53 protein-coding genes and 1 pseudogene are annotated in these 56721 nt (G+C 65.7%); 33 read left to right on the forward strand and 21 right to left on the reverse strand.

Going from position 1 to position 56721, the window contains the following annotated elements; all coding sequences use genetic code 11:
* Both NN4_RS45265 and NN4_RS31565 read left to right on the forward strand, forming a co-directional pair.
* Nucleotides 1–412 (forward strand): annotated as a pseudogene (locus NN4_RS45265) (hypothetical protein); the annotation flags it as partial.
* Between the two features lie 74 nt (nt 413–486).
* Nucleotides 487–2286 (forward strand): dynamin family protein, encoded by a 1800-nt coding sequence (locus NN4_RS31565; RefSeq protein ID WP_147139085.1) that lies wholly within the window; start codon nt 487–489, stop codon nt 2284–2286.
* A 26-nt stretch (nt 2287–2312) separates the two neighbouring features.
* Here NN4_RS31565 and NN4_RS31570 read toward each other — a convergent pair whose 3' ends face one another.
* From NN4_RS31570 to NN4_RS31585, 4 genes are all read right to left on the reverse strand, one after another.
* Complete coding sequence (locus NN4_RS31570) at nt 2313–2996, reverse strand: ABC transporter ATP-binding protein (RefSeq protein ID WP_147139087.1); 684 nt, start codon at nt 2994–2996, stop codon at nt 2313–2315.
* A 2-nt stretch (nt 2997–2998) separates the two neighbouring features.
* Nucleotides 2999–5029, reverse strand: a complete 2031-nt coding sequence (locus NN4_RS31575; protein ID WP_147139089.1) for a DUF1430 domain-containing protein — start codon at nt 5027–5029, stop codon at nt 2999–3001.
* A gap of 176 nt (nt 5030–5205) precedes the next feature.
* The gene (locus NN4_RS31580) at nt 5206–5538 is read right to left on the reverse strand and encodes a lactococcin 972 family bacteriocin (RefSeq protein WP_147139091.1); all 333 of its coding nucleotides are present in this window, start codon (nt 5536–5538) and stop codon (nt 5206–5208) included.
* Nucleotides 5539–6058: 520 nt separating this feature from the next.
* Nucleotides 6059–8047 carry a glycoside hydrolase family 15 protein gene (locus NN4_RS31585; RefSeq protein ID WP_147139093.1) on the reverse strand — a complete coding sequence of 663 codons (1989 nt, stop codon included), beginning with the start codon at nt 8045–8047 and terminating at the stop codon, nt 6059–6061.
* A gap of 124 nt (nt 8048–8171) precedes the next feature.
* On the opposite strand from NN4_RS31585, the gene NN4_RS31590 reads away from it, so the two are divergent.
* Nucleotides 8172–8435, forward strand: a complete 264-nt coding sequence (locus NN4_RS31590) for a hypothetical protein (RefSeq protein WP_186818725.1) — start codon at nt 8172–8174, stop codon at nt 8433–8435.
* A 227-nt stretch (nt 8436–8662) separates the two neighbouring features.
* Here NN4_RS31590 and NN4_RS31595 read toward each other — a convergent pair whose 3' ends face one another.
* Complete coding sequence (locus NN4_RS31595; RefSeq protein WP_147139095.1) at nt 8663–9724, reverse strand: M48 family metallopeptidase; 1062 nt, start codon at nt 9722–9724, stop codon at nt 8663–8665.
* A gap of 71 nt (nt 9725–9795) precedes the next feature.
* Here NN4_RS31595 and NN4_RS46985 point away from each other — a divergent pair, with 71 nt between their 5' ends.
* From NN4_RS46985 to NN4_RS31635, 9 genes are all read left to right on the forward strand, one after another.
* Nucleotides 9796–9885, forward strand: coding sequence for an Ms4533A family Cys-rich leader peptide (locus NN4_RS46985; protein ID WP_324188356.1), 90 nt, complete (start codon nt 9796–9798; stop codon nt 9883–9885).
* A 203-nt stretch (nt 9886–10088) separates the two neighbouring features.
* Nucleotides 10089–11135, forward strand: coding sequence for a sulfate ABC transporter substrate-binding protein (locus NN4_RS31600; RefSeq protein WP_147139097.1), 1047 nt, complete (start codon nt 10089–10091; stop codon nt 11133–11135).
* Between the two features lie 55 nt (nt 11136–11190).
* Nucleotides 11191–12051: a sulfate ABC transporter permease subunit CysT gene (cysT, locus tag NN4_RS31605; RefSeq protein ID WP_371865778.1), complete on the forward strand. Its 861-nt coding sequence runs from the start codon at nt 11191–11193 to the stop codon at nt 12049–12051.
* On the forward strand, nt 12048–12854 hold the full coding sequence (cysW, locus tag NN4_RS31610) for a sulfate ABC transporter permease subunit CysW (RefSeq protein WP_147139099.1): 807 nt from the start codon (nt 12048–12050) through the stop codon (nt 12852–12854). Before cysT ends, cysW begins: the two co-directional genes overlap by 4 nt.
* Complete coding sequence (locus NN4_RS31615; protein WP_135235559.1) at nt 12851–13846, forward strand: sulfate/molybdate ABC transporter ATP-binding protein; 996 nt, start codon at nt 12851–12853, stop codon at nt 13844–13846. The genes cysW and NN4_RS31615 overlap by 4 nt, the downstream gene beginning before the upstream one ends.
* A gap of 567 nt (nt 13847–14413) precedes the next feature.
* A complete protein-coding gene (locus NN4_RS31620) occupies nt 14414–15583 on the forward strand; it encodes an Hsp70 family protein (RefSeq protein WP_147139101.1) in 1170 nt (389 codons plus the stop codon).
* Nucleotides 15584–15822: 239 nt separating this feature from the next.
* A complete protein-coding gene (locus tag NN4_RS31625; protein WP_147139103.1) occupies nt 15823–16827 on the forward strand; it encodes an AurF N-oxygenase family protein in 1005 nt (334 codons plus the stop codon).
* Between the two features lies 1 nt (nt 16828).
* The gene (locus NN4_RS31630) at nt 16829–18412 is read left to right on the forward strand and encodes an FAD-dependent oxidoreductase (RefSeq protein WP_147139105.1); all 1584 of its coding nucleotides are present in this window, start codon (nt 16829–16831) and stop codon (nt 18410–18412) included.
* 757 nt (nt 18413–19169) lie between these two features.
* The gene (locus NN4_RS31635) at nt 19170–19547 is read left to right on the forward strand and encodes a hypothetical protein (protein ID WP_147139107.1); all 378 of its coding nucleotides are present in this window, start codon (nt 19170–19172) and stop codon (nt 19545–19547) included.
* A gap of 77 nt (nt 19548–19624) precedes the next feature.
* Here NN4_RS31635 and NN4_RS31640 read toward each other — a convergent pair whose 3' ends face one another.
* On the reverse strand, nt 19625–20395 hold the full coding sequence (locus tag NN4_RS31640; protein ID WP_246181186.1) for an SDR family NAD(P)-dependent oxidoreductase: 771 nt from the start codon (nt 20393–20395) through the stop codon (nt 19625–19627).
* A gap of 520 nt (nt 20396–20915) precedes the next feature.
* Between NN4_RS31640 and NN4_RS31645 the strand changes: the two genes are divergently transcribed.
* Nucleotides 20916–22853 carry an Hsp70 family protein gene (locus NN4_RS31645; RefSeq protein WP_147139109.1) on the forward strand — a complete coding sequence of 646 codons (1938 nt, stop codon included), beginning with the start codon at nt 20916–20918 and terminating at the stop codon, nt 22851–22853.
* A gap of 160 nt (nt 22854–23013) precedes the next feature.
* Nucleotides 23014–23808, forward strand: a complete 795-nt coding sequence (locus NN4_RS31650) for an HAD family hydrolase (protein ID WP_246181187.1) — start codon at nt 23014–23016, stop codon at nt 23806–23808.
* A 647-nt stretch (nt 23809–24455) separates the two neighbouring features.
* On the opposite strand, the gene NN4_RS31655 is transcribed toward NN4_RS31650, so the two are convergent.
* A complete protein-coding gene (locus NN4_RS31655; protein WP_147139111.1) occupies nt 24456–24863 on the reverse strand; it encodes a VOC family protein in 408 nt (135 codons plus the stop codon).
* A gap of 97 nt (nt 24864–24960) precedes the next feature.
* On the opposite strand from NN4_RS31655, the gene NN4_RS31660 reads away from it, so the two are divergent.
* A complete protein-coding gene (locus NN4_RS31660) occupies nt 24961–25905 on the forward strand; it encodes a helix-turn-helix transcriptional regulator (RefSeq protein ID WP_147139113.1) in 945 nt (314 codons plus the stop codon).
* 262 nt (nt 25906–26167) lie between these two features.
* On the forward strand, nt 26168–26791 hold the full coding sequence (locus NN4_RS31665) for a TetR/AcrR family transcriptional regulator (RefSeq protein ID WP_147139115.1): 624 nt from the start codon (nt 26168–26170) through the stop codon (nt 26789–26791).
* A gap of 6 nt (nt 26792–26797) precedes the next feature.
* Here NN4_RS31665 and NN4_RS31670 read toward each other — a convergent pair whose 3' ends face one another.
* The 6 genes from NN4_RS31670 to NN4_RS46990 form a co-directional block, all read right to left on the reverse strand.
* Nucleotides 26798–27532 carry a sirohydrochlorin chelatase gene (locus tag NN4_RS31670; RefSeq protein WP_281289435.1) on the reverse strand — a complete coding sequence of 245 codons (735 nt, stop codon included), beginning with the start codon at nt 27530–27532 and terminating at the stop codon, nt 26798–26800.
* Nucleotides 27533–27941: 409 nt separating this feature from the next.
* Complete coding sequence (locus NN4_RS31675; protein WP_147139117.1) at nt 27942–29237, reverse strand: sulfate adenylyltransferase subunit 1; 1296 nt, start codon at nt 29235–29237, stop codon at nt 27942–27944.
* Between the two features lie 90 nt (nt 29238–29327).
* Nucleotides 29328–30287: a sulfate adenylyltransferase subunit CysD gene (gene cysD, locus NN4_RS31680; RefSeq protein ID WP_228542176.1), complete on the reverse strand. Its 960-nt coding sequence runs from the start codon at nt 30285–30287 to the stop codon at nt 29328–29330.
* 70 nt (nt 30288–30357) lie between these two features.
* On the reverse strand, nt 30358–31104 hold the full coding sequence (locus NN4_RS31685; RefSeq protein ID WP_147139118.1) for a phosphoadenylyl-sulfate reductase: 747 nt from the start codon (nt 31102–31104) through the stop codon (nt 30358–30360).
* 46 nt (nt 31105–31150) lie between these two features.
* Nucleotides 31151–32962, reverse strand: coding sequence for a nitrite/sulfite reductase (locus NN4_RS31690; RefSeq protein WP_246181188.1), 1812 nt, complete (start codon nt 32960–32962; stop codon nt 31151–31153).
* 134 nt (nt 32963–33096) lie between these two features.
* Nucleotides 33097–33189 carry an Ms4527A family Cys-rich leader peptide gene (locus NN4_RS46990; protein ID WP_370465231.1) on the reverse strand — a complete coding sequence of 31 codons (93 nt, stop codon included), beginning with the start codon at nt 33187–33189 and terminating at the stop codon, nt 33097–33099.
* A 325-nt stretch (nt 33190–33514) separates the two neighbouring features.
* On the opposite strand from NN4_RS46990, the gene NN4_RS31695 reads away from it, so the two are divergent.
* From NN4_RS31695 to NN4_RS31710, 4 genes are all read left to right on the forward strand, one after another.
* Entirely contained in the window at nt 33515–33916 is a 402-nt protein-coding gene (locus NN4_RS31695; RefSeq protein ID WP_147139120.1) for an SgcJ/EcaC family oxidoreductase, read from the forward strand.
* A 186-nt stretch (nt 33917–34102) separates the two neighbouring features.
* Nucleotides 34103–35266 (forward strand): radical SAM family heme chaperone HemW, encoded by a 1164-nt coding sequence (gene hemW, locus NN4_RS31700; protein WP_147139166.1) that lies wholly within the window; start codon nt 34103–34105, stop codon nt 35264–35266.
* A 409-nt stretch (nt 35267–35675) separates the two neighbouring features.
* The gene (locus NN4_RS31705) at nt 35676–35885 is read left to right on the forward strand and encodes a hypothetical protein (RefSeq protein ID WP_107654883.1); all 210 of its coding nucleotides are present in this window, start codon (nt 35676–35678) and stop codon (nt 35883–35885) included.
* A gap of 727 nt (nt 35886–36612) precedes the next feature.
* Nucleotides 36613–37314 (forward strand): histidine phosphatase family protein, encoded by a 702-nt coding sequence (locus NN4_RS31710; RefSeq protein ID WP_147139122.1) that lies wholly within the window; start codon nt 36613–36615, stop codon nt 37312–37314.
* 37 nt (nt 37315–37351) lie between these two features.
* Here the strand turns inward: NN4_RS31710 and NN4_RS31715 are convergent, their stop codons facing one another.
* Nucleotides 37352–38629, reverse strand: a complete 1278-nt coding sequence (locus tag NN4_RS31715) for a helix-turn-helix domain-containing protein (RefSeq protein ID WP_147139124.1) — start codon at nt 38627–38629, stop codon at nt 37352–37354.
* Nucleotides 38630–38811: 182 nt separating this feature from the next.
* On the opposite strand from NN4_RS31715, the gene NN4_RS31720 reads away from it, so the two are divergent.
* Entirely contained in the window at nt 38812–39105 is a 294-nt protein-coding gene (locus NN4_RS31720) for a hypothetical protein (protein WP_147139126.1), read from the forward strand.
* 139 nt (nt 39106–39244) lie between these two features.
* Nucleotides 39245–40396, forward strand: a complete 1152-nt coding sequence (locus tag NN4_RS31725) for a DMT family transporter (RefSeq protein WP_147139128.1) — start codon at nt 39245–39247, stop codon at nt 40394–40396.
* A gap of 290 nt (nt 40397–40686) precedes the next feature.
* Here the strand turns inward: NN4_RS31725 and NN4_RS31730 are convergent, their stop codons facing one another.
* From NN4_RS31730 to NN4_RS31755, 6 genes are all read right to left on the reverse strand, one after another.
* Nucleotides 40687–41454, reverse strand: coding sequence for an ESX secretion-associated protein EspG (locus tag NN4_RS31730; RefSeq protein ID WP_147139131.1), 768 nt, complete (start codon nt 41452–41454; stop codon nt 40687–40689).
* A gap of 165 nt (nt 41455–41619) precedes the next feature.
* A complete protein-coding gene (locus NN4_RS31735; RefSeq protein WP_147139133.1) occupies nt 41620–42822 on the reverse strand; it encodes a WXG100 family type VII secretion target in 1203 nt (400 codons plus the stop codon).
* Nucleotides 42819–43298 carry a hypothetical protein gene (locus tag NN4_RS31740; RefSeq protein ID WP_246181190.1) on the reverse strand — a complete coding sequence of 160 codons (480 nt, stop codon included), beginning with the start codon at nt 43296–43298 and terminating at the stop codon, nt 42819–42821. The genes NN4_RS31735 and NN4_RS31740 overlap by 4 nt, the downstream gene beginning before the upstream one ends.
* A gap of 42 nt (nt 43299–43340) precedes the next feature.
* Nucleotides 43341–43922, reverse strand: a complete 582-nt coding sequence (locus NN4_RS31745) for a DUF3558 domain-containing protein (protein WP_147139135.1) — start codon at nt 43920–43922, stop codon at nt 43341–43343.
* Between the two features lie 228 nt (nt 43923–44150).
* Nucleotides 44151–44357 (reverse strand): DUF397 domain-containing protein, encoded by a 207-nt coding sequence (locus NN4_RS31750; protein WP_147139138.1) that lies wholly within the window; start codon nt 44355–44357, stop codon nt 44151–44153.
* Nucleotides 44354–45235 carry a helix-turn-helix domain-containing protein gene (locus NN4_RS31755; protein WP_147139140.1) on the reverse strand — a complete coding sequence of 294 codons (882 nt, stop codon included), beginning with the start codon at nt 45233–45235 and terminating at the stop codon, nt 44354–44356. The genes NN4_RS31750 and NN4_RS31755 overlap by 4 nt, the downstream gene beginning before the upstream one ends.
* Before the next feature lie 255 nt (nt 45236–45490).
* Here NN4_RS31755 and NN4_RS31760 point away from each other — a divergent pair, with 255 nt between their 5' ends.
* The 6 genes from NN4_RS31760 to NN4_RS31785 all read left to right on the forward strand — a co-directional run bounded on the left by NN4_RS31760 (nt 45491) and on the right by NN4_RS31785 (nt 51114).
* Nucleotides 45491–45949, forward strand: coding sequence for a DNA-directed RNA polymerase subunit beta (locus NN4_RS31760; protein ID WP_147139142.1), 459 nt, complete (start codon nt 45491–45493; stop codon nt 45947–45949).
* Between the two features lie 166 nt (nt 45950–46115).
* On the forward strand, nt 46116–46541 hold the full coding sequence (locus NN4_RS31765) for a DUF4254 domain-containing protein (RefSeq protein ID WP_186818727.1): 426 nt from the start codon (nt 46116–46118) through the stop codon (nt 46539–46541).
* A gap of 170 nt (nt 46542–46711) precedes the next feature.
* Nucleotides 46712–47851, forward strand: coding sequence for a DUF3558 family protein (locus tag NN4_RS31770; protein ID WP_186818728.1), 1140 nt, complete (start codon nt 46712–46714; stop codon nt 47849–47851).
* 197 nt (nt 47852–48048) lie between these two features.
* Nucleotides 48049–49080, forward strand: coding sequence for a heat-inducible transcriptional repressor HrcA (gene hrcA / locus NN4_RS31775; protein WP_107660156.1), 1032 nt, complete (start codon nt 48049–48051; stop codon nt 49078–49080).
* 141 nt (nt 49081–49221) lie between these two features.
* Nucleotides 49222–50373: a molecular chaperone DnaJ gene (dnaJ, locus tag NN4_RS31780; RefSeq protein WP_107654897.1), complete on the forward strand. Its 1152-nt coding sequence runs from the start codon at nt 49222–49224 to the stop codon at nt 50371–50373.
* Nucleotides 50374–51114, forward strand: a complete 741-nt coding sequence (locus tag NN4_RS31785; protein ID WP_147139148.1) for a 16S rRNA (uracil(1498)-N(3))-methyltransferase — start codon at nt 50374–50376, stop codon at nt 51112–51114.
* A gap of 9 nt (nt 51115–51123) precedes the next feature.
* Here the strand turns inward: NN4_RS31785 and NN4_RS31790 are convergent, their stop codons facing one another.
* The gene (locus NN4_RS31790; protein WP_147139150.1) at nt 51124–52341 is read right to left on the reverse strand and encodes an MFS transporter; all 1218 of its coding nucleotides are present in this window, start codon (nt 52339–52341) and stop codon (nt 51124–51126) included.
* A gap of 140 nt (nt 52342–52481) precedes the next feature.
* Between NN4_RS31790 and NN4_RS31795 the strand changes: the two genes are divergently transcribed.
* The 5 genes from NN4_RS31795 to NN4_RS46350 form a co-directional block, all read left to right on the forward strand.
* Complete coding sequence (locus NN4_RS31795) at nt 52482–53417, forward strand: LysR family transcriptional regulator (protein ID WP_147139152.1); 936 nt, start codon at nt 52482–52484, stop codon at nt 53415–53417.
* Nucleotides 53418–53576: 159 nt separating this feature from the next.
* Nucleotides 53577–54638, forward strand: a complete 1062-nt coding sequence (locus NN4_RS31800) for a PhoH family protein (protein WP_147139171.1) — start codon at nt 53577–53579, stop codon at nt 54636–54638.
* Between the two features lie 85 nt (nt 54639–54723).
* Nucleotides 54724–55278, forward strand: a complete 555-nt coding sequence (gene ybeY / locus NN4_RS31805; protein ID WP_014982750.1) for an rRNA maturation RNase YbeY — start codon at nt 54724–54726, stop codon at nt 55276–55278.
* Complete coding sequence (locus NN4_RS31810) at nt 55275–56633, forward strand: hemolysin family protein (protein WP_147139155.1); 1359 nt, start codon at nt 55275–55277, stop codon at nt 56631–56633. The genes ybeY and NN4_RS31810 overlap by 4 nt, the downstream gene beginning before the upstream one ends.
* Nucleotides 56630–56721: cytidine deaminase-like protein (locus NN4_RS46350; protein ID WP_503826345.1), on the forward strand; the 92-nt coding region annotated here is incomplete at its 3' end. The genes NN4_RS31810 and NN4_RS46350, both read left to right, overlap by 4 nt.

Here is a 56721-nt window from a genome sequence, read left to right on the forward strand (position 1 = left end):
CCCCGGCGGCGCGACCGGCGGGGTCACCACCCAGCCGACCGTGCCGACCCGCGAGGTGCCGACGGTGACCCAGCCGGACCCGACCGTGCCGACCCGCGACGTGCCGACGGCGGTCCCGACGCACAACGCACCCGTGCCGACCCACGACCTGCCGCCGACCTTCCACGCGCCGACGCCGTCGCAGGCGCCGGTACCGACCTACAAGCCGCCGATCGTCGATCCCAAGCCGCACGCCATCGCGGACAACACGCACATGGTCGGCGCGAACACGACGCCGATCCAGGACTACCCGACCTACACCGATCACTCGATCCTCGCGAGCGGCGGCCTGTCCGGCGGTCTGCTGCCGGAATCTACGATGGCCGAGACCCACCACATGGGCCCTGGCGGCTTGGACTCAGCGTTGATATAGCGCGAGACCTTGGTGATCAAGGGGTGAAGGGGGCGTCCATGTCGATCGAGAGCACAACTATGTAAGGAGGCAGGTTGTCTGCCGCAGCCGGGCTGAAGGCCGCGACGGTGAAACATCCGGACGCGATGGCGCCGCTGATCCGGATTCTGGACGAACTGCGGGAGATGACCAGATTCGCGGGCCGCGACGATCTGGGCAGCCGGTTGAGCATGGTCCGGGCGAGAGTGAGCGACCCCCGGGTCCGCCTCGTCGTCGTCGGCGAGCCGAAGAACGGCATGAGCACGCTGGTCAACAGCCTGGTCGGCGCGTCGGTCAGCGCGACCAACAGCGACCTGAGCGTGCCCGTCATCGTCGAGTACGGACCGGAACCGACTGCGACACTGGTGCGTTCGGTCGACGGCCGCACCGAACGGCAGTCGGTCGACCCGCTCGATCCCGGCCCCGCCATCTCCGGCTTCGGCGTGATCCGGGCCGAGTTCACCCAGCCGAGTCCGCTGCTGGCCGACGGCGTCGTGGTGATGGACGCACCCGGCGCGCGTGGCGCCGACAACACCACCTGGTCGATGATCGCCGCCGCCGACGCCGTGCTCTACGTCGGTGACGCCGCCACCGAACTCACCGTGGACCAGATCGCCTACCTGCAACGCATCCAGCAGATCTGCCCGACCGTCATCTGCGTGCTCAACAAGATCGACCAGTTCTCCCACTGGTCACACACCCAGCAACGCAATCGGGAACTGCTCGACGCGGCCGGGCTCGGCTTCGCGGTGGCGCCCGTCTCGGCGGAGCTGCACCGGCAGGCCGGGCTGTCCGGCAACTACCAGCGCGACATCGAATCCGGTGTGCCGCAACTGATCGACCACCTGCGTGATTATGTGGTCGCTCGCGCGGACAGTGTCGCGCTCGATGCCGCGGTGCAGGATATTCGGCTGGTCAGTGACCATCTCGCGTTGACGTTGCGCAATGAAGTCGAGTCGCTGCGGGATCCGCGGATGCGGGCCGAGATCACCGACAAGCTGGTCCGAGCCAGGGACGAGGCCGAGCAGCTGCGCCAGCGGACAGCGAACTGGCAGGTGACCCTGGTCGACGGCAGCACCGAGTTGATGGCCGACATCGAACACGACCTGCGCCACCGCCTGCGTAGCCTCGTGCGTGACGCCGAGGCCGAAATCATGCAAACAGATCCGGCGCGGCGCTGGAAGGAGTTCGGCACCGATCTCGACGCCAGGATCTGCGAGGCGGTAGAAGAGAACTTCGTGATGGCGCACTACCGCTCGGTCGAACTGTCCGAGCAGGTGGCCTCGAAGTTCCTCGCCGACAACCGAGCCGCACCGCTGCCCAACATGCGGTTGGAGAACCCCGGCGAGGTGCTCGAACCGGTGCAGCCACTCGAGCCGCTGGAGAGCGCGAAAGCGCGTGTGGGCCAACAGATCCTGTCGGCGCTGCGCGGCTCCTACGGCGGCATCCTGATGGTGGGCCTCGTCACCAGCATCCTCAAGATGTCGCTGGTGAACTGGTACTCGATCGGCGCGGGCGTGCTGCTCGGCATCAACGCCCTCTGGGACGAGCGCAAAAACCTCAAACAGCGCCGCCGCGCCGAAGCAAAGCTCGCAGTGGCTCGCTTGATGGACGACGTCATCTTCCAGGTGAGCAAGGAATCACGAAATCGGTTGCGCGCCATGCAGCGCGTACTGCGTGACCACTTCACCGATATCGCCGCAGAAGTCGCCAAGCAGGCCGACGAGGCACTGCGCCTGGCCGAGGCCGCCTACCAGAAATACGGCGACCACAGCGGCGACCGCATCGCCGACGTCGACGGCCAACTCGGCAAACTGCGCGGCCTGCGCGAACAGGCCGACAGCTTGACCGTCTGATCGAAGTCATTGCGTTGGATGTGAGCTCACAGTGCGACGTGTACGTCACACTGTGCGGCCACCGATGGATCGTGCGTGACTATCAAGACTGTGGTGCCGCAATCTCGTAGTCTTCCGAGGTGCCGCATGATTGCGTCGCGATTTTCGCTGTCCAGCGCACCGGTGGGCTCATCGGCCAGTATGACGCTGGGGCGCCTGATCAGTAGTCGGGCAACGGCTACGCGCTGTTGTTCTCCGCCGCTCAGCTCGAAAACCCTTGCGTCGAGCTTATCCCGCAATCCCACCTGTTCGAGCGCTTCCAGTTTCCACTCGCGCTTGTTGCCAGTGCTGCGCTTGGTGTATGTGCAGGCAATGGAGAGGTTCTCATCGACGGTGTCGTCGTCGATCAGTGCGTAGTTCTGGAATAGATACCCAACCTCATGGCGGAAGTATGTCACGCGGTCTCGTCGACCAACTTTTGCCAAGTCCCTGCCATTGACGACGATCTTCCCTCCGTCGTAATCATCAAGTAGGCCGATGCAGTTGAGAAGCGTCGTCTTGCCGCTGCCACTGGCACCCGTAATGGCGAGCATGCTGCCTTGATCAATTGTGAACGACAGGTTGTCGAAAAGTAGTCGTTCGCCAAAAGTCTTTCGCAGTTTGCTGACCTCAATGGCCTTCGCTACCGACAGTGTCACATCGTTCCTTCCCTGGACGTGCTCGAGTGTCATTCTCATTCCCGCTTGATCCAGGTGGCGTGCGATCGTGTTTCGTAGACTGAGATAAAACCCAGTGTGATCAGGATATCCACTGCGACCGTGCCGATCGCCACCGAGCCCAAAATTCCGCGTGAGAGCGAAGAGGTAGTCAGAGCAAGACCTGCCAGCGTTATCGCAGAGCCGAGCGCCAACCCGATCGCCAGGCTGCTGTGTCGACGCCAGAATGAATACCCATGAAGTTCTTTGAGATAGAGCCTTTTGCGGTTTCGCGAGCAATACAGTGCCGCAAGATAGCTTGCTATTACAACACTTGCAATACAGGTGACGAGTAGCCCATATAATTGGTTATAGCTTGCTCTTTCTGCATCGGCGATATCCTGCATGGAGAGATCTCTGATCGAATAGTAGTACTGCAGATACGCGCTGATTCCAACCGAGGTAAGGTTATCGCTGAGTTGCGCATGGTCCAGGAAAAGAGCCTCGGCCGAGCTGGATTTAGCAGAGTAGAAATCGTCGGACAACAACCTAGCTTTCGCATCGGTCACTAAAATGACCGGGTCGCGTACGAAGCTCTTCGTCAGTGAATCGGTGACTCGATAAGAGAATACATCCTGGCCAGCAGCAACGTTTTTCACGACGACCTTTACTTCTGCTGGGTCGATCGGCGTGCCTTGAATGCGCTGCTGAAACACGACAAATCCGACGTATTGTTCCACTATCTTCGTTTGTTGATGTCGTTTACTCTCCGGTATGAGGAGGGTCATGCCGAGATCGGTAACAACCACGTCCTCAGTGCAAGACCCGAATGTGTCCAAAATGCAATTCTCGCGGAGGAAGTTGTTATCAACTATGAGATCGGGGAACTGCTCTCCATTTTGTACTTCCGCTGCGGGTCGGACGTCATGGCTGGCCACCAGGAGGGCTTTTTCCTGGCGCTCGAAGCTTTCAAATACGCCTCTGATACTTGCGTCCAGATCTCGTTTTTCTTGGCCACCGATCCTTCCAGTCGCCACCGAATGACTTAGAGCTAAATAATCGGGCATAGCTTTGAATTTCTCGGAAACCTGATCCATCGCTCCAAGAAGCAATAGTGATCGGATGCCACCGACTATCAGGGTGAGCGCTGTCGCCATGATTGCAAATTTAGCGAGGTATGCGAAATGCAATAACCCCCGATCGGGTTTTGTGCCCTTCAAGTGTTGACTCATCTGGTGCGTCAACGCGAATCCAATCGCAACAAATTCGACGATCACCAGAAGCAAAAACACGAGCCCGAATGCCATAAGCAGAGTTGTCATAAGCGCCGTGAATCGGGCGAACTCATTATATTGCCAGAGATAGATGCTAGTCACGGCGACGATGGCCACGACGAGCAACGCGCTCGTTTTGGCAAGCGTGCCGAGTCTCTCGGCTATTATCCGCCAAGATGGGTAACCGTGCAGGGACTTTACCGCGTAGGTTTTGGCAGAGGCCAGCGCCGAGTACGCGACGACAAGGGCGCAGCCCAGGGTTACCACGAACAGTATGGTCAATAAATTGGACTGCGATAGAACATCCCAGAGTGCGGTTGTATAATTTTGATTCCAAATTGAAACCTGAAACCCGTGCTTCTGTAGCTCGGTAATCGATCTTCCAACATCCGAAGGGGTTCCATCAACAAGATATCGGCCGCGAACATCCTCTGTGGTTATTCGACTAGACGGTTGGAAAGAGGTGATGAGATCCGGATCAAAGTTGACATACTTGCCCCCGGGCGCGATGGCCTCCTTGCGGCTGGGGCTACCTATAAACTCGAAGAAGACGCGATCCGTGCTGGTATTCCGAGAGAAACTGAGTTTGTATATATTAGTATTGCATTCTATGGCAACAGCTGAGAAACTATTATATAGTAGGTCTTTCGAGAGGGACTTGTCGAAGTTATCTATAACTATTTCTGTTGTGCCACGCAGGGGCTGCGCTTCGTCTTTGAGCTCGAAGTAAACAACAGAAATTATTGCTGTCAGCAAAAAGCTGGCGGCTATGACAACTCGCGAAACGAGTTGCACGATACCTCATCTCTTCGAGTGGCTTCTCGCCTGTCCCGATGGTGTTACCAGTGCGGAACAGGCGAGAAACCGGCGGTGCGTTTACGCCCCGTTGACGATCTGGAACGACTCTGTCGGAATCATGAGTGAATGGCGCGGCGAATCAATTTTGCCAGGATATCAACCGCGCCCGCTCATCAGATATTCGCTTTGCCGCTACTGCCACCTTGAACATCATAGAATGCCTCATTGCCAGTCAGGCATCTATTCTGTCGGGCCTCTGCACGAGTGCCGGCGGGCCGCCAGCCGGATGAGCTTGTTCCATTGCAATTACGCACAGCAGAAGAATGAGTGCGATCGTTGTGATCGTACATTGAATAGTTGTCGGTTCCCCCGGAGACGGTTGAGCTTCCGTACTGCCACAGCCCGCCTTCGGGATGTTCGACCCCGGCATTTCCTACGCCCATCCCCAGGCCGAGTCCAACGATGCCGATGAATCCGGCGACAACAGTTTTCTTCGCAGAGATCACTTGTGTTCCTCCCCATTGAAATTGATGCACTTAGTTGGCATCAGAACTGAATGCTAACAAGCAGTTTAGGCAAGGTCAACTGCTGAATAGTTTTCTGCACAAACGATTTTGGCGTATGTCCACGTCAAAACTCCCCGAAAGCATCGCGCTGTCGGGCGTTTGCAGGCAGGGTCCGACCCTTCATGCCGCACCGCCGTCTTTGCTGGTGAGATGCCTATGCCTGCATTTCGATGCGAGAGTCGTTCAGCAGACACCCTCTTCTGGCCTGAATCACCCACCCCAATCCCGAGTTGTGTTCCGTCACTTAGGTTTGACGCACTGATGCCGCGATCGGTTCCATCGAACTTCGAAAACTTTGAAGTGGCTTGCTCCGCTGCTCATGTAGGGCGGCCTGGCTCGGTGCGCTGTGAAGACGACCGGACAGGAAGCGATGAACGGAGCGCCGACCTCGGGCGGGAGCCTGTGCGAACACTGGCCTTCGCAGATAGATTGACGGCTTGGATGGTGCTCGAAACCCCTGTCACCCAGGGTTGTTCGCGGGGGAGTGGGCGGGTTGAAAACCGCCTGCGGTTCGGTTGTCCTCGGCTCTGATCACGTGGGTGACCGCGTTGATCAGGGCTAGGTGGGTGAAGGCCTGGGGGAAGTTGCCGAGGTGGCGACCGGTACGCGGGTCGATTTCCTCGGCGTAGAGGCGGAGTGGACTGGCGAAGCCGAGGAGTCGTTCGCACAGGTGCCGGGCGCGTTGCACCTCGCCGATCTCCACCAGTGCGGAGACCAGCCAGAACGAGCAGATGGTGAAAGCTCCTTCGGCGCCGGACAATCCGTCGTCGGTGGTTTCGGTGCGGTAGCGCAGCACCAGGCCGTTCTCGGTGAGCCGGTCGGCGATGGACAGCACGGTGGCCCGGATGCGGTGGTCCTCCGGCGGCAGGAAGCGGGTCAGTACCGCCAGAAGCAGTGAGGCGTCCAGGGTGTCGCCGCCGTAGGTCTGGGTGAAGACGCCGTTGGCGTTCACTCCGTGCTCGAGAATGTCGGCCTTGATCTCGTCGGCGATGGTGTACCACTCGGTGGCGTGCTCGTATTGGCCGTGCAGTTCAGCGAGTTTCGCACCGCGGTCCAGCGCGACCCAGCACATCACCTTGGACGAGGTGAAGTGCTGCGGCTCGCCACGCACCTCCCAGATGCCGCGGTCGGGCTCGCGCCAGTGTGCGATGGCGGCGCGGACCTGACGTTCCAGCAACGGCCACAACGTTTCCGGGACTTGCTGGCGTGATTTCACGTGCAGGTACACGGCATCGAGCATGGTGCCCCAGATGTCGTGCTGGTCCTGGTTGTACGCGGCATTGCCGATGCGCACCGGCCGCGAGCGGTCGTAGCCGCTGAGGTGGTCGAGGGTCTCCTCGGTGATCTGGCGTTCGCCGCCGATGCCGTAAAGCACTTGCAGCGGAACGGCATCCCCGTTGTCGCCGGTGGTGGCGTCGCGCAGGAAGGCGAAGAAGTCGTCGGCCTCGCGGTCGAGTCCGAGGGTGTAGAGGCCCCACAGCGCGAAGCTGGAATCGCGCACCCAGGTGTAGCGGTAGTCCCAATTGCGTGCACCGCCAGGGGTTTCCGGGAGGGAGGTGGTAGCGGCCGCGAGTAGTGCACCGGTCGGCGCGTAGGTGAGCCCTTTGAGCGTCAACGCGCTGCGCTGTAAGTAGTCGCGCCACGGGTGATCCGGGAAGTTGCCGAGCGTGATCCACTGCCGCCAACTCTCGGTGGTCTGCCACATCCTCTGCGCCGCGTCTTCATAGGTCTTGGGCGCGGGCAGTTCCGACCAGGTCAACGCGACGAACTTCTCGTCGCCCTCCGCCATTCTGGTGCGAGCGCGGGCCTCCCGGCCCTCGAGGCCGAGCCGCAGATCGGTGGTCAACACCAGGCTCGGGCCCGCGCTCGGGTCGTCGGTGCGGACCGCGGTCGCCTCCTCGTACACCTTGCCGGTGTACTCCCAGCGACCCGCCGCACGGTGGTAGTCGAACGACGGTTCACAGCTCATTTCCAGCTCGACGGTGCCGTTGACGCACTTCACCGTGCGCAGCAGCATGTGCTCGGCATCCCAGTCCATCGGGGTGCGGCGGTGCGTCTTGGAGCGCTGGTCGTTGTTGTGCCACGGGCCGAGTACCAGCGCGTCGCGCACGATCAACCAGCCGGTCTCGGTCTGCCAGGTGGTCTCCAGGATCATGCCGCCGGGCAGGTAGCGACGCGCGGCGGGCACGTTGACGCCGTACGGACCGATCCGGAAGTGCCCCGCGCTACGGTCCAGCATCGCGCCGAAGACGCTCGGGGAGTCCGGGCGCGGCACACACATCCATTCGACCGCCCCGTTGCTGGCAATCAGACAGCTGGTCTCGCAGTCGGACAGAAACGCGTAGTCGTCGATCGGCGGGTAGGCGCCATGCCGCTTGGACTCGGACAGGTAACTCAGCACCGGCAGGTCGTACGGTTCGTCGACGGTGAGATCATCAGAGGACGGCATACCTCATCTTCGGGCCGGCCGAGCCGCACGTCCACTCGCTTCGCCGCCGTGCCGTATCAGCGGGCCGCCGTGACCGAATACTGACCTTGCCGAGCTCTCAGGTGGACCCACTAGGCTGGACGGCGTGCAACAGATCGCAGGGTGGTGGGACAGCTTCGAGCTGTGGGTAGCGGGACTCCCGTTCATCCCGCAGTTCCTCGTCGTGCTCGTCGGCATGGTCCCGGTCAGCTTCGCTATCGCCTACCTGCTGGACCGCACCCTGCGCGCCCTCCTGCGCATCCTGGACCGCAAGCACGGCATCGAGCAGGCGTTGCCCGCCGTCCCCGACACCGTGCCCGCCGACCTAGCCGTCGACGCCCGCCCGACCGTGCAGAGCGGTGCCCACTGATGCCACGTTCGCGCGTCCAGCTCGCTTTGATCGCCCTGCTCGTCCTCGTCGTGGTTGCCTGGCTCGTCACGCGCTGACCCCCCGCGACCAGCTCATCCGTTCAACGGTGCGGCCCGACAGTCCGGGTCGGCCGCGCACGTGCTGACTTCCCGCACACGGACTCGCCGTCCTGACACGCGTGCGTTTGTCAAAATGTGTGCGGCGGGCTTCCACGGCGGTGGCCAGCGCTAGTTCTCCCGCTCGCCCATCCGCCAGTCGTTGAACCGCTTGCCGATCTTGGACACCGTCTCGCCGACCTCCTGGCCCACCGTCCCGACCGCGGCACCGACATCGCGGCCGAGGTTGCGCACAGTGCGGATCAGCGGGTCCTCGGACTGGTCGAAATTGGTGCGGTAGGTGCGGGCGGCGCCCTTGATCTCCTCGGTGAGGCTGGTGTTCTTGTCCTGATCGCGCCGGGGATAGTCGCCGGCGAGCATGCGGTCGTATTCACCGCTCTGGATCCACCGGCGCAACTCGGCGGCGCGCAGCACGGAGAACGGGTGGCTCTGCAACTCCAGGTTGAGCAGTTTCAGCACGCCGTCGCGCAGATCGCCGGACCGCTCGTAATCGTCGGCCTGCGCGAGGAATGCACCGTGGTTCATCTCCTTGATCCAGGTGCCGCCGGCCGTCTTCATGTGTACCCGCACCGAGGCGTCGACATCCTGTCCGCACAGCAGCCCGGCCCGGTCGCCGGACAGCTCGGACTTGCGGCTCCATTCCATCAGCGCGGCCACGATCGCGCGTAAAGCCCAGCCGCCCACCGGCATCCAGCCGATGCTCGCGGAGATGCGCAGCAAATGCATGAGCATGGTGCGGTACACCGCGTGCCCGGACAGGGCGTGACCCAGCTCGTGGCCGACGATGAAACGCAACTCCTCGGTATCCATCAGGTCGATGAGACCGGTGGTCAGCACGATGAACGGCTGGTCCATGCCGATGGTGAAGGCATTCACCTGCGGGCTCTGCAGCACGAACATCTCCGGCGTGGTGCGGGCATCGAGCACGGCGACGCAGTCCTCGCGCAATTGATGCAGCGAACGGAACTGTCGTTCGTCGACCCGAACCGCCGTCGCCAGGTACAGCAGGCGGTGCTGGCGTTCTTGCAGCAAACCGGACAATGTACGCAGCACAGTGTCGAAACCGGACAGCGTGCGCAGCGCGACCAAGGCGGTCCGGTCGGCCGGGTGCTCCCACGCGCGAGTGCTGATGCCGGGAAACCTCGTGCGTATGCGATCCGGGCTGGTAGTCATGGGATGAAACCCCCCTCTTCCTGGAGCTCTGTGATTCGAATCGAGGCCGTGGCCTCTGCTACAGTCTGCCCGTGTCTTCGAATGCCGTCCCGCAGGTCCGCCATGAACTGGCGTTGATCGCGGTCGGCAACCTCGCGGTCGCCGACATTCTCTGTCGCTGATCGGCGACCGGGCACGTCTGCACGTCCCTCCCTCGTAGACTGGCGTGCAACTTTTTCGCAGACGTCCCCGAACCCCGGCGGCCTACCCGGCCGACAGTCGCGCCACAGCCGCATCGAAGCGGCGGCAGGTCTACCGATCCATCGCAGTCTTCGCTGCCGCTCGAGATTCCCGAGCAGGCGGTCCGTAGGAAAGGTCCACCCCGATGTCTCGCAAATTCTGGCTCACTCCGCGCCGACGTAGCGCCGTCGCCGCAGTCACCGCATTCGCGGCGGTCGCCCTCACCGCGTGCGGCGGCGGAGCCAGCGACACGGTCGGCGGTGGCGGCGCGGACGGCAGCGGCGGCACGCTGAATCTCTACGCCTACGCGGTCCCCAAGCCCGGCTTCGACAAGGTCGCCGCCGAGTTCAACAAGACCGAAAAGGGCAAGAACGTCATCGTCAACGGCTCCTACGGCGCGTCGGGCGACCAATCCCGCAAGGTCAAGGACGGCGCCGAGGCCGACCTGGTGAACTTCTCGGTCGAGCCCGACATCACCCGACTGGTCGACGCCGGTTTGGTCGACACGAACTGGAATGCCGACGCCACCAAGGGAATTCCGTTCGGCTCGGTCGTCGCGATCGTGGTCCGCAAGGGCAACCCGAAGGGCATCAAGGACTGGGACGACCTGCTGAAGCCGGGCATCGAGGTGGTCACCCCGAACCCGTTCAGCTCCGGCTCGGCCAAGTGGAACCTGCTCGCCCCCTACGCGGCCAAGTCCGAGGGCGGCAAGAACCCCCAGGCGGGTCTGGACTACCTGAGCCAGCTGGTGTCCAAGGATCACGTGAAGGTGCAGCCGAAGTCGGGTCGCGAGGCCACCGAGACCTTCCTGCAGGGCACCGGCGACGTGCTGCTCAGCTACGAGAACGAGGCACTGTTCTCCGAGCGCAACGGCGACCAGATCGAGCACTTCGTGCCGCCGGTCACCTTCAAGATCGAGAACCCGGTCGCGGTGCTGAAGTCGAGCAAGAACCAGGAGAAGGCGCTCGCCTTCCGCGACTTCCTCTACACCGCCGAGGGTCAGAAGGCTTGGGCGCAAGCGGGTTTCCGCCCGGTCGACCCGAAGGTGGCGGCCGATTTCAGCACCGATTTCCCGACCCCGCAGCAGTTGTGGACCATCGCCGACCTGGGCGGCTGGAAGGCCGTGGACAAGGAGCTGTTCACGCCGAACACCGGCTCCGTCGCGGTGATCTACGACAAGGCGACCAAGTAACCGGCTCCGGCACACGGGATACTGGACGACTGTGACTGACACCAGCACCGCCGGGATCGGCACGAAGCCCGCTCCCGGCGGTACCCCGAACACCGGCCGGTGGAATTGGTCCTGGCTGCGCGTGACCGGCTCGGTGGGCCCGCTCGGCATCGCCACCGCGGTGCTCTGGCTCAGCATCATCGTGCTGCTGCCACTGGCCGCACTGACCGTCACCTCCTTCGAGGACGGCTGGTCCGGCTTCTGGGACGCGGTCACCGCGCCCGCCGCGCTGGACTCGCTGCGCATCACCGTGCTCGTCTCGGTGGTGGTCGCGGTGATCAACGTGGTGATGGGCACGCTCATCGCCTGGGTGCTCGTCCGCGACGACTTCCCGGGCAAGGGCATCGTCAACGGGCTGATCGATCTGCCGTTCGCCTTGCCGACGATCGTGGCCAGCATCGTGCTGCTGTCCCTGTACGGTCCGCAGAGCCCGATCGATATCCACCTCAACGCAACTCAGCCCGGGCTGGTCGTGGCGCTGGCGTTCGTCACGTTGCCGTTCGTGGTTCGCTCGGTGCAGCCGGTGCTCATCGAGGCCGACCGCGAGGTGGAGCAGGCCGCGCTCTCGCTCGGCGCGGACAACTGGACCACCTTCCGCCGCATCGTATTACCCACCTTGGCTCCCGCGGTCATCTCCGGCGGCGGGCTCGCCTTCGCCCGTGCCATCGGCGAATACGGCTCGGTGGTGCTGATCGGCGGGGCGATCCCGCGCGAGACAGAAATGGCCTCGCAGTACATCCAGAAGCAGATCGAGATCGATCGCCCGATCAACGCGGCCGCGGTTTCGGTTGCGCTGCTGGCGATTTCGTTCGTGTCGCTGCTCGTGCTGCGCTTGCTCGCCGAGCGCAGTGTGCGGAAAGAGCAGGAGACGCGATGAATCTGTCTTGGCCCACCCGGATTTCGCTGCGCGTCGTCGCGCTGGGCTACCTGTTCGTGCTGCTGGTGCTGCCGCTTATCATCATTCTGCTGCGCACTTTCGAAAAGGGCATCGGCGCGTTCATCGACTCGATCACGACGCCGGCGGCCATCTCGGCGTTCCAGCTGTCGATGATCATCGTGGCGATCGTGGTCCCGTTGAACGTCATTTTCGGCATCTTCACCGCGCTCGCACTGGTGCGCGGAAAGTTCCCGGGGCGCACTCTGGTTCAGGGCATCGTCGACCTGCCGTTCGCGGTCTCGCCGGTGGTCGTTGGTGTCGCGTTGATCCTGCTGTGGGGTGCCAACGGCTGGTTCGGCGGGCTCGAGAGCGTCGGCTTCAAGGTGATCTTCGGCCTGCCCGGCATGGTGATCGCCACCATCTTCGTCACGTTGCCGTTCGTGGTGCGTGAGGTCGAGCCGGTGCTGCACGAGATCGGTGACGAACAGGAACAAGCGGCCACTACCCTCGGCGCCACCCGGTGGCAGACGTTCTGGCGAATCACGCTGCCCGCCATCCGCTGGGGCCTCACCTACGGCGTGGTGCTCACCGTGGCCCGCGCCCTCGGTGAATTCGGCGCGGTGATCATGGTGTCGTCCGCGCAGCCCGGCAAGTCGCAGACGCTGACGCTGCTGGTGCACGGCCGATACATCAACGACCACAACACCTTCGGCGCCTACTCCGCCGCGACCCTGCTGATGGGCCTTGCCCTCGTGACACTCCTGTTGATGACCCTCCTCGAACGCAAGCGGGGCACTAAATGATCACCGTGACCAATGCGAAGAAGAACTACGGTTCGTTCGCCGCGCTCGACGACGTCACCATCGATATCCCCTCCGGCGAGCTGACCGCCCTGCTCGGGCCCTCCGGTTCCGGCAAATCGACGCTGCTGCGCTCGATCGCCGGACTGGAATCGCTCGACTCCGGCATCGTGCTGATCGCGGGCAACAACGTGACCAGGGTGCCGCCGCAGAAACGCGACATCGGTTTCGTCTTCCAGCATTACGCCGCGTTCAAGCACATGACCGTCCGCGACAATGTGGCGTTCGGTCTGAAGATCCGCAAGCGGCCCAAGGCCGAAATCGCCAAGCGGGTAGACGAATTGCTCGGCATCGTCGGCCTCGACGGCTTCCAGCACCGGTACCCGGCGCAGCTGTCCGGCGGTCAGCGTCAGCGGATGGCGCTTGCGCGCGCGCTCGCTGTCGACCCGCAGGTGCTGCTGCTCGACGAGCCGTTCGGCGCGCTGGACGCCAAAGTTCGTGCTGATCTGCGTACTTGGCTGCGCAGGCTGCACGAGGAGGTCCACGTGACCACCGTGCTGGTCACCCACGATCAGGAGGAGGCCCTGGACGTGGCCGATCGGATCGCGGTGATGAACAAGGGGCGCATCGAGCAGATCGGCACGCCGGAGGATGTATACGACCGGCCTGCCAATGAATTCGTGATGTCCTTCCTCGGTGCGGTCGCGCGGCTCAACGGACATCTGGTGCGGCCGCACGATATTCGGGTCGGGCGGGAGCCGAGTATGTCGCTGGCCGAGCACGAGGGGACTGCCGAATCCGCAGGTGTTACCAGGGCGACCGTTGAACGGGTCGTGCATCTGGGCTTCGAGGTCCGGGTCGAACTGCGCAATGCGGCGACCGGTGATCTGTTCGCAGCGCAGGTGACGCGTGGTGACGCAGAGGCGTTGCGGTTGGCCGACGGCGAGACGGTTTACGCACGGGCGACGCGGATTCCGGAGTTGCCTGCGCACTGATCGGTGGGCAGTCCGATTCGGGCTGTGCTTGCGCGGTAGAGCATCCGGCTGCTGGAGCGTTGCTGATCTTGTGCTGACGCAAGAAGATCCCGTCATTGGTGCCGTCGGAAGTGGATCGTGTCAAGCCCTGCAAACGGGCGAGGCGCCTTATCTGGACGGGTGCTTGAGAGGGCTGAGGTGAGAGTCTCGCGTTTCTCGCACCCGCGGGTCGGGACAGTATCCGCCTCCGGCGGTCTTCTGTCCGGACTTCGGGAGATTGTTAGGGGCTATCACAGCATGTGAGAACGTGTATTCGCGCCAGGTGCCCGACGTTCACACGGTTGTTGTGGGTCTCCGCAAACACGGACGGGACACCCGCGAATATCGGCGTGTCGCAGTGCGATCCGGCCGTCGCCGCATTCGCCGCCGTCCAGGGCAGGTGACCAGGATGGATGCTTGTGCTATGCAACCTGTTCCAAAACAGGCGGGCTGCGGACAACAGGGTGTCCGGTGGTTGGCAGGCGGGTCGCGGAGTGGTTGCGTGGACGGAGTTCGAAGCAAATCGGATCGGCGATCAGGTGGATTGCGATGGCGGTTGGTCTGGGTTTGAGCATCGGCACGGTGAACACGGTCTCCGCGCTCGCGGAGGAAGGTTCAGCGAAGGCGCCGCCGGGCCGCCGATGGGCCCAGCGCTCCCAATCCATCACCCGCCGAACAACTCTCACGTTCGATAGCACGGGCCTGGCCCGCGTCGGCATGATTCCGCGGCACGGGCGCGCGATCATCGAGTTCGCCGATCTCACCCAGCGTTCGATCATGTCGGCGCGGGTGGGTCACCGCGCGTTGTCGCCGGCGGACCTGGTCGCGGTGGTGGCCGAGAGTCTCATCTCCGAAACCCTGCTGGAGCATCCGCATTGTGACGGGCACGGCAGCGATGTCGGTATCGCGCTGACCTACCCGGCGCGCTACGCCGAGTCGCACGTCGACGATCTGCGGGCCTCGCTCGACGCCATCGGTCTCGGTCATGTCGCGCTGGTCGCCGAACCCATCGCGGCGGCGACCTGGCTGGAAGCCGATCGTGGCCCGCTCATGCCGGGGCTTGCCCTGATCTACGACCTAGGCGGCGCGAGTCTCGACGTCACGTTGGTTCGGGTCGGCGCAGGCTGTCCGATCAATCCCATAGTCGGCGAGCCGATGCGTTCCGCCGAGTTCGGCGGCCGGGCCTTCGGCGCGCTCGTCGCCTCGCGGGCCGGGCACGGATTGCCCTCGGCCTCGATCTCCGGTTCGGTCACCGGCACGACCGCGGACGAGTTACGCACCAAGCATGTGCGCTCGTCGTTGGAACTGGTCTACCGATGTCTGCGCGTCGCGGACGTCACCATGGCCGACGTCGACTGCGTCTTAGTAGTCGGCGGCGCGGCTCGGCCGGTCGAGGTGGCCCAGGTGCTGGCGGGCGAGCTGGCGCGGCCGGTGATCACCGCGCCCGATCCGGAGCGCACGATCGCCGACGGGGCGGCGATCATCGGCCGCCGGGCCGCCGTCGCCGCCGAGGAGGCCGCGGGTAAGCACCACGGCAAGCGGCGCGGTGGCGGCGCGCACAGGGCGGCTACCCGGGCCTTGGTGCTGTCGCAGCGGACCAAGCAGCGGCTGACCAAGGTCGCGACGGCCGCGGGGTTGTCCGTCGCGGGTGTCGGCCTGGCGCTCGCGTTGCCCGCCGACGGGGTGATCGTGGGGTTGGCGCAGCTCGGGCTGCGGTAAACGGGGCGATCCGGTGGCGGCGGTGACGAGGGCGGCCGCCACCGGATCCTCTGAACGTTGCGGCCGCGACGGCCTGCTTCCCCTATGTAGGGGACTGGCGGTCGCGGCCTCTTGGCGTTTCTCCGTCGCCGGTTCCCATGATCGTTCGTCCAGATGTGTCTTCGTGGGTTGACGTGACCTTCTGTAGGTGTAACTATGGGAAACAGGTAAACGTTCTACTAGGAGAGGCAGCGACGACGATGTCTACAGCCGTGACGCCCCCGATCGATTCCGATCTGGAGAAGGCGCAGGAGTACGCCTCGAAGCTTCTGTTGCTCTCCGAGGGTTCGGTCAACAAGCATTTCGATCCCTTCGAGGACATCGACTGGGACAACCCCGACTTCGCCCCCGAAGCGGGACCGGAGCGGTGGATCCTGCCGGTCTCGGCCGACCCCCTCGGTCGCCACCCGTGGTACCTCGCGCAGTCCGAAGAGCGCAAGATCGCGATCGGCAAGTACCGCCAGGCCAACGTCGCCAAGGTCGGTCTGCAATTCGAGACGATCCTGATCAGCGGCATGGTGACGCACAACTTCGGCCTGCCCAACGGTTCCCCGGAATTCCGGTACTGCTCCCACGAGATGATCGAGGAGCACAACCACACCCTGATGTTCCAGGAGATGGTGAACCGGATCGGTGAGGACGTACCGGGCATGGGCCCGCTCGTCCGGAAGTTCAAGTACCTCGGCGCGCCCGTGGCCGCGCTGTTCCCGAATCTGTTCTTCATGGCGGTGCTGGCCGGCGAGGAGCCGATCGACCACATCCAGAAGGCGATTCTGCGCTCCGGCGAGGACGTGCACCCGATCATGCGCGGTGTGATGGCCATTCACGTCGCCGAGGAGGCGCGGCACATCTCGTTCGCCCACGAGTTCCTGAAAATCCATGTGCCGGAGGCGAAGCCGGGCAGCAAGTTCGTGCTGTCGATCGCCATGCCGATCGTCATGTACATCCTCGGCCGCTCGATCTTCACCCCGCCGCGGTCGTTCTGGCGCGAGTTCGACATCCCGGACTACGTCCGCAAGGAGCTGTTCTACGGCTCGAAGGAGTCCAAGCAGGAGTTCAGCGACTTCTTCGGTGACGTGCGCACGCTGGCCAAGGACATCGGCCTGATGAACCCGATCTCCAAGGCGGTCTGGAAGCTGCTCAAGATCGACGGCCACACCACTCGCTACCGTTCGGAGCCGTTGCGCGCGGTCAAGGCCGGCTGACGTGCCCTACATCGTCACCCAATCCTGTTGCAGCGACGCGTCTTGCGTGTACGCCTGCCCGGTCAACTGCATCCATCCCACGCCGGATGAGCCGGACTTCCTGACCGCGGACATGCTGTACGTGGACCCGCAGGCCTGCGTCGACTGCGGCGCCTGCGCCACCGCGTGCCCGGTCGACGCGATCGTGTCGTCGAAGAAGCTGACCGATGAGCAGAAGCCGTTCATCGAGATCAACGCGAACTTCTACCGGCAGAGCCGGCCGCGGCCGCTGCTCGCGAAGCCGGTGCCCGCGGCCGCGATCCACACCGAGCGCCAACCCCTGCGGGTGGCGATCGTCGGGTCGGGTCCGTCGGCGATGTACGCGGCCGACGAGCTGCTGACCCAGCCCGACGTGTCGGTGACCGTGTTCGACCGGCTGCCGGTGCCGTACGGGCTGGCCCGGCACGGTGTCGCGCCGGACCACGAGAAGACCCGCAAGGTCAGCGACCTGTTCGACATCATCTCGGCCCAGCCCGGATTCGGTTCGTACCTGAATGTCGAAGTGGGCGCGCATGTTTCGCACGAGGAGCTGCTCGATCACTTCCACGCGGTGATCTACGCCGTCGGTGCTTCGGCCGACCGCAAGCTCGACATCCCCGGCGAAGGGCTGGCAGGCAATATCTCCGCCACCGACTTCGTCGCCTGGTACAACGGGCACCCCGATCACGTCGACCGCATCTTCGACCTGACCCAGCAGCGCGCCGTGATCGTCGGCAACGGCAACGTCGCCCTCGATGTCGCGCGCATCCTCACCAGCGATCCGGAATCGTTGGCGGGCACCGACATCGCGCCGTACGCGCTGCGGGCGTTGCGGGAGAGCAAGATCGAAGAGGTGGTCATCCTCGGCCGCCGCGGTCCGCTCGAATCCGCCTTCACCGTGCCGGAATTCGTCGGTCTGCTCGGCGCCGACGTGGACATCGCCATCGAGGGTGACCTGCCCGAGCTGACCGAGGGTCTGCCCTACCAGGTCGAGCAGAAGCTGCGGTTGCTGCACAGCGTGCGCAACCGGCCGTTCGGCGAACGCAAGCGAATCGTCTTCCGCTACCTCGCCTCGCCCACCGAGATCCTCGGTACCGACCGGGTCGCGGGCATCGAAGTGAGCCGCAACGAGCTCGTCACCGACGCCGCCGGTCGCACCCGTGCGGTCGCGACCGGCGCCACCGAACGCCTCGACGCGGGTCTGGTGCTCACCTCGGTCGGCTACCGCGGCGTGCCGCTGCCCGGCCTACCGTTCGACGCCGCATCGAGCGTGATCCCGAACCTGGACGGCCGGGTCCTCGAAAGCCTCGGCGGCGCAGTGCTTCCCGGCGCCTATGTCACCGGCTGGATCAAGCGCGGCCCGACCGGCTTCATCGGCACCAACAAGTCCTGCGCCCAGCAGACGGTCCAGCAGCTCGCCGACGATTTCAACGCCGGGCGCCTGGCCGAACCCGCAGGCACCGCAACGGAATTCGATCGCCTGGTCCGGCAACGCCAACCTGCGGTCCGCACCGCAGGCGCCACCAAGCGCCGCACCCCGGTCCGCCGTCTCTTGACCCGCTCCTGACAGTCCCTCGCGGGGCCTGGTGGTCCCGCGAGCCTCACCATCGACGTCAACGCCGCCGTCGATGGTGCCCTGCCGTACCGGTCGCGCGATGAGGGCGTGACCGTGATCGGTGCGGGGTTAAGAGTCGATCGGCGCGCCGGGGATGAGCGCGCGTCGGATGTTTGTGCGCCGCGTGCGGCTGCCGGCCGACTAGGCCTCAGAGGTGAAATCATCTGCGGCGTAAGGGCGCTCGTACATGCTGCGCCGAATATGACCGCCCGCTGCCCGCGCCGTGCTGTGCCGCGTGGGCCGAGCGGCTGGCCTTGCGTCACACTTGCAACCGGTCGACTCGGCCACGCGGCGTGAATTGGTTTGCGGCCCAAAGGTGCTAGCCCTTCCAGGGCCGGTGCCAGCATCCATCATCCACTGCCTCGACCGTGTGGGCGCCCAGTAATGCGTGCGCCTCGGGCACCCCGGGCAAACATGCTGGCTTACCAACGGGTGGCGAAGCTGATTCTGCTGCTGGCTGTCGCCCTTGCTGCGCCGACGCGGCCGACTATTGCTTCCCGCCGGTCCGGGCTGTGCGATGTGGCCCCGACACGCGCGTTCTTGCTCGCGGCGTACGCAATTGCCCACTGTTTGTGCGCGGCGACCCCAGTTTCGGGGCCTTGTGGTGGTGCGGATGGGGCCGAACGATGGAGGGGTAGTAGGCGGCCGGGGGTCTGTGTCGGCTGCGTGTTGGAAAGTCACTCGGTGCAACATGAGGAGTCGGTACTTGATGGGAAGTCTGCGGAACTCTGTTCCGATCGCTGTCGCGGTCGCCGCCGGGTTGGTCCTGAGCGCGCCCCAGGCTTCGGCTGAGATCGGGGCTCGCGTGGTGATCGCGGGTGGCGGTCTCACGAACGGGTTCGGTACCGGCTGTGCCTACCAGGTGGTCGCTACCGGCAATTCGAGTGCGGGCATGGATTTCTATGACAACGGAGTCTGGTTCGCTTCCACGGAGGGGAGCCCGAACCCGAAGACGCACTCGGCCAACTGGACACCGCAGACCGTGGGTCCGCACACCATCCTGGTCACCCAGGACGGGGACTCCAAGACCATCGGCCTGCAGGTCGGCACCGGGATCAACGGTGGGAGTTCCTGCCTGGTGATCTAGCGGGACCACGTCGGGTCGGTCCCGCTTCCGCTCGGGCGGGTCGCGCGCGGCGACCCGTCCGAGCCCTTTTTACGCACCTACTGAGCGGTGAATCCGCCATCGATCGCGAGCGCGGCGCCGGTGATGAAGCTGGCTTCGTCACTGAGCAGGTACGCGCAGAACGCCGCGATCTCCTCGGGCCGACTGATCCGGCCCAGCGGGTGCAGCCCGGCGATCATCGCCTCGCCCTCGGGTGTCGCACCCATCGAATTACGGAATGCCGGGGTGTCGACCGCGCCGGACGCGATCGCGTTCACCCGGACACCCTGCGCGGCGGCCTCGAGTGCGACGGCTTTGGTCAGTCCGACGACGCCGTGCTTGGCCGCCACGTACGGCGCGACCGACCCCATGCCGACCACGCCGAGGTTCGACGCGTTGTTCAGGATCGCGCCGCCGCCGGAGGCGACCAGGGCGGGCACCTGGTGGCGGAGTCCGTAGAAGACGCTCGTCAGGTTGAGTTCCAGATCGGCCCGCCAGCCCGCCTCATCGATCTCGCCGATGGGTCCGAAGGCGTTGACTGCGCCCGCGTTGTTGAACGCGGCGTCGAGTCGCCCGTACTCGGTGATGGCCGCCTGGGTGAGCCGCGCCACGTCGTCCTCCACGGTGACGTCGGTCGGCACGAACACTGCCCGCCCGCCGGCCGCGCGGACCTCCGCGGCCAGCTGCTCGCCCGCGTCCTTGCCGCGAGCGCCGAGCACCACGGCGGCGCCTTCACTGGCCACCCGCAGGGCCACCGCCTTGCCGACGCCCGAGCTGGCGCCGGTGATCAGCACGACCTTCTCTGCGAACCGTGTAGCCATGGTCTCCATTTCCCTTCTCCTTCTTGCGATCTCACCGCGCTGGTGGGGTCGTGGAAGCAAGTCAAGCCGGAGCCGAGTGGTGACGCTGGCGGGAAACAGACGTTGAGTTGATACGTCATACTTCGTGTGGACGGCGTGCTGATGCGCGAAATACGTTAACCGGCAATGCTTTAGTTACCGACCGGTCAGTGTCATAATGTGACTTGTCATTCTTTGCTCGAGGTCGGCGGGAGATCGGATATCGGCGCATTGTCCGAATCGCTGTGAGGTAACGGGATTGCACCGCCCGGTATCTAATTGTCCCTTGTCGAGAGGGCTGGACGGTCTGATGCGTGAACATACTCGCAGGTGACGCGGATCATTGTCGTCGGGAGCTAAACGTTTCACGCCATTCTCGGCCCGTTCATGTCAATTCCACATCCTTCCAGCGAACCCAACAGCTAATCTGTGCTGGCTGTTTGGAAGACGACCGCGGCCACATGGTTCTCTGTGTGATGGACGTGGTCTCGGTACGTTGACGGGATAGCAAATGACCACAGGTCTGGGTTTCAGCATCGGCGCAGTGAACTCTGTGACGGCTTCGGTGACCGGTGTACGAACCCGGCCCGTCGTGCGCAGTCGACGCACCGCGGTGACCTTCGACAGCGCCGGTGGGTTGCGCATCGGCGGCATCCCGCAGTTCAGCATGGCGGTAACGGATTTCGCCGACCTGAGCCGCGATCCGGAACCGATGATCGTCGGCGGGCGCATCTGGTCGCCGGCCAACCTGGTGGCGGCGGTGGTGAACGGACTGCGCGCGGCCGAGCCCACTGCGGCCGAGTCGGGTGCCGTAGCCACCTATCCCGCAATGTATTCCGACAAGCAAGTGTCCTTGCTGCGGCAGGCCCTCGATCTGTCGGGTGCGAGTGACGTTGCGCTGGTGCCGGAACCGGTCGCCGCCGCCGAATGGCTGGAGCGGGAACACGGTCCGCTCGAGCCCGGTTTCGTGCTCGTCTACGACCTCGGCGGGACCAGCCTCGACGTCACCGTCGTGCGGGTCGGCCCTGACTGGGACAACCATCCGATGGTCGGAAAGCCGGTGCGCTGCTACGACTTCGGTGGTCGGCCGCTGGGCGCGATGATCGCGCGATACGCCCACGACACCGGTCCCGGTGCGACCACGCCCATGTCGCTGCTGTCGATGGTCGACATCGACGGCCTGCGCACCGCGCACGTGCACGACACCCTCGAGGTGGTGCGGGCTGCCGTCCGATCCGCCGACCTCACCCTCTCCGACATCAGCCGCATCCTGGTGATCGGCGGGGCATCTCGGCCCGCTGAGGTCGCCCGCACGCTTGCCGAACTCGGCCGCCCCCTGGTCGTTTCGGCCGACCCGGGTCACACCGTTGCCGCAGGCGCCGCCCTGATGGCCGCGCGCACCATGGCGCTTGCCGCGTCCGGTGGTAAGGAGCATGCGCCGCGCGTTGCCGTATTCTCGAGCGCTGCTGTCGTTTCCGCGGTTGCCATGTCGGCGGTGACCGTATTCGGCAGTCCCGCAGGCCCCGCCGCGTCACCGGTGCTCGAGCACTACCCTGGCCTCGACTCGCCGTCGACCGACACCTTGCTCTACGACGCCAGCGCGGACAAATCGGCCGGTCAGCATGAGGCATGGGTAGCCACACCAGCGGGATGGAAGACATCGCGAGCCATCGCGGCCGGTCTCGGTGCGCCGAGCCCCTCCGCTTACGGGCTGTTCATCACCCCGGTGGCGCGCACCAGCACACTCGGTCCGAGCATCGCGGAGTCCCGGAGCGACTCGCACGACGAACTCGCAAGCCACAGCGGCGCAACGCGACCCGGCGGTACCTACTCCGACCCGGCCCACTTCATCAACCCGCTGCCATTTGGTAAGCCTGTGCTGTTGCCGGGTCAGCCTTCGGTTCCGGGCGTCCCTGCCCATCCGGTGTCGCCCATCGCGGGAGCACCTGTAGCACCGCCCGCGTCGGGCTCGATACCCGCTGCGCCGCAAACCAATCCGGCACCATCGGTACCGGAACCGGTCGCCACTCCGGCCACTGGCGGCGCGGTGAACAGTCCGACATCCGGCGCTGGTACCGCCACCGGCACAACATCTTCCGAAACCACGAGCGGCACCACCTCGGGAAGTACCTCGTCCGGCGGAACCACCTCCGGTGGAACATCCGGCGAGTCCAGCACCGGCGGTACGTCTTCCGGGGGTACCTCGGGTGGCACCACGTCCGGGACCGGTGGATCGTCCGGAACCACGTCCGGCGGTACTTCGACGGGTGGCAGCACTTCCGACGGAACCACGTCGGGCGGAAGCACATCCGGCGGCACGTCGTCAGCCGGAACCTCCAGCGGCACATCGACCAGCGGCAGTACGTCGGATACTTCTTCGGGCAGCACCTCCGGCGGATCGACTTCCGGCGGTTCTACTTCCGGCGGCGACTCCGCGAGCAGCCACTAGCTACCAGCGGTCCGCAGCCGACTCGATAGTCTGGTCGGATGCGGGGGCTGACCCCCAGCCGAGTCATCTTCCTCAACGGGGCTGGACGTTGCTGATAGCCGTCGGTCTCTGTGCGTTTGATCGAGGGACGAGCGCAGCTACTGCGGGGCACAATGGGCTGGTGGCAAGCGCGGGACCCCAGCTGATCGCGCTGGATGTGGACGGCACGCTGCTCGACACCGGCAGCCCGGTGAGCGAGCGCGTCGCCGCCGCTGTGCGCGCGGCCGTCGCGGCGGGCGCGCACGTCGTCGTGACCACCGGGCGAACCGTCCTGGCGACCCGTTCGGTGCTGGCCGAGCTCGGCCTCGTCGAAGGGCACGCGCTGTGCTCCAACGGTGCGGTGCACGTCGACGTCGCCAAAGGTCAGCCGCTCACCGTGCAGGATTTCGACCCGGCGCCCGCGGTCGTCGCGTTGCGCGCCCTGATCCCGGAGATGATCTTCGCGGTGGAGAAGGTCGGCGTCGGCTACTGGGCCACCGGCGTCAGCCCTGGACAGTTCTCGCTCGGCGAGTACCTGCTCGTCGACCACTCTGCGCTGAGCAGCGAGCGCACGCCGCGGCTCAACGGTTGGTGGCCGCAGGGTTCACTGGCGGAGATGCTGCGCCTACTGGCGGAACTTCAGGTTCCCGGAGCGAGCTGGGTGCACGGCGAATTCGGCCCCTGGCTCACTGTCTCGCGCCAAGGCGTGTCCAAAGGCTGGGCCCTCGAACGTCTCCGCCTGGCTTTGCAGGTGCCGCGCACCGCCACCCTGGCGATCGGCGACGGCTACAACGATCGCGAAATGCTACGCTGGGCAGCGCATTCCGTCGCTATGGCGAATGCCCCCGCGGAGGTCCGGGATCTGGCGGATGAGGTCACCGGGGACGTGCTGGAAGACGGCGTCGCCACGGTACTCGAGCGGTGGTTCCGTCCCTGATCAGGACAATCAGGCGTCAGGGCGGCCGGCAGCATCTGCAGCCGGCACCAGCGCGCCGGCCGGTGCCGGCATCGGCTACGGTCGCAACCGCCGCCACAAACCGGTGACCCGGGTGGTCCATCCCGCCTGGCTGCGAGGCGCCGGAGAGTCGTTGTCCGACAACCCTTCCAGCGGTGGCATGATCGCGGTCTGCTCCAATTTGCTGACGGCCGGGATCATTTGGGTTCGGCCGAGCGTGTCCGCCGACGGTTGGCCCGCCTCGTTCCGGGTTCGATCTCGCGACGAAGATGCCTCCACAGCATCGTTCGCATCGTCTGCCGCTCCAGCGGGTATGGCCATAGGTGTCCTTCCAAGCCTGAAGCCGTTCGCATTGGCACGGCCCGATGTGGCCCAGATCATATGACGGCGCAGGTCGCATCGTTCGATCCGCCCCGCCTGCGGTCGATATTCAGTCCGCTCTGCGGGTTGCTGCCCATCCGTCCGGACCGAGTGATCGCCCGAGCTTCATCTGAACTGCGCGGGACATTGCATCTCCGATCACCCGTGGCGACGATCTCGTCGCGGGGCCTCTGACGACCGAGTGCCCCGCAGCGGACTGCGGGGCACTCGGTCGGATTGCTCGGCGGCGACGACGCCGCGGCGGGTGGCTATGCCGGTCCGGTCTTGGCCAGCACCTCGAGGTAGTGCGGGTTCGACATCAGGCCGAGGACGTTGCCGAAGGGGTCGACGACCGAGGCCGTCACGAAGCCGGTGTTACCGCGCGGGGTGATCGGGTCGTACTCCTTGGCGCCGAGTTCGAGCAGCCGGTCGAAGGTGGCCTGGAGGTCGTCGACGTGCCAGTTGACGATCGCGCCGCCGGGGGCGTTGTGGGCGCCCGCCGGAGCGTATGCGCGGTTGACGATGCCGAATTCGTGCAGGTAGTCGCCGATGCGGAACTCGTAGTAGCCGCCGGGAACGTGGAAGTACGGCTCGACGCCGAGGAACTCGCTGTACCAGTCCTTCGCGGCCTCCAGATCGTCGGCGTAGAACGTGCTCGTCGCCATTCCTCGCAGCATGTCAATCTCCTTCTTCGGTTTGTTCTTTGCTGTTGAAAACCATCATCCGCCTTAAAGTGCTCACTGAATGAGCACTTTTTCGGGCAGAATTGTGCGCATGCGAGCGGACAGATTGGTGGCGATCCTGCTGATGATGCAGACGCGCGGACGGGTGACCGCGGCCGAGGTCGCCGAGGAACTGGAAACCTCGGTCGCCACCGCGCGCCGCGACCTGGAGGCCTTGTCGATGGCGGGCGTTCCGGTCTACCCACAGCCGGGTCGCGGCGGCGGCTGGTCACTGGTGGGCGGCGCGCGCACCGACCTCACCGGTCTGACGGCGGGCGAGGCGCGAGCGTTGTTTCTGCTGGCGGGGCCGTCGGCGAACGCGGTGCCGGAGGTGAAATCGGCGCTGCGCAAACTGGTTCGCGCCTTACCGCAGCCGTTCCGCACCGACGCTGCTGCGGCCGCCGATGCCGTGGTGATCGATCCGGCCCGCTGGGGTCAGACCGACCGCGAGCTGCCGCCGGTGGTCGCGCTGCTCCAGCGAGCGGTGGTGCAGCGCAACAAGGTTCGCCTGCGCTACGCCAGTAAGAAGGGCGAGCACACCGAGCGGCTCGTCGACCCGTGGGGCCTGATCGACAAGGACGCCATCTGGTACCTCATCGCGGGCACCGACAACGGCCAGCGCACCTTCCGCATCGACCGCATCACCGAGGCCGTCGTGACCGACGAAACCGCCCACCGCCCAGCCGATTTCGACCTCTCTGCGACCTGGAACGAGGTGGTGGACGAGCTCGAGCAGCGCCGCGCCGCCACCGCCGCTACTGTCCTCATCGCCGAACGACTACTGCCGATTTTGCGCAATCAGCAGGGCAGGCACTGCGTGGTCGACGGCCCGATCGATGACGGCCGCATCCGAGTCCAGGTCACCGCCCCCACCGCCTGGATGCTCGCCCAGCAACTGGCCGGTTGGGGAGCCTCCATCGAAGTCCTCGATCCGCCGGAAGTTCGCACCGAACTTGCCCGGATCGGCACCGAACTCCTCGAGCGCTACCAGCCCTGAACATGGAAAACTTCCACCCGTTCCCGCTCCTACGGCTGTGGCGGTCGTCGAGTGGCACACCATGGATGATCAGCCCCGGACTTGGGTGGTTCGACGGGGTGCGGTACCCGAGTGCGCGGATGATTTCAGCGGCGAGGACGGCGTTCCTGTTCGTGGTGACGTGGATGAGGTTCCTCTAAGAGGCATAAATGCATACGATCGCTCGTTCATCAAAGTACGACCGTACGTTCTTGTATGCGACTTTTCGTGGAAGAATAGAGCCATGCCCGAGCCCACTATCCCTGCCGACCAGCAGCAAGGCACTGATCAGCGCTTGGCGAAGGGCGCGCGATCCCGGGCTTCGATCGCCAGACACGCCGCCGACGTGGCCTCCGTAGAGGGACTGACGGGCGTGAGCATCGGCAAGCTCGCCGCCGACCTGGGCCTCAGCAAAAGCGGCATCGCCACCTTGTTCGGCAGCAAGGAGAGTCTGCAGTTGGCCGCGGTCAAGACGGCCCGCGAGGTCTTCATCGAGCAGGTGATCACGCCGAGCCTGGCCGAATCCAGCGGCATGCCCCGGCTGCGCGCGCTCGTGAACCACTGGTTCGGCCAGGTCGCCGAACCCGCCTTCCCCGGCGGCTGCTTCCGCGTCGCCACCCTCGCCGAGTTCGACAGCCGCCCCGGCCCGGTCCGTGACGCCATCGCGGCGGACCACCGCGACTTCCTCGCATTCCTGTCCAAGGAGATCCGCCTCGCCCAGGAGCAAGGGCACCTCGGCGAGCGCAACGCCGACATCATCGCCTTCGAACTGGACGCCGTCATATCGGCCGCCCACACCGCTCGTCAGATGGACAACGAGTGGGGAGTCGCGACGGCCAGGGCCATCGTCGACAATCTGCTGAGCTGAGCGCTGTCAGGCCGACATGGTGAGAGTCGTGGCGATCGCCGCGTCGTAGCGGTCCCAGACGATGTCGCTCAGCGCTGCGTGCGGGCCGATGACGTTGGCGTGCAGCACATCAGGTGCGGCAGCGACGAGTCGATCGGTGAGTAGCCCGGGGGCCAGGAACCACGGGGCGACGAGAATATCCTCGGCGCCACGCGTGCGCAGGCGGGAAATCGCTTGGGGCAGTGTTGGTTCGGTGGTCGCGAAGCAGATCTCGGTGAGGTGCCCGGTGAGTGCGGCAAGGCGGCGGGCCACCTCGGCCGTGCGGGCATTGGCAGCGGAGGAGGAGGAACCCACGGCGGCAACGGCGATCCCCGAGCGGCGATTCGACCGAGCGCCCAGGGTCACGGAATTGGACGCCTCCGTCACGCGATCCCGCAGGGCCGCGATCAGCCGGGCGTCAGGCCCGAGGACCCGGGCCTGGGTCAGTTGCAGCTGAGGATGCCGAGCGTGCGAGGCCGCGAGTAGCCCCGGCAAATCCACCCGCGCATGAAAGGCGCTACCCAGCAACAGCGGCGTGACCACCGCATGGGTATGCCCCTCGGCCGCAACAGCATCCACGACCTGCTCCACCGACGGTGCATTGAGATCGAGAAACGCCAACCGCACATCGAATCCCGGCCGCGCGGCCGCCAGCTCGGCAACAACCGCCGACATCGTCGCGGCCGACCGCGGATCCCGGCTCCCATGTGCCACCGCGATCAGCGCGGGGCGGCCGAGTACAGACGCCGCCTCGCTCCCCGGTGAGGTGGTCGTGAAATTCGGCAACCCCAGCGAATGCGGAATCCCAGTCGACTGGAGACCAGGCGCGATACCGATGCCGCGCGTGGTCGAAGCGGCTCCGAGTGGCGCTGTCTGCGGCGCGCGGGCGGCTACCTTCAGCGCCGTCGCGGCGCTGGCGAGTGGCGAGAGTGCAGCCTCGGCCAGGGTGCCGGCACGGGAGGTCGTTGCCCCCCCGATCGGACGAGCCTCCACCGCGCTACCCACCACTGCGGGCGCGGCAACTGACCTTGTCGTCGCGATGCCGGACAGGTCGCTCGTCGCAGACGCGGGCGCGGACGCCCCGGCTGCGGCGACCGGCCGCACAGTTTCGATGCCGGACGGATCCGTCATCTCAGACTCCGGTACCGACCTCGACCGCCGACAGCACGTCGCCGACGAGGCCGGCGGCGAGGGTGTTGCCGCCGGACGGGTCGATCAGCAGGAAGCTGCCGGTGTGCCGGTTCACTCGGTAGTCGTCGACGGCGAGCGGTTCGGCGACGCGCAGGGCGACGCGGCCGATGTCGTTGAGAGCCAAGGATTCCGGGTTCGGGTCGGCGATCATGCGCTGCTCGTCGAAGCGTTCCAGCAGGGCGCCGACGATGGCCTGGGTGGTGCGGGTGCCGTGCTTGAGCAGCAGGCGGGCGCCGGGGCGCAGCGGCTTGTCGCCGAGCCAGCAGACGGTGGCGTCGAAGGTGTCGATCGGTTCGGGGGCGTCGGCGACCGAGGCGATGGTGTCGCCGCGGGAGATGTCGACGTCGTCGGCCAGGATCAGCGTGACACTGCGGCCGGTCTGCGCTACCGCGAGTTCACCGTCGGGGGTGTCGATCCGTTCGACGGTGGTGCGAATCCCGGACGGCAGCACGACCACCTCGTCGCCCGGTGCGACCGCACCGGCGGCGATCTGACCGGCGTAGCCGCGGTAATCGGGGTACTCGGCGGTGCGCGGCCGGATCACATACTGCACCGGAAAGCGAAGTCCCAGTGTGTGATTGCCGGTGCTGTCGGCATCGACCGGCACCGATTCGAGGTGCTCGATCAGCGAGGGCCCGGTGTAGTACGGGGTGCTGTTCGAGCGCGTGGCGATATTGTCGCCGTGCAGTGCGGAGACCGGGATCTCCAGCACGTCGTCGTCGGACCAGCCGAGAGTGCGGGTGAGCTGGTTGAATTCGGCCGAGATCTCGGCGAACACGGTCGCCGCGTCATCGACCAGGTCGATCTTGTTCACCGCGAGCACCAGCTTCGGCACGCCGAGCAGCGCGAGCACCGCAGCGTGCCTGCGGGTCTGCTCGATGACGCCCTTGCGCGCGTCGACGAGCAGGATCACCAGCTGCGCCGTCGACGCACCGGACACCGTATTCCGCGTGTACTGCACGTGCCCGGGAGTGTCCGCGAGCACGAAAGAGCGCTGCGGCGTAGCGAAGTAACGGTAGGCGACATCGATGGTGATGCCCTGCTCCCGCTCCGCGCGCAGCCCGTCCACGAGCAACGAAAGGTCCGGTGTGGCAAGACCTTTGTCGACCGAGGCGCGGGTCACGGCGTCGATCTGATCGGCGAGCACGGATTTCGTGTCGTACAGCAGACGCCCGACCAGAGTGGACTTACCGTCGTCGACAGAACCGGCGGTAGCCAGCCTCAATAGGTCGGACATGTCAGAAACTACCCTCTCGCTTACGTTCTTTCCGCGCGGCGGCCGCCGGGGCGTTGCCCATACCGCGCACCAGGTTCAGCGGCGTCGGCATCAGAAATAGCCTTCGCGCTTACGGTCTTCCATCGCGGCTTCCGACACTCGGTCGTCGCCGCGAGTAGCGCCACGTTCGGTCAACCGCGACGCGGCCACCTCGGCGAGGATCGCCGCGTTGTCGGCCGCATCGGAAAGCACCGCGCCGGTGGAAGATCCATCGCCTACGGTGCGGTATCGCACCGAAAGCGTTTCCAGCACTTCGTCTTCCCGCGGCCCGCCCCATACGCCGGGCGTCATCCACATACCGTCGCGCTGGTATACCGGACGCTGATGCGCGTAGTAGATGCTCGCCAGATCGATGTCCTCGCGAGCGATGTAGCGCCAGATGTCCAGCTCGGTCCAGTTGCTCAACGGGAACACCCGCACATGCTCGCCCGGCGCGTGCCGCCCGTTGTAGAGGTTCCACAGCTCGGGCCGCTGCCGCTTCGGGTCCCACTGCCCGAAGGCGTTGCGCAGCGAGAAGATTCGCTCCTTGGCCCGGGACCGCTCCTCGTCGCGGCGCCCGCCGCCGAACACCGCGTCGAAGCGGTGCTCGGTGATCGCGTCCAGCAGCGGGACGGTCTGCAACGGATTGCGAATGCCGTCCGGGCGTTCGGTGAGCCTGCCGTCGGCGAGGTAGTCCTCGACCTTGGCGACATGCAACCGCAGCCCGTACCGCTCGACGATCTTGTCCCGGAACTCCAGCACCTCGGGCAGATTGTGCCCGGTGTCGACGTGCAGCAGCGCGAACGGTAGCGGCGCGGGCCAGAAAGCCTTGAGCGCCAGGTGTAGCAGCACGGTGGAGTCCTTGCCGCCGGAGAACAGGATCACCGGCCGCTCGAATTCACCTGCCACCTCACGGAAGATGTGGATCGACTCCGACTCCAGCGCGGCCAGGGTATCGAAATCGCTGATGCCGAAGGCACGCTCGGTGGATTGGTCGCTCACACGTTCGCTCACGTTAATGGTCTCCGTCATGCTGTATCCAATCTGCCTGTCCGAGGGCCCTACGTGGTTACGCACGCTGCCTCCTCCAGGCCTGACTCGGTCAGGCGGTGTGCAACCCGCATTCGGTCTTGGCGAGGCCGGCCCAACGCCCGCTTCGTGGATCGGATCCCGGCTCCGGCTTCCGTGTGCACGGAGCGCAGCCGATGGACGGATACCCCTCCTCCACAAGGGGATTGACGAGGATGCCGTGCTGTTCGATGTAGTCCTGCATCTCGTCGTCGGACCAGGCGGCGATCGGATTGATCTTCACCAGTCCGAACGCCTCGTCGAACGAGATGAGCGGCGCGTTGGCGCGGGTGGGCGACTCGACCCGGCGGATACCGGTGACCCACGCGTTGTACCCGCTCAACGACTTCTTGAGCGGAACGACCTTGCGCAGCCTGCAGCACTCGCCGGGATCGCGCCCGAACAGATCCTTGCCGAGCAGCTGATCCTGTTCGGCGACAGTCTGTTCCGGCCGGACATTGACCACGTTCACCCCGTACACCGCTTCCACGGCGTCCCGGGTGCCGATGGTCTCGGCGAAGTGGTAGCCGGTGTCCAGGAACAGGACATCCACTCCGGGACGGACCTGCGCGGCCAGATGCACCAGCACGCCGTCCTGCATGTTCGAGGCGACGATGTAGCCACCGGGTGCTTGCGGGTCCGCCGCGGCAGTACCGAAGTTGTCCTCGGTCCACTGGAGCAGGTCGAGCGCCGAAGCGTTCGAGCCGAGATCGGCGGCGCCCTTTTCCGCGATGGCCCGGAGCTCTTCCTCGGTCAGCTTCGCCACCAGTTCGGTTGTCACAGTTGATCTCCCGTCACCTGAGCACGTGCTCTTGCGCAAGCGAGGCTCATTTCAAATCCGCCTCGTCGGCACGAACGACCCACTGCGCGAATCGTTCGCCATCCTCGCGGTGCTTGATGAAGTTGCGCACCACCCGCTCGATGTAGTCACCGAGCTCGTCGCTGGTCACCTTGTGCTGACGCAGCTTGCGCCCGAAGGCGCTGTCGAAGCCGAGGCTGCCACCCAGGTGAACCTGGAAGCCCTCCACCTGATTCCCGGTGCCGTCGTCGACCAGCTGACCCTTGAACCCGATGTCGGCGATCTGTGAACGCGCGCACGAGTTGGGGCAGCCGTTGATGTTGATGGTGACCGGAACGTCCAGCTGCGCATTGAGATCCGCGAGCCGCTCCTCGAGTTCGGGCACCAGCGCCTGGGACCGCTTGCGGGTTTCGGCGAACGACAGCTTGCAGAACTCGATTCCCGAGCAGGCCATCAGGTTTCGCCGCCACAGCGACGGACGCGCCTGCAGCCCAAGGGGTGCCAGCTCATCGATCAGCGCGTCGACCTTGTCGTCGGCGACGTCGAGCACGATCAGCTTCTGGTACGGGGTGAACCGGATCCGGTCCGACCCGATCCGCTCGACCGCGTCGGCGACCTTGGTCAGGATCGTGCCCGAGACCCGGCCCGCGATGGGGGAGAACCCGACCGCGTTGAGCCCGTTCTTCAGCTTTTGCACGCCGACGTGGTCGATCGGCTTGGTCGGCTGCTCCGGCGCCGGGCCGTCGATCAGCTTGCGCTTGAGGTACTTCTCTTCGAGCACCTCGCGGAACTTCTCGATGCCCCAGTCCTTGACCAGGAACTTCAGCCGCGCCTTGGTACGCAGGCGGCGGTAGCCGTAGTCGCGGTAGAGCGAGACCACGGCCTCCCACACATCGGGCACCTCGTCGAGCGGCACCCACGCGCCGACCCGTTGCGCGAGCATCGGATTCGTGGACAGGCCGCCGCCGACCCACAGGTCCAGGCCGGGCCCGTGCTCGGGATGGTTCACCCCGACGAACGCGACGTCGTTGATCTCGTGCACCACGTCCTGCTGGCCCGAGATCGCGGTCTTGAACTTGCGCGGCAGGTTGGAGTACTCCTTCTTGCCGATGTAGCGGCGCACGATTTCATCGATGGCCGGCGTCGGGTCGATGATCTCGGTGAGCGATTCTCCGGCCAGCGGCGAGCCGAGCACCACGCGCGGGCAGTCGCCACACGCCTCGGTGGTCTTGAGCCCGACCGCCTCGATCCGCTGCCAGATCTCGGGGACGTTCTCCACCTCGATCCAGTGGTACTGCACGTTCTCGCGGTCGGACAGGTCGGCGGTGTCGCGGCCGAACTCGGTGGAGATCTGGCCGAGCGTGCGCAGCTGCTCGACGTTCAACGCGCCCGCGTCGCAGCGGATGCGCATCATGAAGTACTTGGCCTCGAGCAGGTCGATGTTCTCGTCGCCGGTCCAGCTGCCGTCGTAGCCCTGCTCGCGCTGGGTGTAGAGACCCCACCAGCGGAAGCGGCCGCGCAGGTCGCCCTTGTCGATGCTGTCGAAGCCCTGCTTGGCGTAGATGTTCTCGATCCGGGCGCGGACGTTGAGCGGGTTGTCGTCCTTCTTGGACTGCTCGTTCGGGTTCAGCGGTTCCCGGTAGCCGAGCGCCCACTGGCCCTCCGCCTTGCGGCGCACCGGCTTACCCGTGCGGGCGCGCGGGCCTGCCGAAGCTTCCGGCCGCGGGCGGTCGGGGCGCACGCGGCGCTCGGTGGCGGGGCGTTCAGGGCGTGGGTGGTGACCTGGCCGGGATTCAGGGCCGGACTGATCGATCGGACCGGCGTCGGTGCTCGACGTCATGAGGGTCGCTCCTGCGGGGTGGGTTTACATCCGTGCTGGAGGCGCGAGGGGCTGACTCGCACCTGCGGTGTCAGCGGACCGATGAAGTCGAATATCGGGATCGCCGGGAGGACCCGGGGATGGGCGTCGCTGAGCTACCGAGGGGAATCGGGCAGACAGCTGGCGCTACAGACGCGCTTGTAGTCGACGTGGCGACGTGCCACAAGTCGTACTCCCGATGCGCGCATGCAGCCTATTGTGCCACCTCAACGGGCGGCTTCCGACCGTAGATCGATATTTTCCGCAAAAGTGCGGAGAATCCCCTGGACCGTTCGGTGGATTTGTGACGGCGGTCATAGATCATCCGTCCCTGGCGGCCGGTGATGCGTTCGGCTCGCCGAAAGTGAACTGCGCCACTCTGGCTGAGTCCACCTCGGTTGGCGCCCGCCTCGCGTCACGTCGACTTTCGTCTCGCTAATCGCGCGACTTGCCGGACACTGTCCCGCCGGCCGCCTCACTTTGCCCACCAGCCCAGTTGACCTGAAGCTCACTTCAGGTATCAGACTCTGCGGCATGAGTACCACACCTGTCGACACCGAACTCGACGCGATTCGCACGGTAGTTGCGACCATCCAGCACTCCCAGCAGAACGAACTGGTCGACGAGTTCGTCGGACTGTTCCGCGAGGACGCCATCTGGACCACCGGCGGCGGCAAGCGACTGTTCGGCCGCGCGGCGATCGCCGAGTTCACCGCCGAGGTCCTGCCCGGCGCCATGCGCGACGGCACCGCCACCTACGAGATCGAGCACGTCCTGTTCATCCGGCCCGACGTCGCCGCCGTCAAGGTCCACCAGCGCTACCTGACCAACGACGGCCAGGTCACCGGCGAAGGTTCCCCGATGTACGTCATGTCCAAAGAGAACGGCCACTGGCTACTAACCGCCAACCAGAACACCGTCATAGCCGAATCCTGAGATCGGTGAGGGGGAACTGATGCCGGCATCGCCCGAGTAGCGAACAGCATCAGTTCCCCATGAGCATTCGTCCAAGTCCAATTGGGTAGCGGGGGAGGCGTCGAGTGTCGGTTGTGGGGCGACCTGCACACTGGAGGGGTGAGTTCACCTGCGGCTATCCCTGTCGGCACCGAGACGTCCGGCCCGGTGCTCGGCGACTTCGGGGGCGGGCCGTTCGGGATATACGTGCATGTGCCGTTCTGCGCGACACGCTGCGGATACTGCGATTTCAACACCTACACCGCGGGCGAACTCGGGACCTCCGCGTCGCCGCAGTCCTGGCTGGCGGCGCTGCGCGGTGAGTTGGCCACGGCGGCAGAGCAGTTCGCGGCACTGCCGACGGCCACGCCCGAGGTGGCGACGATCTTCGTCGGCGGTGGCACCCCGTCCCTGCTGGGTGGCGAGGGACTGGCCGCGGTCCTCGATGCCGTGCGCGACAACTTCACCCTCGCCGTGTCCGTCGAGGTGACCACCGAGTCCAACCCCGAATCCACCTCGCCGGAGTTCTTCGACAGGATCCGCGCCGCCGGCTTCACCCGGATCTCGCTCGGCATGCAGTCCGCCGCCGCGCACGTGCTGAAAGTTCTGGACCGCACCCACACCCCGGGCCGGGCCGTCGCCGCCGCGCGAGAAGCCCGCGCCGCCGGTTTCGACCACGTCAACCTCGACCTCATCTACGGCACCCCCGGCGAACGCGACAGCGACCTGGACCAGAGCCTCGACGCGGTTCTCGACGCAGGCGTCGACCACGTCTCCGCCTACTCGCTGATCGTCGAAGACGGCACCGCGCTGGCCCGCCGCGTGCGCCGCGGCGAACTCCCCGCACCCGACGACGACGTACTCGCCGCCCGCTACGAACGCATCGACGCTCGCCTCACCGCCGCGGGATTGAGCTGGTACGAGGTGTCCAATTGGGCCGCAAGCGAAGCCGCGGCCTGCCGACACAACCTCGGCTACTGGGACGGCGGTGACTGGCTCGGTGCCGGTCCCGGCGCGCACAGCCACGTCGGCGGCGTGCGCTGGTGGAACATCAAACACCCCGCCCGGTACGCCGACCGCGTCGCCGGCGGCGGCCTGCCCGCCGCGGGGTGGGAAACCCTCACTCCCGACGAGCGCTACACCGAACGCGTCATGCTCGCCGTCCGCCTCCGCACCGGGTTGCCCCTCGCCGAACTGGACACCGCTGGTGCCGCGGCTGCCGACCGCGTCATCGCGGACGGTCTCGCCACTCGCGCGGGAGACCATCTCGTCCTCACCGATGGAGGCAGGTTGTTGGCCGACGGAGTGGTCCGTCAGCTACTTGTCCCGTAGTCAGGGTCCAGCGGTGTCGAGAGGGGTCGACACCAAGATTTCGCACTCGGCTAGCTTGTCCGGCGTTGCCAGCTGGAAGTGCCGCGCGACTCGTCCCGGCAGTTATGTGACGTAACACTCATCGTGCCTCGATCTGGATCGAGTGTGCGGCCGCAGGCCCCATCCGCGCCGACAAATCCACCTTCGGCGGCGTTCCGTAGCCTCGGCGGCCCTGCCCGCTCCGGGGCGCTCGCAAGCGTCCGACCACCTCGGAAGGCGGCGGAATTTGTTCCCCTTCGACGCGCCCCGCCACCTGTCGAATTGTCCGTATCGTGCCGCCCGACAGACCCCGGTCAGCGAACTGCCGGGTCGGTTCGGCTGTCGCGGAGCGAGCGCGCCTTGTAGGCTTCGATCAACCCCAAGGAGATTCATGTCCCCGGCACGACACATCACTCTCATCCACGAACCGGGCGAATTCGCCGAGGCGCGGGCAAATGAAAAGGCCGAAACTGCGCGACAGAGCGCGGTAGCCGCACGCACCGTTGCCAGCTATTCACAGAACGCCGATGATTGCCAATCCCTATTGGCGATGCTCGGCCTGGACGCACTCGCCGGCAAACAAGCCAGGGTCTGCGACTAACCAAACCTCCCGCCGGCGAAAGCCATTCGCGGGGTGTCACCCGTACGCGGCGCGGAAGCGCTGGACGACACGCGACGGGTCATCGAAAAACACAGCGCCGCGCGATCATTGCGATCGTGCGGTGTCTGGCGTCTGTGTGCGCGGTAGGTCGGACGGACTCCGCTGCTGTGCTGGCGTGTCACCGTGCAGGTGATCGCTTGCAGCTGTGTCGCCGTGCAAGCGGAACCGACCTGTGCGGCGGGCATCAGGGCAACGCTCGCCCAGCCGTAGGCATCGCTCCGGTTAGCTGAACCGCAGTCGGCACGGGGGCGGACTCCGCCTGGTTTGCGGCCGCCCTGATATGCCGTGCTGCCCGAAAGATCGATCGGACGTCCAGATGGTTCGGGCCGGCACTGACTGCGGCGCCTGCCGTAGCTCCGGTTCTGACCACCCCGCCCCGGACCGGCCCTGGGCTCAGGTCGGCTGTGGACCGGCGGCTCGGCGCGGGCCCTCCCTCCTACTCCTGCTCTGGCCTCGGGCTCGGCTTCGGCGTCGGGTTGCGGCCGCGGCCCCGATATTCGGCGGCGCAAGTCTGCCGCCACGCTCGAAGTGCGAAACCCCGGCTCAGCGGGGCGTTCGGCGCGGCACTGCTGAGTAAGCGGCGGGAGGGGCGCATAATTGGGGTGATCACGAAGGGGCTGGCGTGGGAACTGATGATGTAAGTGGTTGGGGGCGGAGTGAATTCGAGATGACCTGTTCGCATACGGACAATTCGGGATCTGTCGACCTGCTGTACGCGGTCCGGCACGGGCAGAGCACTGCGAATGTTGCTCTTGCCGCCGGCGAACTCATCGAATCCGACGACATGACCATCGAACTGACCGAGTTGGGGGAGCGGCAGGCCGTGGCGGTCGGCCGATGGCTGGTTTCCCTGGACCCTGATCAGCTGCCTGACCTGGTGCTTTGCTCGCCGTACCTGCGGGCAGTGCAAACCTGGCAACTCGCCGAACAGGAATTGCGCGCGGCGAACCGGACACTCCCGTGCCATCGCATCGATCAGCGGTTGTACGACCGATCCCGTGGCCAGTTGAAACACCTACCGCGGGCCGCTGTGCGCGAGCGCTTCCCTGACGAACCCGGGAAAGAAGCTCGCGACCCACTCGGCTACCGCCCGCCCGGCGGCGAGTCGTTCAAGGATGTCGCCGAGCGCCTCCGCGGCGTAGTGTCCGATCTCCGATCCGAGCACCGGCATCGCCGCGTGCTGATCGTGGCGCACGACGCCGTCGTACTCTTTCTCCGTCAAATTCTCGAGAACCTCACCGACACAGCAGTTTTGGCGCTCGCCGAAGAGGGGCTCGCGGGCAACGGCTCGATCACCGGCTGGCAGCGCACCGCCGACGGCTATCAGCTGCTGACCTACGACGAGCGCACCCATCTACCTGAAACCTGACCCCACCAATTGCCTGCGCGCGCAACATGTCCCACCATCACCGCTCGATGATGTTGTCCCGCACCGCCGGTGGTAGTCCGACCACGAGCTGCGAGACATTCCTGCGCACCTGACCCACCCGCAGTTCCGGCGGCAGCGACTGCCACACCTGACGGATCTGCTCGCGCGCATGGTCGAGTTCCCCTTGGCGCGTCCATAACGAGGCCATGTCGAGGTCGAGCAGCGCACGACCGACCTGGTCCTTCTCCGCCATCGGTAACTCGAGCATGCGGTCGCGGATCGCCTCGGCCGCCCGCCAATCCCCGATCGAACTCAGCGCATGCGATTGATGCCACCGCAGGATGTATTCGGAGGTGCCGAGGTTGTCGTCGGTCGTCGCGGTCTCCGGCAGGGCGTCGAACATCCGCTCCGCCGCGTTCACCGCCTCCAGCGCGTCCCGGCGCCGCCCGATTCTCGCCTGAATCCCCGCCTCGGCCAGCAACCCGAACACACCCGCCGCGGTCGGCGTCCGTCCGCTGGCCGCCTGCGCCGAACGCGCTGCGGCCAATCCTTGATCGAGGGCGTGCCGATAGCACTCGTGGGTGTGCGCCATGTGCCCGGCCAGCCAGGCCTCGAGCGAAGGGTCGCCGGCATGGCGGGCGGCCCGGCGCGCTTTGGCGAACCACATGAATGTGTCGTGCAGATCGGCGACGTCGTTCAGTCGAAAAGCGATGAGGCCCGCCAGAATTGCCTCGATGCGGTGCAGCCGCCGGTGCAGATCGGCGGAGTGATCGGTCAGCTTCACATGCTGGACCTGAGCCAGGTCGCGCATCCGCGCGGGAATGTATTCCGAAGGGGGAAGGACATATACGAGATAGCCGCTGAGTTCGAGGCTTTCCTCCAGTGCGCGAACGGTATCCCGCGCGGTGGAGCCGACATGTGAAGCCGGAGCGACGACCAAGCGGCCGGGTAAAGCGGGAGAAGGGGTTTCGTCGTCGGTGTAGTCGTGTCCGAAACCGAGCCGGTCCGGTCGCGTGCGGTACAACCGGCACAGGGCGTCGAGGAACTGATAGGTCGGCATGTCGAGGCCGGTCTCCCAGCGGGACACGCTCTGATGGGACAACCCCCGGCACGACGATCCGTCGGCGCTGACAATCTGCTGTAGTCGCTGCGCGACATCGACGAGTGTGAACCCATGCGCGATGCGATGAGCGCGCAACAAGGAAACCCCGCAATGCGATCGCACCGCGTGTACCTGCTCCCACGTCGACCCACCCGCGGCCTCGTATTCGCGTACGACTCGTCTTCCGCACGCAATGCTGTGCTGCCCACCCACAACATCTCCAGATCATTGGTGTTTCTGATAGTCGGGACACGCGTAGGTATCTGCGACGTCCGCGCTTTCGACGGTATCCCTGCCCTACGACTTCGTCCATAAAAGTCGTGGTTCTGCGCGTAAGGCGTGCAAGAGCGGGGCAATCCCTGGCCGCAGGCCCCGGTCAGCGGCACGCTGGGGGTATGAAAAAAATCGTCATCGTCGGCAGGGTCCTGGCAAACCCGGAGTGTGCCGCCGACGAGGATGACCACGTGTCATTCGCCCACAAAATGGTGCACGTAATGACGCCTATCGCGACTGTGGTGACCGCTCTGGCCACCTTCGTGACCGCGGCCTCGGAAATGAACACCCTGGCCGTGACGGCCCTGGCGGGAGCCTGGGTGGTGGCAGGTTGGCTGGCTCGCGGCCGCCGCTGTCACTGTCGTGATGATCGAAAGCACGCCCGGCTGCATAATGCGGCAGGGGGTACCGCCTAGTCGAATCCCGCCTGACCGAGGCACACACCGGATACGCGACGCCGTAGCGGGAGTCGTTCAGCCCGTACCGTTGTAGCTGCGGCAAGTCGCGAAAAAATACCCGGGAGTACGGAACCTGGGTGTCGCTCAAATCGGTAATGTGAGCGATATCAACGGGTCCGAGATCGTACAAAGCAGACATTTCACTGACCTGCGCGGTATCGGAGCGCTGGTTCTGCTAACCGCGTCATTTGCCATGCTCACCGTGGTGTCGCGCTATCTCGGTGGCGGCTTCACCGCGCCCGAACAGGTCTATCTCCGTACGGGTCTGGCGTTCTTCATCGCGATAATCGCATTCAGCCGATGTATCCGCTGGCGCACCGTGCTGCGGATCAGCGCGCGGGAATGGTGCGTGGTGATCGGACGTACCGTGCTGCTGTACGTAGTCGGCACCACCCTGTTCGCGAAGGCCGCCGGGATGACGGCGGTGAGCGACATTTCGTTCATCGCCGCCTTGCCGCTGGTCGCGGCCCTCGGGATGCTGCTGCGCAGCGTGCGCGTGTCTGCCGTGCGGATCGTGTTCGTCGGTGGATCCGCCGTGGGTGTCGCGATCCTGTCGGGATTCGGCGGCAACGCGTCGAGCTCGCTGAACTATGGCAACCTGCTCGCGCTGGTCGCCATGGTGGCGATCTCGCTGAGTTACCTCGGCCGGGATCTGCACGACGGGACGCTGAACAATCACGAACTCACCGCGCTGACCCTCGGTGTCGGTGCCGTGGGGGTCGCGCTGACCTCGCTGCTGCAAAGAGATGGCCTGCCGCATGTCCAGGCGAACGCGTCAGCGGTAATGCTTTGGGCCGCAATCGGTATCGGCGGAGTGCTCAGCGTACTGAACGTCTTCCTCATCAACTATTCGTTCGAACGAGTGGACCCCGTGCTCAGCGGCAACATGCTGACCGTCGAGTGCGTGTGGGGGCTGCTGTTCGGGCTGATCTTCTTCGGTCAGGTGCCCACGTGGAGCGGGATCATCGGCGGGGGGCTGATCGTGTTGTGCGCGCTGGCGCTGAACATGCTCGATGGGCGCGGCACCGAGACCGTCACCGAGCCCGATGGCGACGATCCGGTGACCGCGCAGCAACCGGAGCTCGCGCTGGCCGCGGCCGAGCAGGCGCCGCCGGTGCTCCGGATGTATCTGCCGGAGGGACGCGATCAGCCGCGCACGGAGCGTGCGGAAGAGCTGGCCGCGAGCCACTCCTGGATCGGGACGTGGGACCCGGCGAGTGGTCAAGGGCAGCGGTCTGTGGCCAGTTGAGGAGGATCCGCGCACAGCGTCGCTCCGGGCTGTCTGGGCACGATTATCGGGAGTTTGTTGCGTCGCAGGCCGCAGGCTTTTCGAGGGCGTCGACACAATTCGCTTTCACTGGCGACGGAGTTATTTAGCGTCAGCAATATTTCTCTTCGGAAATAGGTTAATCCGTGACTGTTAATTGTGCGCTCATAATTTGCGGCACCTGTGAACGCATTATTCCGAACGCCGTAATGCGATTTGAAGCGACAGGCATCAATGTGCAGGCGCTCGCAATTGTTACGTCAAGTAGTTGGTTACCAGGTGGCTTCTTCTAGGCGATTCAAGGCCTGGGTTATCCAGGTGGTGAAGTGACTGGTCAGGTCGGTGGGGGTGGTGGGGCGGATGGTGATGTGCGGGCCGCGGATTTCGGTGTAGCGGCCGTCGTCGGTGATGTCGTGCCACTGCAGGACGTTCCGGGGTTGAGCGAGGGCGTGCAGCGGGGCGGCGATGAGGACGGCGGTGCCGCCACCGTCGGCGGGGCGGCCGACGAGGCGTTGGTATTGCTCACGAGGGGTTTGGCGGGCGACGTCTTCGAAGTAGCCGTCGCGGCGCGGTGCGATGTCGTCTGGGTGGAAGGTGGCCGGCGCGGCGGTGCCTGGCGGGCAGGCGGGGAGGGACTGGACGGTGCGTGCGGCAAGGCTTTCCGGGCGGAACATGCGGACGCGGATCGGGCCGTGCTCGGTGGCGGTGCCCGCCTGCATCAGGGTGACGGCGTGATAGGCGTTGCGGGCACCGATGATTCGGTATTCGCGTAGGTCATCTCGGCCGGTGCTTTTCTTGTGTTTGCTTGTGCCGCCGAGGATTTCGATCCGTATGCCGGACGTGCCCAAGGTGTGCAGCGCTAGCTGGATCTCCTCCAGCTCATCGGCGGTATAGCGGTCGCGGACTGCGCGGCGATGTGCCGCGAACTCGTCGCGCAATGCGAATCGGCTCGTGTAGCGCAACGGACCGGGGAACCGATCATGGGCATCGGAATACCAGAGTGCAGCGAAATCATCTGGTTCCCAAGTCCATTCAGTCATCTCGGTCCGATCTTCTCCGTGTTCTTTCTGTTCGTGAGTGCCCTCGACGGCCGCGCTCGCACCACCGAACTGCGCCCGGCGAGCACCGCCACCGCGAACGGAACATGGCGGCGGCGAAACGCGAGGTTCCGCCGTGCGGTCCCGTTCGGTGCGGTGTCGTGCGGTCTAAGTGGTGTTGTCGCCGCCGATTACGCCGCCGGGGATCGTCCTCGGGAGCTCACCGAGCAGTTCGTCGGTGTTTTCCTGGGTGATCAGGTAGTCGGGGATCTTGTGTTCGGAGTCGTCCTCGGACTGACCACCGCGCGCGCCCATGCCCGGGGCGCCCATGCCGGGGGCCCCGCTCGCGCCACGAGTAGCCGCCGAGGCTGCTGCCGCCGGGGTGGACGTGGTGCTCGGAACGGCGGGACTGCCGGAGATACTGCGGCCGGGTTGCGGGGTCTTCGAACTAGGCGAACCCGGACTACTGGGGCTGCCCGATCTGCTGGGGCTGCCGGGACTGCTCGGGGAGTACGGCGTCCCGGTGCCCGTCGGCGCGGTCTTCGCCGGATCGGTGGAGGTGGGGTTGCTCGGTGTCGGGGTGGTCGTCGGGTTGGTGCCGGCCGGTGTGGTCTGAGTGCCTGCCGGGTTCGTCGAGGCCGGTGTGGTCTGCTCGGGCTTCCGGTTGTCAGCCAACTTCGGGTCCTGCGTCGACGGTTCGTCCGGCTTGCCATCGCCGTCTTTGCCGCCGGGAACAGTGGAGTTGTTCGAAGCCGGGTCGGTGGTAGTCGACGTGGGTTGGTTCGGCTGGCCGCCGGTGTCGGTGTTGTATCCGCCTGGCGGAGGTGTGATGTCGACAGCCTTGGTGGGACTCGTCGGGGTGGGCAGGACGGGGATCTTGCCGTCGATCTGGCTGAACGGCTGCACGTAGTGCTCGTTCATCGCGACGCGCGCCTTCTGCGTCTCCTCGGTCTGGTCGCGCTGCAAGTCCCACCGGCGCGGCGGCCACGCCCAGGACGTCCAGGTGACCTCGACGGGATCGGGAATCGCCTTCTTGGTGTTGACGATCGCGGTCGCCGCGTCGCGCACCCGGGTGTGCAGTTCGGCCAGCGCGGGCGTCAGCGTGTGGGCGTCGGTCGTGTAGGCCTGGATCGAGTTCTTCGAAGCCTCGGCGGCAGGCCCGGACCACGCTTGGGAGATCGAGTTCTGGATCGAGCGAGCGAAGGTCGCCACGCCCTGCTCCCAGAGTTGGTGCATCTGCCAGTACTTTTCGGCCTGACCGATCGCGTTGGTGGTATCGAGCGGGTCGAATGCACTTTTGATTTCCGGGTGATCCCAGCTGTCGGTGTGCTCGCCGCCGCCCGGAATCCGTGGGGATTCGTATCCGGTCATCGGGCGGTTCCATCCGGGAGGAGGTACGGGCCGGCGGGGAGTTGCGCGGGTGGGCGCTCGGGGAGTGTCGCGTTCAAATGCGTGAACTCGCTGGCAAAGTTGCTGTCCGCCTGCATCATTCGCTCTCGGGCGGCTCGATGGACTTCCTGGAGGTCTTCGACGATCTTGTAGTGCTGATTCATGATCGAGTAGACATCGTTGCCCTCGCCCGCGAGCTTGGCCTTCTGTTTGAACCGCTCGACGACAGTCCGTCCTGACACCATTTCGTCGTTTTCCTCGCCGAGTCCCCAGCTCGGCTGTCGCGACACTTGCTCTGCGAGTCCTTGGATCTGCCGGATTACGCCTTTGAAGTATTCGCAGTCGCGGTCTATATAGACGAAGTCCTCAGGCTTCATTTCGACTGTCGCTTGCCCGTCCCGCACCGCACTGATCATGTTCGCCATGGGGCGGGGCATTGGCGTCGTGTCGTCACCCATTTCGGTCCATCCCTCCCTGTGAATCCATTCGCTTACAGTGGGTTACGTCGAAGCAGGCATCGCCGGTGCAACCTTCTCAGCCAGACCCCGAGCCAAGTCGCAAGTGTTGAGCTGCCCTGTGGCCTTGTTCGATGCCGGGTTGGTGAGATTGAACTCGAGGCTGCCACCCTTCATCTCCACATTGACGGTGCATGCCGCCTCTGGGTGATCATCGACCTGACGGGTCGAGATCGCGTGACGAGTACCGATCGTGAACTCACGGCTGTCTGGGAACTTCTTCTCGCGGACCAGGTCGACGGTGATGTTCGTTGTTTGGATGCTTGCTGCGTATCCGTCCGGCTGGACCCACATGCAGCCTCGCCACTTGACGCCACCGTTTGCATTGGAGTCATTCGGGATCTTCTGGCGCAGTTTCTCTGAATCGAGCACGGCCTGCGGGACGTCGTTGCATGGATTGAAGCCCGACGGAACATCCGCAGCGAGACCTGCCTTGGAAGTGGCTGGGCTATTCGTGCTTCCCGTGGGCTTCCCGTTCCCATCGTCCGAAGGCCCACACCCCGCCAACACAAACACGGCACCAAGAACGAGACCGGACACCTTCCACGACAGAGACCTGCTCGTCATCGGATCCTTCGCCCGCCGGTGCTCGAATCGATCGCGCGGGACCGGACCGGCTTCTCCGCCCCCCGCTTCAGCTCACGCTGACGCTACCGATGCGTCTACCTGCGTGCAAGCGAGTCGCGTCGCAGGTCGGCGGCCGTTGGTGGCGGGTCGGTCAAAGCTGTCCGAGGTCGGGCCCGGGACTTCACACAGAACGAAGTCCCGGCCCCGGCTCACATCCTCAGCACAGCCTTACCGCAGCTCGAACCCCCCACTGGCAACACCGGCGATGAAGACCTCCCACTCACTGGAGCTGAAAACAAGCGCAGCCCCGTTCGGGTTCTTCGAGTCACGAACGCCGACCCCGTCGCCGCCGAGAAAGGCGACCTCTACGCAGTCCTGACTGGGGCTGCTGTAGCTGCTCTTGAACCAGGAGGCTGTCGATAGATCTGTTCTCACCTTGCGTACTCCTTCGCGATCTTGTGGATGAGCGTGCGACTGCGGGACTCGTCCAATGCAGAACGTCGCAAGTCGATACATGCCTGCTGATACTGCTGCACCTCGTCGGTCTTCTCGAGGTACAGCGCTCCGGTGTGGCCCTGCAGGTAGACAACAGGCGGCTCAGTCAGATGTGCCGTTGGGTGCCTTGGGAATTCGAGCAGCGCGAACGGCCCTACCGCCAGGCCTCCGTACGCCTCCGCACTGAGCGGAACCACCCGCACGCAGACGTTCGGTAGCTCGCCGACTCGGGCGAGATGGTGGAGCTGATCAATCATCACCTCCGAACCACCGATGGCCCGGCGCAGGATGCATTCGTCCACGATGGCGTCGACGGTCAACGGACTGTCGGCTTCGGTCAACCGAACCTTCCGCCGAGTGATCAGTTCGATCCGCTGTTCGACTTCCTCGATGGGCATTGTGGGTGAGTCCACCCCGATCATCGCCCGCCGATATTCATCGGTCTGCAACAACCCCGGCAGCAGCACCGTCTGATACGAAACAACCCTCTTCGCAGCCTCTTCCAACCCGATGAACAAATCGAAATGCTTCGGCACGGCATCCCCGTACGCATGCCACCATCCGGTGCGATGCGATTCTTCCGCCAGTCCGAGCAGCATCGTCGTCACGTCCTCGGGCGCACCGTACACCTCGCACAACCGCCGGATGAACAACGGATTCAACCGCACGGGTTGCCCGGTCTCCATCCGCCACAGTGTTTGTTTGCCAACGCCTATCGCCAGTCGCGCGATTTCCGCGCTGACGCCTGAATTCTCCCGGAGTTCACGCAGCTGACGTGCCAGCATGCGCCGGGGGAGGGTGGATCCGGTGGGGGTCACGGCAATTCCCTTTCGTAGCCTCACTATTGGCCAGGTATGCAACTGGAACCGCATGGACGGGAATCCTTGGAACCTTGCGAATTTTCCCCTGGTTCCACTACTGGGAACGTTCCCGCCGATCATTTCCGGTGCTCTACTGAACGCGCGCCCCGGTCCGTGTCATCGAAGACTTGAAACCCTATCGGCGAGAGCGGGTTCAGGTCCACTCGGAACCGGGGGCACCAACCGATCGATCGAGGTGAGTCGAGGTTCGATATGCATGACCCAACGTTCAGAGACACCCCTTTTTCGCGCTGTGCCTATTACCGCCGCACCTGCGGGCTACCGGCCGGCATCCAACCGGAAGCAGGCCGAATCATCGTCAAGGTCGGCCTGGTCGGCGCGATCACCATGCCCGCCCGGCTCGGCCAGCGCGTCCGGGACGACATGCTGTTCCGTGGCTGCCCGGTCGGCCCGATAATGGCCCATATCCGTTCCCGCCGTTGGACTTTCCTGTGTCGGCCGGATGTGCCCGATGACCCCCGTCTCTTCACCGAACTATTCCGTCTCGACGTCGCCGTCGTGCCGTTCGGCGGTGAGATCGCCCTTCCGTCCCCAGCGGATTCGCACACCCCGTCCCGCGCCTGGGTCGTCCTGCCACGGGACACTTTCCGCCCCTCTTGCGCGGTCATCATCGACTACCTGCGCGCCTGCACCAAGAGGCCTGCCCGTTGACCCCACAGCCCACGAAAATCCAAGCGCCCCAGACACACTGCGTGCGAACACCGCAGACATTGTTGGATCCTCACACCCCTTCTGTGAGCCGCGCACCCATTACGCGGTGTGTGCAGCTCCTACAAAGGGTGTGCAATACAGCCCACGCACCGGGGGAGGTAATCGCGTGAATGGTTCGTTGCCGACGAGAAGCCAAGTGCTGCGCGCGTGCCGCGGCGAGGACACTGACGACCATCCGTTGTTACGCGCGGTTCGGGAGTTGACCGCACTGCACGAACACCGGCTGTCCACTCCGCACGAATCCGTCTGCCATATAGACGAATATCGTGCTCGGGAGGTCCGTGACATCGATCGCTGGGTCACCGTGCACCTCCCCGTCGCACACGGCGGTGCCTATGTGCACACCGAAACCCTCGGCGCGATCCTCGATCGCCTCGCTCGGCTCACCGCGAACGCCTATGCATCCCTGGCCGGCGAATCGGACTGGGAGCTCTGGTTCGCCTGGGAACGCCTCGCCGAACTAGCGGTCGGCTACGAGGACCTGATCACCGAACTGAACGCAGGCCGCCGCCGTCTGCCGAGTGGGTGCTGATCATGAGTTTTGTTCGTGTGACGTGGTTTCCGACACTGATTAGGTCACGATTCACCGGGTATTCGAGAACCGATAAGGGAGCCGCCGCTATTGGGTTAACCTGCCGTGGATCGTTCGATAAGCCGAGGGAGTTGCCGTTGATCTCAGGCGGCAGACGGGGCTGGGCGGCCATGGCAGCACTGGCCACGGTCGTCCTCATGATGTGCGCGTGCGGCACCATCTCCACCGAGGCGAAGGTGCGCCCGAGCGCCGAATCCACCGCCCCGAAAGCGGCGAAAGCGCAGGCGGGCACGCCGGGTTCGCAAGAGCTGGCCGCTATCGCGCCCGGCACGGCCGACCTCATGGCGCGGATCCGCGCCACCGACCCGTGCGCACTGCTGAATCGCGAATTCGCCGAGCGCTTAGGTCTTTTCCAACGTTACGACCGCAGTCCCGGATTGGAACGCGGCGGCGGTTGGACCGGTTGCGGATTGATACTCAATGCCCCCGATGATGCTTACTATTCGTTCAATCTGGAACTGGACAAGCTCTACACCTCGTCCCAGCGGGCTGCGGACCGGACCGAGCAGGTCAACGGCCGCACCGTGTACCGCAGCACGAGCAGCGACGACAGGCCCGAGGCGTACGGCTGCGACTACCGAATCCCGGCCGGGGACACCGGATTCGCGCACCACTTGAGCGTCGCCAAGATGACCGGCCCGGCGAAAACACCGGTCCCGTGGTCCCAGCCCTGCCGATTCGTCAGGGAATACCTCACCGCGACAATCGACGGCCTCACCGCCTTGCCACCCCATGTCATCGAGGAACCTGCCGGACGCTCACTGCGACAGCGCAACCCATGCGGCGCCACCTCGCAGATCGCTGCCCAGTTCACCGGCTGGCAGCTGACCTCCGTCGGCTGGACCAAGGCCTACAAATGCGCCATCACCCTCGTCCAGACCGGCGGCGCGCACCGTGCCACGGTCGAGGTCTCCTTCGACCAGAGCAACGAGCAGATGGTCAAGACCGGCGAGGTCAACCGCCTGCCCTCCGGCCTAGACGGCGGACAGGCCATCCAATATGCGCGCCACACGAACGTCGAGGGTCTGACCGGCACCGAACTCCGCACGGTCCAATCCACCGACCCCACTCGGGAAAACTCCACCTGCGCAATCACCCTGAACTACCGCCGCGCCGACCCACCGACCGCAAGCAACGCCCACCTCTTGCGCGTCTCGGTCAACCTCGCCCCGGCCACTCCACCCTTCCCGTTCGACGCCTGTACCCAAGTCGTCCAGGTCGCGCCCACGGTCCTGCGCGCGATCCCCTGACCCGAACGCACGTCGGCTTCACCTGCATCGACCGCAGTCCAGCCCCTCCACCCGTGGCGCGCAAGCGGCGATTCGGGTATAGGCAATTAGACTGGTTAACCAGACGGACCGGGATTCGCAGGAAGTTGTGCGATGTGGCGGGTTCGCCGACGGCCTACGGCGGCGTACCCGAGGACGGAAGCGAGGAGGTGGGGCCGATGTCGAGCACCGAGGACAGGCGGTTCGAGGTCCTGCGCGCGATCGTCGCGGATTATGTCGCGACCAAGGAGCCGATCGGGTCGAAGAGCCTGGTGGAACGGCACAATCTGGGTGTCTCCAGTGCAACAGTGCGCAACGACATGGCGGTGTTGGAGGCCGAGGGCTACATCACGCAGCCGCACACCAGTTCCGGGCGCATCCCCACCGACAAGGGCTACCGGCAGTTCGTGGATCGGATCGCCGAGGTGAAGCCGCTGTCGGGGGCGGAGCGGCGGGCGATCATGGAGTTCCTGGAGTCGGGGGTAGATCTCGACGACGTGCTCCGTCGCGGTGTGCGACTGCTGGCCCAGCTGACCAGGCAGGTTGCGGTCGTCCAGTATCCGTCGGTGTCCGCGTCGACGGTGCGGCACATCGAGGTGGTCGCGTTGAATCCCGCGCGCCTGCTGCTCGTGGTGATCACCGACACCGGCCGCGTCGACCAGCGACTCGTCGAGCTCGGCGCGCTGATCAACGACGACGATTTAGCCGCACTGCGCGGCATGCTCGGCGGCGCGATGGACGGCAAGCGGCTGGCCGCGGCGTCGGCGGCGGTGGCCGAACTGCCCGAGCAGGCGCCGCCGCGGTTGCGCGATGTGCTGATCCGGGTGTCGACGGTGCTGGTGGAGACGCTGGTGGAGCATCCGGAGGAACGACTGGTGCTCGGCGGCACCGCCAACCTGACCCGCAACGCTGCCGACTTCGGGTTCCCCGGCTCGCTGCGTGACGTGCTGGAGGCGCTGGAGGAGCAGGTCATCGTGCTCAAGCTGCTGGCCGCCGCGCAACAGCCAGGCACCGTGACGGTGCGCATCGGCGAGGAGACCCAGGTCGAGCAGATGCGCGGAACCTCGGTGGTATCGACCGGTTACGGCACGTCGGGGGCGATCCTCGGCGGCATGGGTGTGCTCGGCCCCACTCGGATGGACTATCCGGGCACCATCGCCTCGGTGGCGGCGGTTGCCCGCTACATCGGTGAGGTCCTCGCCGAACGCTGACGGCTCCGATGCCGCTGATACGCTCGTAGTTCCGGCCGGATAAAGTTGAGTGCATCCGACTAATGCTGTCGATCAGCATGCGGTTGGAGCGGTGAAGCACCGTCGGCACTGTCGAGAACGACCAAGGACTAGAGAACTCAAGTGGCACGGGACTACTACGGACTGCTCGGCGTCGCGAAGAACGCGACCGACCAGGAGATCAAGCGCGCCTATCGCAAGCTGGCGCGGGAGCTCCATCCCGACATCAACCCCGATGAGACGGCGCAGGCCAGGTTCAAGGAAGTGTCTGCCGCCTACGAGGTGCTGTCGGATCCGGAGAAGCGACGCATCGTCGACCTCGGCGGCGACCCGCTGGAGTCCGGTGGCGGCGGTGGCGGGTTCTCGGGCGCCGGTTTCGGCGGACTCGGGGATGTGTTCGAGGCGTTCTTCGGTGGCATGAATGCCTCGGGTGGCGCGCGCAAGCCGCGTGGCCGGGTGCAGCCCGGCGCGGACTCGCTGCTGCGGACCCGGCTCAGCCTGGCCGAATGCGCCGTCGGCGTGACCAAGCATCTCACCGTGGACACCGCGATCCTCTGCGACGTGTGCACCGGCGCGGGCACCAACGGCAAATCCAAGCCGGTGCGCTGTGAAACCTGTGGCGGCGCAGGCGAAGTGCAATCCGTGCAGCGCTCCTTCCTCGGCCAGGTGCTGACCTCGCGTCCCTGCCCGACCTGCCGCGGCGCCGGCGAGACCATTCCCGATCCGTGCCACAAGTGTGGTGGCGACGGCCGGGTGCGCGCCCGTCGCGAGATCGCCGCGCCGATTCCGGCCGGTGTCGCGAACGGCATGCGGGTGCGGCTCGCCGCGCAGGGCGAAGTCGGCCCGGGCGGCGGCCACGCCGGTGACCTGTACGTCGAGATCGTCGAGCAGCCGCACGACGTCTTCGTCCGCGACGGCGACGACCTGCACTGCACCATCCGCGTGCCGATGGTCGACGCCGCGCTGGGCACCACCGTGGTGATCGACACCATCCTGGACGGTCCCACCGAGCTGACCATCGCGCCGGGCACCCAGCCGGGCGAGGTCTCGGTGCTGCGCGGCCACGGCATGCCGCGGCTGCGGTCCGGCGCGCGCGGCGACCTGCTCGCGCACCTGGACATCGTGATCCCCGCCAAGCTGGACAGCAAGCAGACCGACCTGCTGCGCAAGTACAAGGGCATGCGCCCGAGCGAGCGCGCCGAGGTCATGTCCACCCAGTCCGAGCACAACAGCGGCCTGTTCGCCAGGCTGCGGGCCTCGTTCAGCGGACGCTAATTGGCCGCGACGGTCTTCTACCTCGACGAGGTGCCCGAACCGGGCGCCGTCGCCGTGCTCGACGGCCCGGAGGGCAGGCACGCCGCCACGGTGCGCCGCATCCGGGTCGGGGAGCCGATCACCCTGTCGGACGGGCGCGGCGTGCTCGCCGAATCGGAAGTCGTTGCGGCGCAGCGTGATCGGCTGGAGTTGCGGATCTTGAACCGCACTGTGGCGCAAGCTGTCTCGCCACGCGTGACCGTCGTTCAAGCGCTGCCGAAATCGGACCGCTCGGAGCTGGCCGTTGAGCTGATGACGGAGGCGGGCGCCGACAGCATCGTCCCGTGGCAGGCTGCTCGCTGCATCGCGAACTGGGAAGGCAAGGCGGGCAAGGCCGTTGACAAGTGGCGTGCCGCCGCACGCTCGGCCGCCCGCCAATCCCGCCGCGCCTATATCCCCGAGGTCGCCGATCTGCATCGCACTCGCGATCTCCTCGAGTTGATCCGTAAAGCCAAGGCGGGCGGCGCAATCGTGGCGGCGCTGCACGAATCCGGCGCGGGCCGTTTCACCGAGCTCTCTTTCGCGGACGTGCCCGAAGTAGTGCTGATCGTCGGACCCGAAGGCGGCCTCGACAACTCCGAGCTGTCCGCGCTGTCCGAGGCCGGTGCCGACATCGTCCTGCTCGGCCCCACCGTGCTTCGCACCTCCACCGCGGCAGCCGTCGCCTTGGGTGCGCTCGGCGCCCTGACGCCTCGCTGGTAGCGAACGACCTCAGGCCTCTACGCGGAGATTCTGAGCCCGAAACGCCAACGTGGACACCAGGATCAATGCCACCGTCAGCAGACCGGCGACGCAGACGACGAGTCCTGCCCACCCGTGGTGGGTATAGGCGATACCTACGGCACCGCCGACAACACCGCTGCCCACATAGAACGAGAACAGATACAACGACGAGGCAGCGCCCCGATTTCCGGACGCCAGCACGCCGACCCAAGCACTCGCCACCGTATGCGCGCCGAAAAAGCCTGCCGTGCACAGGGCCATGCCCAGGATGAGAGTCACCAGGTTGTCGGGCACGGTCAAGACCAATCCCACACCCATGAGCAGCACCGTGCCGGCGAGCACCCGATGACGGCCGGCCCGATCAGCGAGCCGCCCGGCAACCGTCGCGACCGCAGTGCCCGCGAAATAGAGCAGAAACACCAAACCCGCTACCGCATCAGGCAATTCGAACGGCGGCTGCGTCAGCCGGTAGCCGAGGAAGTTGTAGAGCGAGACGAAACCACCGACCAGCACCAGCGCGAGCCCGAACAGCGCGAGCAGCCCGCGATGGCGTAGCTGAAGGGCGAGATCGCCCAGCATGGTACGGATTCCGGCGGGCCGCGCGACGAAACCACGCGACGGCGGCAGACTGCGGACGAACCACACCGTGCACACCGCGGCGGCCACCGAGATGACCGCCTCGGCCCAGCGCCAGGAGCCGAGACCGAGGACGAACCCCGGAATAACCCGCCCGACCAGCCCGCCCATGCTGGTGCCCGCGATATAGACACCCATCGCGGCCCCGAGCCCCGACGTGCCGATCTCCTCCGCGAGATAGGCCATCGCCACGGCGGGCACCCCGGCCAAGGTGAGCCCTTGCAGCGCTCGCCCGGTCAACAGCACCTCCAGCGACGGGCTGAACGGCAGCAACAGGCCGATCACCGCCGACCCGACCGCGGAAACCATCATCACGCGGGTGCGGCCGATCCGCGAGGACAGCGCGCTCACCGGAATGATCGCCAGCGCGAGAAACCCGGTGGTGAGCGAAACCGCAAGCGCCGCATGGGCCGGGGTCGCATCGAAGGCGGCGGACAGGCTGGGCAGCAAGGCCTGTGTGCTGTACATCGTCGCGAAGGTGGCCAAGCCCGCCGCGAACAGCGCGGTGGTGATCCGGCGCTCGTGTGCCGTGCGGCCTGCGGCGGCGGGCCCGGTCTTCGTCGAGGTCATGGCTTTCAGGATCGCGAGCGAACCCTTCCGAAGGGAAATGAATAATAATGGTCGAGTTGATGCGCTGAGCGCATATAGGGAGAGCAGCCCATGCCGCTCTCGGCTGTGCTGTGACACGTGTCACCGGAAGGGCGGGCCCCGTGCTGAGCGAAGACCTCGAATGGTTCATCACGCTCGCCGAGCTGGAACGCGTCGGCGCGGCCGCCGAACGCCTGCACCTCGCCCAGCCGACCCTGTCCCGCATGCTCGGCAGGCTGGAGCGCAGGCTCGGCGTAGAGCTGTTCGACCGCCGCGGCAAACGCATCATCCTCAACGAATTCGGCCGCATCTATTACGAACAGGCGCGCCGCGCGCAATCCGAACTCGACACCGCCGCCAAGTCCATCGCCGATCTGAACAGTCCCGCCAACGGTGTTGTGCGCCTGTCTTTCCTGCATTCCTTCGGCGGCTGGCTCGTCCCGCAACTGGTCGGCGAATTCCGCCGCGGCTCGGCCAGAATCACCTTCGCATTGCGCCAAGGACCCGCCGAAATGGTGGCCACCGATGTGCTCGACGGAACCTCCGATCTCGGTATCGTCTCGCCGCGCCCGAGCGTGGCGGGCATCGGCTGGCGCGGCCTGCTGCGGCAGCGGCTCGCGCTGGCCGTGCCCGCCGATCACCGGCTGGTCGGCCGCAGGCAGGTCCGCCTGGTCGAGGTCGCCGACGAGGACTTCATCGCCATGCATCCGGGCTTCGGCATGCGCCGCATCGTCGACGAACTGTGTGCCGCCGCCGATCTTCGCCCGCGCATCGCCTTCGAGGCCAGTGATCCTGTCACCGTCGCGGGCCTGGTCGCCGCAGGTCTCGGCGTCGGGGTGCTGCCGGAGGAAGATCTCGGGCCCGCGAGCTCGGCCCGGGTGGCCGGTGCGAAGGCGGACGGGCGGCTGGCCGGGCCGGTGCTGATTCCGCTGGCGGACGCCGGTGCCACCCGGGACGTCGGGTTGGTGTGGTCGGCCTCGACGTCCGCGCCGGGGGCGGCGCGACGTTTTCGTGATTTCGCCGAGGGTTGGGCCGAGCGCCGCGGGGGAATCCCGTGAAGACCCGGTCCCCCCGTTAGCGGCTTATTCACTGGGCGGTGTCGGTGGGGCGCGTTAAACTTTCATCAACACAGCAGCACGTCGAGACCGGAAAGCAGGCTGTAGCCACTTTTGAGAACACAAGGCGAGATCGGCGACCCGACGACATCCACAACAGGTATCGGCGCCGACGAAACCAGCTCGGGTCCCGCAGCACGCACCGTGCGTTCCAGTATCGAACTCGCTCCCGAATCCGTGTTCCCGTTCCTCGGTTCGGCCGACCAGAACCTGCGTGAACTCGAACAGCTGCTCGACGCGGACATCCACGTCCGCGGCAATTCCGTCACCCTCACCGGCAAGGCGGCCGACGTCGCCCTCGCCGAGCGGGTGATCGAACAGCTCGTCGCGCTCACCGGCCGGAATCGAGTGGTGACCCCGGAAGCGGTGCGGCACACCGTGTCGATGCTCACCGAGGGCTCCTCCGAGTCCCCGGCCGAGGTGCTCAGCCTGGACATCCTGTCCCGGCGCGGCAAGACCGTGCGGCCCAAGACGCTGAACCAGAAGCGCTACGTCGACGCGATCGACGCCAACACCATCGTGTTCGGCATCGGCCCCGCCGGCACCGGCAAGACGTATCTGGCGATGGCCAAGGCCGTGCAGGCGTTGCAGACCAAGCAGGTCACCCGGATCATCCTCACCCGTCCCGCGGTGGAGGCGGGGGAGCGGCTCGGCTTCCTGCCCGGCACGCTCAACGAGAAGATCGACCCGTACCTGCGCCCGCTCTACGACGCGCTGCACGACATGATGGATCCCGAGGCCATTCCGAAGTTGATGGCAGCCGGCGTCATCGAGGTCGCGCCGCTGGCGTACATGCGTGGCCGCACGCTGAACGACTCGTTCATCGTGCTCGACGAGGCGCAGAACACCACGGCCGAGCAGATGAAGATGTTCCTCACCCGCCTCGGGTTCGGTTCGAAGATCGTGGTGACCGGCGACGTCAGCCAGGTCGACCTGCCGACGGGTGCGCGGTCCGGCTTGCGCGCGGCCAGCGAGATCCTCACCGACATCGACGACATCCACTTCTCCTACCTGACCAGCAGTGATGTCGTGCGGCACCGGCTGGTCGCGGACATCGTCGACGCCTACGACCGGGCCGAGTCGGAGACCAGGCCGCAGGTCGGCCCGCACTATCCGGGCAACCGGGCCCAGCGGCGCGCCGCCAACCGCGGCGACCGGCGCTGAGCCGCGTGCCGGACACCGTCCGGCTGACATCCCGCGACGCCGGGTGTCAGCCGGACGGCAGCATGCCGTGACATAGGCTGACCGGGTGAGTATCGAGATCGCCAACGAGTCGGGTATCGACGTACCCGAAGAAGATCTGGTCAGTGTCGCGCGCTTCGTGATCACCCGGATGGATGTGCACCCCGCCGCGGAACTGTCGATGGTGCTCGTCGATCTCGACACCATGGCAGACCTGCACATGCGCTGGATGGACCTACCCGGCCCGACCGACGTGATGTCCTTCCCGATGGACGAACTCGAGCCGGGCGGGCGCCCCGACAGCCCCGAACCCGGCCCGTCCATGCTCGGCGACATCGTGCTGTGCCCCGAGTTCGCCGCCGGGCAGGCCCGCAAGGCCGGTCACTCGCTGGACCACGAACTCGCGCTGCTCACCGTGCACGGCGTGCTCCACCTGCTCGGCTACGACCATGCCGAGCCGGAGGAGGAGAAGGAAATGTTCGCGCTGCAGGCCCGACTGCTCGAAGAGTGGTACGAGAGCCTGCGCGAAGCACAGCGGCGGGCCGAACTAGCCGCCCGCGACGCCAGGCTGCTGGGGAAGGCGGGCTTCACCACACCTGGTGACGCATTAGGACCCGCGTGAGTTCGCTGACCCTGATAACTTTTGCCGTCCTGCTCGTCCCGGTCGGCGGCGTATTCGCGGGCGTCGATTCGGCGTTGAACACCATCTCGCCGGCTCGGGTCGACGATATGGTGCGCGCCGATCGGCCCGGCGCCGTACGGCTCAGCAAGATCGTCGCCGACCGCGCCCGCTACGTGAACCTCATGGTGCTGCTGCGCATTCTGTGCGAAATCGGCGCCACCGTCCTGCTCGCCGCGGCGTTGATCGCGGTCTGGGACGACAATTGGGCGCTGCTGGTCACCGCCGCGGTGATGGTGCTGGTGTCCTATGTGGTGATCGGGGTCGGCCCCCGTACCCTCGGCCGCCAGCACGCCTACTCGATCGCCTTGGCCGCCGCGCTGCCGTTGCAGTTCATCGGCGCGCTGCTCGGCCCGCTCAGCCGGGTGCTCATCCTGCTCGGTAACGCGATCACGCCGGGTAAGGGCTTCCGCAACGGCCCCTTCGCCTCCGAGATCGAGCTGCGCGAAGTGGTCGAGATGGCCAGCGAGCGCGGCGTGGTGGCCGACGACGAACGCCGAATGATCCAGTCCGTCTTCGAACTCGGCGACACCGCCGCCCGCGCGGTGATGGTGCCGCGCACCGAGATGGTCTGGATCGAAGCGGATAAGACTGCGGCACAGGCGATGTCGCTCGCGGTGCGATCCGGGCACTCGCGTATCCCGGTGATCGGCGAGAACGTCGACGACATCCTCGGCGTGGTGTACCTGAAAGACCTTGTGCCCTATGCGGAACGGAGTCGCAAGGTGCTGGTGCGCGAAGTGATGCGCCCGGCCGTGTTCATGCCCGACTCCAAACCGCTGGACAGCCTGCTCGACGAGATGCAGCGCAGGCGCAACCACATGGCGCTGCTGGTCGACGAGTACGGCGGCATCGCCGGGCTGGTGACCATCGAAGACGTGCTCGAGGAGATCGTCGGCGAGATCGCCGACGAATACGACACCGACGAGACGCCGCCCATCGAAGACCTCGGCGACGGCCGCTATCGCGTTTCGGCGCGGCTGCCGATCGAAGACCTCGGCGATCTGTACGGACTCGACATCGAGGAAGAAGACGTCGACACGGTCGGCGGGTTGATGGCGCACGAACTCGGCCGGGTGCCGCTGCCCGGGTCGAAGGTCGTGGTGCACGGGTTGATGTTGCGTGGCGAGGGCGGCGCGGACACCCGAGGGCGGGTGCGGGTGCACACCGTGGTGGTGCGCAAGGTGACGGACAAGGCACAGAACGCCGACGGCGAACAGCCGAACGGCACACACAAGGGCAATGGATCGGATCGGGAAGTCCCGGCCGGTCGACACGAGGACGGAGACACCGAATGACCGAATTGGATCCCGAGGACAACAAGTTACTGGTGCTGGCGCGCGGCGCGATGGGCCGCACCGGCGGCACCAGCGGCGCGGCCATCCG

Source organism: Nocardia ninae NBRC 108245 (assembly GCF_007990755.1).
In the GTDB taxonomy this organism is placed as follows: Bacteria; Actinomycetota; Actinomycetes; order Mycobacteriales; family Mycobacteriaceae; genus Nocardia; species Nocardia ninae.

Bases quoted from the DNA above. Each gene is read 5' to 3' on its own strand.
- NN4_RS31675 (WP_147139117.1), bottom strand. From the start codon at position 29,237: ATGTCCGACCTATTGAGGCTGGCTACCGCCGGTTCTGTCGACGACGGT.
- NN4_RS31760 (WP_147139142.1), top strand. From the start codon at position 45,491: ATGCATGACCCAACGTTCAGAGACACCCCTTTTTCGCGCTGTGCCTAT.
- NN4_RS31585 (WP_147139093.1), bottom strand. From the start codon at position 8,047: ATGCCGTCCTCTGATGATCTCACCGTCGACGAACCGTACGACCTGCCG.
- NN4_RS31625 (WP_147139103.1), top strand. From the start codon at position 15,823: ATGTCTACAGCCGTGACGCCCCCGATCGATTCCGATCTGGAGAAGGCG.
- NN4_RS31695 (WP_147139120.1), top strand. From the start codon at position 33,515: ATGAGTACCACACCTGTCGACACCGAACTCGACGCGATTCGCACGGTA.
- NN4_RS31745 (WP_147139135.1), bottom strand. From the start codon at position 43,922: ATGACGAGCAGGTCTCTGTCGTGGAAGGTGTCCGGTCTCGTTCTTGGT.
- NN4_RS31645 (WP_147139109.1), top strand. From the start codon at position 20,916: ATGACCACAGGTCTGGGTTTCAGCATCGGCGCAGTGAACTCTGTGACG.
- cysW (WP_147139099.1), top strand. From the start codon at position 12,048: ATGAATCTGTCTTGGCCCACCCGGATTTCGCTGCGCGTCGTCGCGCTG.
- NN4_RS31665 (WP_147139115.1), top strand. From the start codon at position 26,168: ATGCCCGAGCCCACTATCCCTGCCGACCAGCAGCAAGGCACTGATCAG.
- NN4_RS31600 (WP_147139097.1), top strand. From the start codon at position 10,089: ATGTCTCGCAAATTCTGGCTCACTCCGCGCCGACGTAGCGCCGTCGCC.
- NN4_RS46990 (WP_370465231.1), bottom strand. From the start codon at position 33,189: ATGCGCGCATCGGGAGTACGACTTGTGGCACGTCGCCACGTCGACTAC.
- NN4_RS31660 (WP_147139113.1), top strand. From the start codon at position 24,961: ATGCGAGCGGACAGATTGGTGGCGATCCTGCTGATGATGCAGACGCGC.
- NN4_RS31770 (WP_186818728.1), top strand. From the start codon at position 46,712: ATGGCAGCACTGGCCACGGTCGTCCTCATGATGTGCGCGTGCGGCACC.
- NN4_RS31570 (WP_147139087.1), bottom strand. From the start codon at position 2,996: ATGACACTCGAGCACGTCCAGGGAAGGAACGATGTGACACTGTCGGTA.
- NN4_RS31710 (WP_147139122.1), top strand. From the start codon at position 36,613: ATGACCTGTTCGCATACGGACAATTCGGGATCTGTCGACCTGCTGTAC.
- NN4_RS31615 (WP_135235559.1), top strand. From the start codon at position 12,851: ATGATCACCGTGACCAATGCGAAGAAGAACTACGGTTCGTTCGCCGCG.
- NN4_RS31595 (WP_147139095.1), bottom strand. From the start codon at position 9,724: ATGACTACCAGCCCGGATCGCATACGCACGAGGTTTCCCGGCATCAGC.
- NN4_RS31640 (WP_246181186.1), bottom strand. From the start codon at position 20,395: ATGGAGACCATGGCTACACGGTTCGCAGAGAAGGTCGTGCTGATCACC.
- NN4_RS31740 (WP_246181190.1), bottom strand. From the start codon at position 43,298: ATGGGTGACGACACGACGCCAATGCCCCGCCCCATGGCGAACATGATC.
- NN4_RS31705 (WP_107654883.1), top strand. From the start codon at position 35,676: ATGTCCCCGGCACGACACATCACTCTCATCCACGAACCGGGCGAATTC.
- cysD (WP_228542176.1), bottom strand. From the start codon at position 30,287: ATGACGGAGACCATTAACGTGAGCGAACGTGTGAGCGACCAATCCACC.
- NN4_RS31635 (WP_147139107.1), top strand. From the start codon at position 19,170: ATGGGAAGTCTGCGGAACTCTGTTCCGATCGCTGTCGCGGTCGCCGCC.
- hrcA (WP_107660156.1), top strand. From the start codon at position 48,049: ATGTCGAGCACCGAGGACAGGCGGTTCGAGGTCCTGCGCGCGATCGTC.
- NN4_RS31690 (WP_246181188.1), bottom strand. From the start codon at position 32,962: ATGACGTCGAGCACCGACGCCGGTCCGATCGATCAGTCCGGCCCTGAA.
- NN4_RS31620 (WP_147139101.1), top strand. From the start codon at position 14,414: ATGGCGGTTGGTCTGGGTTTGAGCATCGGCACGGTGAACACGGTCTCC.
- NN4_RS31720 (WP_147139126.1), top strand. From the start codon at position 38,812: ATGAAAAAAATCGTCATCGTCGGCAGGGTCCTGGCAAACCCGGAGTGT.
- NN4_RS31790 (WP_147139150.1), bottom strand. From the start codon at position 52,341: ATGACCTCGACGAAGACCGGGCCCGCCGCCGCAGGCCGCACGGCACAC.
- NN4_RS31655 (WP_147139111.1), bottom strand. From the start codon at position 24,863: ATGCTGCGAGGAATGGCGACGAGCACGTTCTACGCCGACGATCTGGAG.
- NN4_RS31735 (WP_147139133.1), bottom strand. From the start codon at position 42,822: ATGACCGGATACGAATCCCCACGGATTCCGGGCGGCGGCGAGCACACC.
- NN4_RS31730 (WP_147139131.1), bottom strand. From the start codon at position 41,454: ATGACTGAATGGACTTGGGAACCAGATGATTTCGCTGCACTCTGGTAT.